General features: G+C 72.4%; 56 protein-coding genes and 1 pseudogene (1 of these 57 only partly in view). 44 read left to right on the top strand and 13 right to left on the bottom strand.

Translation table 11 applies throughout. The annotated features are described in order from the left end of the window. The 12 genes from Vqi01_RS02320 to Vqi01_RS02265 all read left to right on the top strand — a co-directional run. On the top strand, positions 1–428 hold the 3' portion of the coding sequence (locus Vqi01_RS02320) for a YggS family pyridoxal phosphate-dependent enzyme (protein WP_204032518.1). It extends 319 nt beyond the left edge of the window; only the last 428 of its 747 coding nucleotides appear in the window; its start codon lies beyond the left edge, outside the window; its stop codon occupies positions 426–428. 196 nt (positions 429–624) lie between these two features. Beyond that, the gene (locus tag Vqi01_RS02315; protein WP_204032516.1) at positions 625–1,311 is read left to right on the top strand and encodes a cell division protein SepF; all 687 of its coding nucleotides are present in this window, start codon (positions 625–627) and stop codon (positions 1,309–1,311) included. Between the two features lie 29 nt (positions 1,312–1,340). Next, positions 1,341–1,646 (top strand): YggT family protein, encoded by a 306-nt coding sequence (locus Vqi01_RS02310; RefSeq protein ID WP_111212523.1) that lies wholly within the window; start codon positions 1,341–1,343, stop codon positions 1,644–1,646. 44 nt (positions 1,647–1,690) lie between these two features. Beyond that, positions 1,691–2,491: a DivIVA domain-containing protein gene (locus Vqi01_RS02305; RefSeq protein ID WP_204032514.1), complete on the top strand. Its 801-nt coding sequence runs from the start codon at positions 1,691–1,693 to the stop codon at positions 2,489–2,491. 77 nt (positions 2,492–2,568) lie between these two features. Beyond that, positions 2,569–3,120 (top strand): hypothetical protein, encoded by a 552-nt coding sequence (locus tag Vqi01_RS02300; protein ID WP_204032512.1) that lies wholly within the window; start codon positions 2,569–2,571, stop codon positions 3,118–3,120. A 4-nt stretch (positions 3,121–3,124) separates the two neighbouring features. Further along, positions 3,125–3,436, top strand: a complete 312-nt coding sequence (locus Vqi01_RS02295; RefSeq protein WP_204032511.1) for a DUF167 domain-containing protein — start codon at positions 3,125–3,127, stop codon at positions 3,434–3,436. A 301-nt stretch (positions 3,437–3,737) separates the two neighbouring features. Further along, positions 3,738–4,157 carry a TraR/DksA family transcriptional regulator gene (locus tag Vqi01_RS02290; protein ID WP_189043518.1) on the top strand — a complete coding sequence of 140 codons (420 nt, stop codon included), beginning with the start codon at positions 3,738–3,740 and terminating at the stop codon, positions 4,155–4,157. 67 nt (positions 4,158–4,224) lie between these two features. After that, complete coding sequence (gene lspA / locus Vqi01_RS02285; protein ID WP_204032510.1) at positions 4,225–4,866, top strand: signal peptidase II; 642 nt, start codon at positions 4,225–4,227, stop codon at positions 4,864–4,866. Further along, on the top strand, positions 4,863–5,807 hold the full coding sequence (locus Vqi01_RS02280; protein ID WP_204032509.1) for an RluA family pseudouridine synthase: 945 nt from the start codon (positions 4,863–4,865) through the stop codon (positions 5,805–5,807). The genes lspA and Vqi01_RS02280 overlap by 4 nt, the downstream gene beginning before the upstream one ends. Positions 5,808–5,841: 34 nt before the next feature. Further along, positions 5,842–6,930 (top strand): hypothetical protein, encoded by a 1,089-nt coding sequence (locus Vqi01_RS02275; RefSeq protein ID WP_204032508.1) that lies wholly within the window; start codon positions 5,842–5,844, stop codon positions 6,928–6,930. 95 nt (positions 6,931–7,025) lie between these two features. Then, complete coding sequence (locus Vqi01_RS02270) at positions 7,026–8,522, top strand: MinD/ParA family ATP-binding protein (RefSeq protein WP_204032507.1); 1,497 nt, start codon at positions 7,026–7,028, stop codon at positions 8,520–8,522. Between the two features lies 1 nt (position 8,523). Beyond that, positions 8,524–9,306 carry a DUF2567 domain-containing protein gene (locus Vqi01_RS02265; RefSeq protein ID WP_372444293.1) on the top strand — a complete coding sequence of 261 codons (783 nt, stop codon included), beginning with the start codon at positions 8,524–8,526 and terminating at the stop codon, positions 9,304–9,306. Here the strand turns inward: Vqi01_RS02265 and Vqi01_RS02260 are convergent. Further along, positions 9,218–9,919 (bottom strand): LON peptidase substrate-binding domain-containing protein, encoded by a 702-nt coding sequence (locus tag Vqi01_RS02260; protein ID WP_204032504.1) that lies wholly within the window; start codon positions 9,917–9,919, stop codon positions 9,218–9,220. The two genes, Vqi01_RS02265 and Vqi01_RS02260, sit on opposite strands and share 89 nt — an antisense overlap. A gap of 107 nt (positions 9,920–10,026) precedes the next feature. On the opposite strand from Vqi01_RS02260, the gene hisD reads away from it, so the two are divergent. From hisD to hisF, 8 genes are all read left to right on the top strand, one after another. Further along, on the top strand, positions 10,027–11,349 hold the full coding sequence (hisD, locus tag Vqi01_RS02255; RefSeq protein ID WP_204032502.1) for a histidinol dehydrogenase: 1,323 nt from the start codon (positions 10,027–10,029) through the stop codon (positions 11,347–11,349). After that, the gene (locus Vqi01_RS02250) at positions 11,346–12,464 is read left to right on the top strand and encodes a histidinol-phosphate transaminase (protein WP_204032500.1); all 1,119 of its coding nucleotides are present in this window, start codon (positions 11,346–11,348) and stop codon (positions 12,462–12,464) included. The genes hisD and Vqi01_RS02250 overlap by 4 nt, the downstream gene beginning before the upstream one ends. After that, positions 12,461–13,072: an imidazoleglycerol-phosphate dehydratase HisB gene (gene hisB, locus Vqi01_RS02245; RefSeq protein ID WP_204032498.1), complete on the top strand. Its 612-nt coding sequence runs from the start codon at positions 12,461–12,463 to the stop codon at positions 13,070–13,072. The genes Vqi01_RS02250 and hisB overlap by 4 nt, the downstream gene beginning before the upstream one ends. 58 nt (positions 13,073–13,130) lie before the next feature. Further along, positions 13,131–13,304 carry a CG2302 family histidine operon protein gene (locus Vqi01_RS02240; RefSeq protein WP_204032496.1) on the top strand — a complete coding sequence of 58 codons (174 nt, stop codon included), beginning with the start codon at positions 13,131–13,133 and terminating at the stop codon, positions 13,302–13,304. Continuing rightward, on the top strand, positions 13,301–13,954 hold the full coding sequence (gene hisH, locus Vqi01_RS02235; protein WP_239098125.1) for an imidazole glycerol phosphate synthase subunit HisH: 654 nt from the start codon (positions 13,301–13,303) through the stop codon (positions 13,952–13,954). The genes Vqi01_RS02240 and hisH overlap by 4 nt, the downstream gene beginning before the upstream one ends. A 111-nt stretch (positions 13,955–14,065) precedes the next feature. Beyond that, on the top strand, positions 14,066–14,389 hold the full coding sequence (locus tag Vqi01_RS02230) for a hypothetical protein (protein WP_204032613.1): 324 nt from the start codon (positions 14,066–14,068) through the stop codon (positions 14,387–14,389). Between the two features lie 18 nt (positions 14,390–14,407). Beyond that, positions 14,408–15,133 (top strand): bifunctional 1-(5-phosphoribosyl)-5-((5-phosphoribosylamino)methylideneamino)imidazole-4-carboxamide isomerase/phosphoribosylanthranilate isomerase PriA, encoded by a 726-nt coding sequence (gene priA, locus Vqi01_RS02225; RefSeq protein ID WP_204032495.1) that lies wholly within the window; start codon positions 14,408–14,410, stop codon positions 15,131–15,133. A 150-nt stretch (positions 15,134–15,283) separates the two neighbouring features. Beyond that, positions 15,284–16,051, top strand: coding sequence for an imidazole glycerol phosphate synthase subunit HisF (hisF, locus tag Vqi01_RS02220; RefSeq protein WP_204032493.1), 768 nt, complete (start codon positions 15,284–15,286; stop codon positions 16,049–16,051). Between the two features lie 9 nt (positions 16,052–16,060). Here hisF and Vqi01_RS02215 read toward each other — a convergent pair whose 3' ends face one another. Continuing rightward, positions 16,061–16,522 carry a hypothetical protein gene (locus tag Vqi01_RS02215; protein WP_204032491.1) on the bottom strand — a complete coding sequence of 154 codons (462 nt, stop codon included), beginning with the start codon at positions 16,520–16,522 and terminating at the stop codon, positions 16,061–16,063. A gap of 99 nt (positions 16,523–16,621) precedes the next feature. Then, positions 16,622–17,275, bottom strand: coding sequence for a membrane protein YczE (gene yczE / locus Vqi01_RS02210; RefSeq protein WP_204032489.1), 654 nt, complete (start codon positions 17,273–17,275; stop codon positions 16,622–16,624). 58 nt (positions 17,276–17,333) lie between these two features. Between yczE and yczR the strand changes: the two genes are divergently transcribed. Together yczR and Vqi01_RS02200 are read left to right on the top strand one after the other, a co-directional pair. Next, positions 17,334–18,791: a MocR-like transcription factor YczR gene (gene yczR / locus Vqi01_RS02205; RefSeq protein ID WP_204032488.1), complete on the top strand. Its 1,458-nt coding sequence runs from the start codon at positions 17,334–17,336 to the stop codon at positions 18,789–18,791. 69 nt (positions 18,792–18,860) lie between these two features. Continuing rightward, positions 18,861–20,168, top strand: coding sequence for a low temperature requirement protein A (locus tag Vqi01_RS02200; protein ID WP_204032486.1), 1,308 nt, complete (start codon positions 18,861–18,863; stop codon positions 20,166–20,168). Between the two features lie 121 nt (positions 20,169–20,289). On the opposite strand, the gene Vqi01_RS02195 is transcribed toward Vqi01_RS02200, so the two are convergent. The 3 genes from Vqi01_RS02195 to Vqi01_RS02185 form a co-directional block, all read right to left on the bottom strand. Then, positions 20,290–22,113 carry an AMP-dependent synthetase/ligase gene (locus tag Vqi01_RS02195; protein ID WP_204032484.1) on the bottom strand — a complete coding sequence of 608 codons (1,824 nt, stop codon included), beginning with the start codon at positions 22,111–22,113 and terminating at the stop codon, positions 20,290–20,292. A gap of 138 nt (positions 22,114–22,251) precedes the next feature. Continuing rightward, entirely contained in the window at positions 22,252–23,187 is a 936-nt protein-coding gene (locus tag Vqi01_RS02190) for a terpene synthase family protein (protein ID WP_204032483.1), read from the bottom strand. A gap of 123 nt (positions 23,188–23,310) precedes the next feature. After that, entirely contained in the window at positions 23,311–23,940 is a 630-nt protein-coding gene (locus tag Vqi01_RS02185) for a TIGR03085 family metal-binding protein (protein WP_204032481.1), read from the bottom strand. 127 nt (positions 23,941–24,067) lie between these two features. On the opposite strand from Vqi01_RS02185, the gene Vqi01_RS02180 reads away from it, so the two are divergent. After that, positions 24,068–25,957, top strand: a complete 1,890-nt coding sequence (locus Vqi01_RS02180) for an ABC transporter ATP-binding protein (RefSeq protein WP_204032611.1) — start codon at positions 24,068–24,070, stop codon at positions 25,955–25,957. A 112-nt stretch (positions 25,958–26,069) separates the two neighbouring features. Continuing rightward, positions 26,070–27,803, top strand: coding sequence for an ABC transporter ATP-binding protein (locus tag Vqi01_RS02175; protein ID WP_204032610.1), 1,734 nt, complete (start codon positions 26,070–26,072; stop codon positions 27,801–27,803). Between the two features lie 88 nt (positions 27,804–27,891). Here Vqi01_RS02175 and Vqi01_RS02170 read toward each other — a convergent pair whose 3' ends face one another. Genes Vqi01_RS02170 through Vqi01_RS02160 form a run of 3 tightly spaced genes read right to left on the bottom strand, consistent with a single transcriptional unit; the run spans position 27,892 to position 30,067 of the window. Next, the gene (locus Vqi01_RS02170; RefSeq protein WP_204032480.1) at positions 27,892–28,509 is read right to left on the bottom strand and encodes a TetR/AcrR family transcriptional regulator; all 618 of its coding nucleotides are present in this window, start codon (positions 28,507–28,509) and stop codon (positions 27,892–27,894) included. Positions 28,510–28,565: 56 nt separating this feature from the next. Then, positions 28,566–29,321 (bottom strand): ABC transporter permease, encoded by a 756-nt coding sequence (locus tag Vqi01_RS02165; RefSeq protein ID WP_204032478.1) that lies wholly within the window; start codon positions 29,319–29,321, stop codon positions 28,566–28,568. Further along, entirely contained in the window at positions 29,321–30,067 is a 747-nt protein-coding gene (locus Vqi01_RS02160) for an ABC transporter ATP-binding protein (RefSeq protein ID WP_204032476.1), read from the bottom strand. Before Vqi01_RS02160 ends, Vqi01_RS02165 begins: the two co-directional genes overlap by 1 nt. A 205-nt stretch (positions 30,068–30,272) precedes the next feature. On the opposite strand from Vqi01_RS02160, the gene Vqi01_RS02155 reads away from it, so the two are divergent. The 5 genes and pseudogenes from Vqi01_RS02155 (at position 30,273) to Vqi01_RS02140 (ending at position 34,382) form a co-directional block, all read left to right on the top strand. Then, entirely contained in the window at positions 30,273–30,668 is a 396-nt protein-coding gene (locus Vqi01_RS02155) for a MerR family transcriptional regulator (RefSeq protein ID WP_204032474.1), read from the top strand. A gap of 64 nt (positions 30,669–30,732) precedes the next feature. Further along, a pseudogene (locus Vqi01_RS30505) lies at positions 30,733–31,494 on the top strand (nucleotidyltransferase domain-containing protein); the annotation flags it as partial. Between the two features lie 186 nt (positions 31,495–31,680). Beyond that, a complete protein-coding gene (gene hisI / locus Vqi01_RS30500; protein WP_239098128.1) occupies positions 31,681–32,115 on the top strand; it encodes a phosphoribosyl-AMP cyclohydrolase in 435 nt (144 codons plus the stop codon). A 46-nt stretch (positions 32,116–32,161) separates the two neighbouring features. Then, entirely contained in the window at positions 32,162–33,715 is a 1,554-nt protein-coding gene (locus Vqi01_RS02145) for an anthranilate synthase component I (RefSeq protein ID WP_204032471.1), read from the top strand. Positions 33,716–33,830: 115 nt separating this feature from the next. Further along, a complete protein-coding gene (locus tag Vqi01_RS02140; RefSeq protein WP_239098124.1) occupies positions 33,831–34,382 on the top strand; it encodes a Trp biosynthesis-associated membrane protein in 552 nt (183 codons plus the stop codon). On the opposite strand, the gene Vqi01_RS02135 is transcribed toward Vqi01_RS02140, so the two are convergent. Next, the gene (locus Vqi01_RS02135) at positions 34,375–34,626 is read right to left on the bottom strand and encodes a hypothetical protein (protein ID WP_204032468.1); all 252 of its coding nucleotides are present in this window, start codon (positions 34,624–34,626) and stop codon (positions 34,375–34,377) included. The two genes, Vqi01_RS02140 and Vqi01_RS02135, sit on opposite strands and share 8 nt — an antisense overlap. 439 nt (positions 34,627–35,065) lie before the next feature. On the opposite strand from Vqi01_RS02135, the gene trpC reads away from it, so the two are divergent. From trpC to Vqi01_RS02075, 12 genes are all read left to right on the top strand, one after another. Beyond that, entirely contained in the window at positions 35,066–35,869 is an 804-nt protein-coding gene (gene trpC, locus Vqi01_RS02130) for an indole-3-glycerol phosphate synthase TrpC (protein ID WP_204032608.1), read from the top strand. A 33-nt stretch (positions 35,870–35,902) separates the two neighbouring features. Next, positions 35,903–37,135 carry a tryptophan synthase subunit beta gene (trpB, locus tag Vqi01_RS02125; protein ID WP_204032466.1) on the top strand — a complete coding sequence of 411 codons (1,233 nt, stop codon included), beginning with the start codon at positions 35,903–35,905 and terminating at the stop codon, positions 37,133–37,135. Positions 37,136–37,140: 5 nt separating this feature from the next. Then, a complete protein-coding gene (trpA, locus tag Vqi01_RS02120) occupies positions 37,141–37,944 on the top strand; it encodes a tryptophan synthase subunit alpha (protein ID WP_204032464.1) in 804 nt (267 codons plus the stop codon). Between the two features lie 167 nt (positions 37,945–38,111). After that, on the top strand, positions 38,112–39,281 hold the full coding sequence (gene lgt / locus Vqi01_RS02115; RefSeq protein WP_204032462.1) for a prolipoprotein diacylglyceryl transferase: 1,170 nt from the start codon (positions 38,112–38,114) through the stop codon (positions 39,279–39,281). A 13-nt stretch (positions 39,282–39,294) separates the two neighbouring features. Further along, the gene (locus tag Vqi01_RS02110; RefSeq protein ID WP_204032461.1) at positions 39,295–40,485 is read left to right on the top strand and encodes an FAD-dependent oxidoreductase; all 1,191 of its coding nucleotides are present in this window, start codon (positions 39,295–39,297) and stop codon (positions 40,483–40,485) included. Positions 40,486–40,678: 193 nt separating this feature from the next. Further along, positions 40,679–45,478 (top strand): glutamate synthase large subunit, encoded by a 4,800-nt coding sequence (gene gltB, locus Vqi01_RS02105; RefSeq protein WP_204032459.1) that lies wholly within the window; start codon positions 40,679–40,681, stop codon positions 45,476–45,478. Then, positions 45,471–46,925 carry a glutamate synthase subunit beta gene (locus Vqi01_RS02100; RefSeq protein WP_204032457.1) on the top strand — a complete coding sequence of 485 codons (1,455 nt, stop codon included), beginning with the start codon at positions 45,471–45,473 and terminating at the stop codon, positions 46,923–46,925. The genes gltB and Vqi01_RS02100 overlap by 8 nt, the downstream gene beginning before the upstream one ends. A gap of 292 nt (positions 46,926–47,217) precedes the next feature. After that, positions 47,218–49,860 (top strand): FtsK/SpoIIIE domain-containing protein, encoded by a 2,643-nt coding sequence (locus Vqi01_RS02095; RefSeq protein WP_204032456.1) that lies wholly within the window; start codon positions 47,218–47,220, stop codon positions 49,858–49,860. Positions 49,861–49,862: 2 nt separating this feature from the next. Beyond that, on the top strand, positions 49,863–50,768 hold the full coding sequence (locus Vqi01_RS31225) for a hypothetical protein (RefSeq protein ID WP_204032454.1): 906 nt from the start codon (positions 49,863–49,865) through the stop codon (positions 50,766–50,768). 189 nt (positions 50,769–50,957) lie between these two features. After that, positions 50,958–51,917, top strand: coding sequence for a PDDEXK family nuclease (locus Vqi01_RS02085; RefSeq protein ID WP_204032452.1), 960 nt, complete (start codon positions 50,958–50,960; stop codon positions 51,915–51,917). A 141-nt stretch (positions 51,918–52,058) separates the two neighbouring features. Further along, a complete protein-coding gene (locus tag Vqi01_RS02080) occupies positions 52,059–52,322 on the top strand; it encodes a DUF6244 family protein (protein ID WP_204032450.1) in 264 nt (87 codons plus the stop codon). Between the two features lie 14 nt (positions 52,323–52,336). Next, a complete protein-coding gene (locus Vqi01_RS02075; protein WP_204032449.1) occupies positions 52,337–52,768 on the top strand; it encodes a hypothetical protein in 432 nt (143 codons plus the stop codon). Positions 52,769–52,789: 21 nt separating this feature from the next. Here Vqi01_RS02075 and Vqi01_RS02070 read toward each other — a convergent pair whose 3' ends face one another. Next, positions 52,790–53,047 (bottom strand): flavin reductase, encoded by a 258-nt coding sequence (locus tag Vqi01_RS02070; protein ID WP_204032447.1) that lies wholly within the window; start codon positions 53,045–53,047, stop codon positions 52,790–52,792. Continuing rightward, positions 53,044–53,406: a hypothetical protein gene (locus Vqi01_RS02065; RefSeq protein ID WP_372444292.1), complete on the bottom strand. Its 363-nt coding sequence runs from the start codon at positions 53,404–53,406 to the stop codon at positions 53,044–53,046. The genes Vqi01_RS02070 and Vqi01_RS02065 overlap by 4 nt, the downstream gene beginning before the upstream one ends. Positions 53,407–53,610: 204 nt before the next feature. Here Vqi01_RS02065 and Vqi01_RS02060 point away from each other — a divergent pair, with 204 nt between their 5' ends. Both Vqi01_RS02060 and Vqi01_RS02055 read left to right on the top strand, forming a co-directional pair. Then, complete coding sequence (locus tag Vqi01_RS02060; RefSeq protein WP_204032445.1) at positions 53,611–54,357, top strand: DUF5753 domain-containing protein; 747 nt, start codon at positions 53,611–53,613, stop codon at positions 54,355–54,357. Continuing rightward, entirely contained in the window at positions 54,345–54,539 is a 195-nt protein-coding gene (locus tag Vqi01_RS02055) for a DUF397 domain-containing protein (RefSeq protein ID WP_204032444.1), read from the top strand. The genes Vqi01_RS02060 and Vqi01_RS02055 overlap by 13 nt, the downstream gene beginning before the upstream one ends. Positions 54,540–54,772: 233 nt before the next feature. Here Vqi01_RS02055 and Vqi01_RS02050 read toward each other — a convergent pair whose 3' ends face one another. Next, positions 54,773–55,330, bottom strand: coding sequence for a hypothetical protein (locus Vqi01_RS02050; RefSeq protein ID WP_204032442.1), 558 nt, complete (start codon positions 55,328–55,330; stop codon positions 54,773–54,775). Between the two features lie 174 nt (positions 55,331–55,504). On the opposite strand from Vqi01_RS02050, the gene Vqi01_RS02045 reads away from it, so the two are divergent. Beyond that, positions 55,505–56,305, top strand: a complete 801-nt coding sequence (locus tag Vqi01_RS02045; RefSeq protein ID WP_204032440.1) for a TerC family protein — start codon at positions 55,505–55,507, stop codon at positions 56,303–56,305. The last annotated feature ends 371 nt before the right edge of the window (positions 56,306–56,676 follow it).

Below are 56,676 nucleotides of genomic sequence, written 5' to 3'. Positions count from 1 at the left end.
ATGCGGACGTGGTCCAGTCGGTCGACCGGGTCCGGCTCGTGTCCGCCCTGGACGCGGCCGCGGTCGCCGCCCGGGACCGGCCGTTGGACGTGCTCGTCCAGGTGAGCATCGACGCCGACCCGGCGCGGGGCGGGGCGGTGCCGGACTCGTCCGACCCGGACGTCGGTCTCGGCCCGGTCGTCGACGCGGTGGCTGCGGCGCCGGGACTGCGGCTGGCCGGGCTGATGGCCGTGGCGCCGCTGGGCTGGGAGCCGCCCCGGGCGTTCGACCGGCTGGCCGCCCTCGCCGCAGCGCTGCGAGCGGACCATCCACAGGCCACGAGCGTGTCGGCGGGCATGAGCGGTGATCTGGAGTCGGCGATCGAACACGGCGCGACACATGTCCGCGTCGGCAGCGCGTTGCTCGGAATGCGCCCCACGCTGGGGTAGCCTGGCCGCCAGAGAAGCAAATTACATCAGTGTTGTTTGTGGGAACGGCCTTCCCCGCGACCAGGGGGGCGTGACGTGCAACGCGAATTGCGCGTCGGGGGATTGCCGTTCCGGTCCGGTGGGCAGAAGACGGTCCACTCGCGACAGGCGGCACGGTGGGGTGTGTCGCCGCAGGGCGGACGGGAAGGGCGCGGGGATGGGTGCACTGCGCAAGGCGGGGGTCTGGCTCGGACTGGTCGAAGAGGACGACGAGCGGGCCTACGACGACGGTGGCTACGACAAGGGTGGCTACCGTGAGTCGCGCTACCGGCAGAGCCGGTACGCCGAGGAGTTCGCCGACGACGAGGAGGAGGCGGAGGAGCCGCCGGCGCCTCGCTCACGGCTGGGAGAGCGGGGCCGGCTCAGCGAGCGGTCCAGTGGCCGTCTGGGCGAGTCCGAGCGGCTGGACGCCGAGCGCCCGGAGCGGGTGGAGCGGGCCAGTGTCCGGTCGATCACCCGGTCGGCCGGGGACTCGGGTGCGCTGACCTACCACACCCGGGACAATCTCGCCCTGGCTCCGCAGGCGCAGCCGCGCGAGCGTGCGGTGGTGCACGAGGAGGAGCAGCGCTATCAGATCACCACGCTGCACCCGACCACCTACCGGGAGGCCCGCACCATCGGCGAGCACTTCCGGGACGGCGTGCCCGTGATCATCAACCTCACCGAGATGGACGAGGCGGATGCCCGCCGTCTGGTGGACTTCGCCGCCGGGCTGGCGTTCGGGCTGCGGGGTACGATCGAGCGCGTGACCAACCGGGTTTTCCTGCTCTCGCCGGCCAACGTCCAGGTCACCGCGGAGGACAAGGCCAAGATCGCTGAGGGCGGGTTCTTCAGCCTGAGTTGACCCGCCCGACCCGAGGGACGTCGCCTACCGTGTTGTCGATCTTGCTCCAGGTCCTCTACCTGATCACGTACGTCTTCCTGATCGTTCTCCTGGCCCGGTTCGTGCTCAGCGCGGTCCTGCAGTACGGCCGGCGCTGGCAGCCCGGTCGTGGAGCATCGGCCGGACTAGAATCCGTGTGGAGCGTCACTGATCCCCCGCTCTGGGCGTTGAGGCGTGTGATCCCTCCGCTGCGGATTGGTACCGTGAGCATCGACCTGGCCTCTCTTGTGCTCCTGGTTATCCTGTTCGTGCTGATGAGGTTTGTGTTAGAGCCGGCGATCATCAGGACCGCCTGATGACCGACGCGCTATCGCGGCCGCAACTGACCCGAGGAGTTTCGATGCCGCTGACCCCGGCCGACGTCCACAACGTCGCCTTCAAGAAGCCGCCGATCGGCAAACGGGGCTACGACGAGGAGGAAGTCGACGCTTTTCTGGACGAGGTCGAGCGCGAACTCGCCCGTCTGATCGAGGAGAACAACGAGCTGCGCGCCCAGGTGGAGCGCGGCGGCCGAGGCGGTGCGCCCGCAGGCCCCGGTGGCGACGCCCGGCTGGCGGCCGAGCTGAACGACCTCAAGGCTCAGCTCGACCGCACCCAGCGCGACAAGGCCGCCGCCGAGCAGGCCGCTCGCGCCATGCAGGCCGAGCTGGAGCAGGTCCGTGCCGCCGGCGGTGCCGTGGTGCCGGGCGGTGACGGCGAGCAGCAGGCGCTGCGGGTGCTGATGATGGCCCAGCGGACGGCGGACGACCACGTCTCCGACGCCCGCCGCGAGGCCGATCAGCTCCTCTCCGAGGCCCGTTCGAAGGCCGAGGAGGTCACCCGCGAGGCCCGGGCCAAGGCCGACGCTCTCGAGCGCGACGCCCGGCAGCGGCACCAGGAGGCCATGGGCGGCCTGGACGCCAAGCGCACGGCGCTGTCGAAGCACATCGAGGAGCTCAAGCAGTTCGAGCGGGAGTACCGCACCCGGCTCAAGGCGTACCTGGAGAGCCAGCTGCGCGACCTCGACGGTCGCGGTCAGGGCCTGGAGGCCGAGCTGACCCGGGGCGAGGGCTCCCGGTCCGGCGGCAACGCTCTGGCCGCCGCCGGTCTCGCCGGTTCGTTCGGCGGGGGTCGCTCCGGCGCACTCGAGGCCGGTCGCTGAATCACCGGGTCGGTGACCGTCGGCAGCACGACGGTCACCGACTCTGCCTCATCGGTACGACCCGGCGGGGGTGAGCCGTGATAGTCGTCAGTCTCGCGCTCATCCTCGTCGCGGTGGTGCTGCTGGTGTTCGGTCTGGCCGGCGGGTCAAGTCCGCTGCTGGTCGTCTCCATCGGGGCCAGTCTGCTGGCCGCCGTCGCACTGGTCGTCGGTGCCCGCCAGGCAGCCGCCGGCCGGGTTTCGGCGCCTCGCGGCTCGACCGCTCGCGAGCCGGGCATCCCGACCCAGCACCTACCTCCGACGGTGCACACCGGCGATTCCGGGCGGCGGCAACCGCCCGGGCCGCCGGTGATGGACCCGCCGGAGCCAGCCGCCGACGCCGGTGCCGGCTATGACGACGAGCCCGCGGCTCAGGAGATCACCCCGGACGAGGTGGCCCAGTTGGCCTCCCTCCCAGACGAGGTGCAGGTGGTCGACGGACGGCCGCGCTACCACCTCGCGGAGTGCCCGCACCTGGTCGGGCGGGAACACGAGCCGTTGCCGGTCGCCGAGGCGGTCGAGCTCGGTTTCACCCCGTGCGCGCACTGCACGCCGGGCACCACCCTGCTGTCCCGCTCCGGCCTGCGTTGATCGGATGTCCGTGGATGATGCGCTGACCGTTCCCGTCCGGGTGAAACCGGGCGTGTCGCGGGCCCGGGTGGGCGGCCGGTACGACGGCCCGCACGGGCCCGCGCTGGTGATCGCGGTCAACGCGCCGGCGGTCGACGGGCGGGCCACCGAGGCGGCTCGGCGCGCCCTGGCCGGCGCGCTCGGCGTCCGGCGGGCGGCGGTGTCGCTGCGCTCTGGCGCGGCCAGTCGCGACAAGCTCTTCCTGGTGGCCGCTGCCGGTCCAGAGGTGGCCGAGCGGCTGCGCCGGTTGCTCGACGGCACTGAACCAGTTGATTGACGGCTGCCGGTCGCTGACGCGTCCGGCCGGGATTCCCTGGTGCGAGCTTGCGAAGTGCGTCCGAACCGCACCACTCCATCTGCTAGCGTCCCCTTTGCCCCGATGTGGAAGTGCTTGGGGCGGAAGCGGGCGTTATCGGTGCGGCGCATTGTCGGACGCGTTTACGTTCCGTATCCTTGCCAACCTCCGGAGTGCGCGGCCAAGTCGCCGCGCGCCCGTTTTGTACCTGGGGCGGCCGATGTTGGCGGCCCCTGTCCAGGTGCCGCGGACCCACCGCGGCTCCGTGGCCGAGGGAGCGACGATGGCCAAGCCAGCCGAGACCAGGACCGCAGGCCGCAAGGCGGCGGCGAAGTCCACCCGCAGCGCCGCGGAAACCGAGAAGATCCGAGCCGCCCTGGCGGCCCGGCATGACGAGTTGCGAGCCGAGTACGATCAGACGCTGAGCGAGATCACCGAGCTGCAGCGCGACCGGCTGACCGACTCGGCCGGGGACGACCAGGCCGACACCGGCACCAAGACGTTCGAGCGGGAGCAGGAGATCTCCCTCGCCAACAGCATCCTGGAACGGATCACGCAGGTCGAGCGCGCGTTGGAGCGCCTCGACGAGGGTGGTTACGGCTGGTGCGAGCGGTGCGGCAACCCCATCCCGGTGGAGCGGCTGGCCGCCTTCCCGTCGGCGACCCTCTGCGTGACCTGCAAGCAGCTGGAGGAGCGGCGCTGACGGCACGTTCCCCGGCGCCCGTGCGCGGCGGTACGACGGTACCGCCGCGATCGTCGATGGGAAGTAGATGAGCGCAGCACCGCCCGCCGGATCCGGCATTGCCGAGTCGGGCACCGCCCCGAGGTCGCGGCGCAAGCCCCTTACGATCCTGCTCTGCCTGGCGGTGTTCGCATTCGCGGTCGACCTGCTCACCAAGCATCTGGCCCTGGCCGAGTTGAGCGACCGCGAGCCGGTGCGACTGCTGGGTGGTGCGGTCTACCTCTCGCTGACCCGCAACAGCGGGGCCGCGTGGAGCCTGGGCGCGGACTACACCTTCGTCTTCCCGGTGATCGCGGTCGGCGTGCTGGGTTGGATCGCCTGGATGGCCCGGAGCCTGCGATCGGTGCCGTGGGCGATCTCGCTGGGCCTGGTGGTCGGCGGCGTGACGGGCAACCTGATCGACCGGATCTTCCGCGCCCCGGGCTGGTTCGTCGGGCACGTGGTCGACATGATCAGCGTCTTCGACCCGTACGGTCGGGTCTTCCCGATCTTCAACGTCGCGGACAGCGCCCTGGTCTGCGGCGTGCTGCTGGCCGTCGCGCTGGAGTTCACCGGCCGTCAACGCGACGGCAGTCGGATCGCCACCGACAAGGACAAGAGCAAGGGCGCCGACGTCGCCCCGGGCGCGGCCGAGGAGCACGCCGACGGCGGACGACGGGAGCGCGCATGACCGCGACCTTCGCCGCCGGGGGCGACCACCGCAGCCTGCCGGTACCCGACGGCCTCGACGGGATGCGACTGGACCAGGCCGTGGCCCGGCTGTTCGGGCTCTCCCGGACGGCCGCCGCCGCTCTCGTCGACGCCGGCGAGGCGCTGGTCGACGGGGCGGTCCGGCCCAACTCGCACAAGGTCCGGGCGGGCTCCTGGCTGGAGGTGACGCTGCCCCCGCCGGTCGCCGCGCCGGTGGTGCTGCCCCAGGCGGTGCCCGGCCTACGCGTCGTCTACGCCGACGACGACATCGTGGTGGTCGACAAGCCGGTCGGCGTGGCCGCCCACCCGAGTCCCGGCTGGACCGGTCCGACCGTGATCGGTGGGCTGGCCGCGATCGGGCACACCATCGCCACCAGCGGCGCCGCCGAGCGGCAGGGGGTGGTGCACCGGCTCGACGTGGGCACCACCGGGGTCATGGTGGTGGCCAAGAGCGAGCAGGCGTACAGCGTCCTCAAGCGAGCCTTCAAGTACCGCGAGGTCTCCAAGCGGTACCACGCGGTGGTGCAGGGCCACCTGGATCCGCTGCGCGGCACCATCGACGCCCCGATCGATCGGCACCCGCACCACGACTACCGCTGGGCGGTGGTCTCCGGCGGCAAGCCGAGCATCACCCACTACGACACCATCGAGGCGTTCCCCGCCGCGAGCCTGGTCGACGTGGGGCTGGAGACCGGCCGTACCCACCAGATCCGGGTGCACTTCTCGGCCCTGCGGCACCCGTGCGTGGGTGACCTGACGTACGGTGCCGATCCCACGCTCGCCGCCCGGCTCGGACTGGACCGCCAGTGGTTGCACGCCAGAGAGTTGAGTTTTCAGCACCCCCGTACGGGGGACGAGGTCCGCTTCGTCAGCGACTACCCTGACGACCTGGGACGTGCGCTGGACATCCTCCGCGACTGACGCGCCCCGACCGATCTCACGAGGGGGGCCGCCCGTGCGCGCCGGCGATCTGCTTCGGCAGTTGGATCAGCTGCTGCTGCCACGCCTCGCCGCCGTGCTGACCCGGCTTGCTCAGGCCCCGGTCCGCGGTTCGCTGCTCGGGTGGGTGGCGGTGCTGTCCTGTTCCGCCGTGCTGTTCACCGCCGTGCTCGCCACCGGCGGCCCGCCGGTTCCGGACCGGACGGTCGGTGAGGTGACCCGGGTGGGTGTCGCCGACGGCGACTCGATCCCCGGTTACGAGCGCGCCGCCGCGGCGGCCCTGGCCGCGTTGGACGTCGCGCCGGGTGACGGCACCTACGCCCTGGTCTCACTGACCGAGTACCTCACCCCGCAGTCGGTCGCCACGGTGGTCGGCGACGTGCGGGTGGCGGCCGTCTTCGGGCGGGTGCCGCTGCCGGAGCGGCAGACCGAGATCGTCCGGATTCCCGCCCAGCGACTGCCCGAGGACGTGATGTCCGGAATGACGGAGCTGGCCGTGCGCAAGGAACGGGAGGCCGCCGACTACCGGTCGCGGGCTGCCGCGTTGGGCGGCGGCGGGCCGCCGGAACGCGAGCTGCGCCAGCTGTACGAGAGCGGGGCGCGGATCGCGGCGCAGGAGGCGGCCGCCTACCGCGCCGGGTGCGCCTGCCTCTACGCGCTGGTGGTGAGAGACACGACGACGAGGCTGCGCGGCGTGGCGACCCGGCCCGGCGTGCGGGTGGTCGACCCGGCGCCGGAGGTCCGGCGGCTGGAGCGCACCGTGTTCACCCCGCCACTGCCCGAACAGCGGGACGTGGCCCGGCCACCGGTCGATCGCGACCTCGAACCGAGCCCGACACCGAGCGCCGACACGAACTCCCGTTCCCCGGAGCCGGTGCCGGAGAAGCGCGCACCGGCCGAGCCGGAGAAGCGTGCACCGGTCGAGCCGGAGAAGCGTGCACCGGTCGAGCCGGAGAAGCGTGCACCGGTCGAGCCCGAGGTGACGAGTTCGTCACCCACGCCGGCGGCGCCCGGATCCGCATCCGCACCCTCGCCCTCGGCAGTCGAGACGCTGCTGACCTCGGCGGACACTGCCGCAGAAAGTGCTCCGAAACCGACACCGTGACGGAACCGGGCACATTCGTGCACAGCCTGGGTGGCCGGAAAAGGGTTTCATTCGTAGCCTGTCAGACGTAAATCGAAGCGCTTGGGAGGCGAGCCGTGGAGGGCAGCGAGACCGGTTGGGGACAACCCGCCGAACCGGCACCGCGGTGGCGGGCGCTGCTCGACCGAGCCCGCTTCGGCGGCCGCGGCGTGGAGCAGGCCGCAGTCGAGCGGCACGCCGAGGAGGCACCGCCACCGCGGCCGGCCGAGCCGCTGCCCCGACGCGCGTCGGGCTCCGGCTACTCGGGGCGGGTCGCACCCGTGGGCCAGTCGGCCGACCGGCCGTACGGCGCGGAGCCCGGCTACCGAGCCGAGCCGAGCTATCGGGTCGAGCCCGTCCGCCCGGCCCAGACGTACGGCGGGCAGCCGACCTACCCGGCGGAGCCGACCTACCCGGCGGAGCCGGCCTATCCCACGGAACCGGCCTATCCCACGGAACCGGCCTACCCCGCGGAACGGGCCTACCCGGCGGAGCCGGCTTACCCGGCGGAGCCGGCCTACCGGTCGGAAGCGGCCTACCCGGTCGTGCCCGAGCAGCGCCGACCGGAGCCGACGGAGTCCCGCTACACCCTGCTGGACAACGGCTACCGGCACGCGCCGCCACCGGTGGAGTCCCGGTACGCACTGCTCGACAACGTCGGCTACCAGCCACCCGCCCCGCCACCGCCTCCGGTGCCCACGCCGAAGCCACCGACGATGGCGGGCCGCCCGGGGCGGATCGAATGGCGCGCACAGAGCGCCGAAAGCGACCTCGAACGGGCCGCCGCCGTGCTCCGTCGGGACCTGGGCACCCCACGGGTGATCGCCTTCGCCAACCCCAAGGGCGGCGTGCACAAGACCACCGCCACCGTGCTGGCCGCGGCCACCGTCGGCAGCGTACGTGGCCGTGGCGTGCTGGCCTGGGACGACAACGAGTTGCGTGGCACCCTCGGGCTGCGCGCCGGCAGCGCCCGGCACGCCCGCACGATCCGGCACCTGGTCGCCGATCTCGTCCAGATCGAGATCCGGGAGGGCCCGGAGCTGCTGGAGATACTCGACGACTACCTGCGGCACGCCTCCGACGGTTCGTACGACGTGCTGGCCGGTGAGGAGAGCCCTCGATTCGCCCAGCGGCTGGACCAGTTCACCGTCAAGCGGGTGCTGGAGCTGCTCCGGCGCACCCACGACGTGATCTGTGTGGACACCGGCAACAACGTGGAGAGCCCGAACTGGCGCACCGTCATGCAGGCCGCCGATCAGCTGGTGGTCACCACCGTGCCGCGCGAGGACGCCGCGTTCAGCGCGGACTGGATGCTCGACCTGCTGCACGAGGAGGGGATGGGTGAGCTGGCCGACAACGCGGTCACCCTGATCTCCTGCCCGACGCCGGGCCGGCTGCCGATCCAGGCCGACCTGGAGCGGCACTTCGCCACCCGCACCCGCGCGGTGACCGTGGTGCCCTACGATCCCGCCCTGGAGACCGGGTCCTCGATCGAATACCACCAGCTCCAGGCCGAGACCCGGCAGGCGTGGCTGCGGGCGGCGTCGGCGATGCTGGAACCGTTCGCCCGCTGAGGTGACGACACCGCGCACGGCGAGCGCCGGCAACTGGGAGGATCATCGGGTGAGCCCCGACACCCCCGCCGCCGAACCGCCCGCGCCGGCACCGCCGGCCGACCCGTCACCGCCCGTCGCCCCGGGCCGGTCCGCCTGGCCAGTGGCGGCGACGCTGCTGGTCCTGGGCCTGCTGGGCGCCCCGCTGGGGCTGCTCTGGGTGGCGATCGCCCCCGCCACACCGGTCGTCAAGACCGCCGAGGGCGCGGTGTACGGCCAGCCGCAGCCGGAGCAACCGGTCGCGGCCGACGGTTGGTTCAGCCTGCTCGGGCTGGGCTTCGGGGTGCTCGCCGCCCTCGCCGTGTGGTTCGTGCTGAGCCGCCGGCGGGGACCGGTCGGGCTGGTCACGGTCGTGGTCGGCGCGTTCGCCGCCGCGCTGGTGGCCTGGCAGGTCGGGCGCCGGATCGGGCTGGGCACCTACCAGCGGCTGCTGGAGACCGCCCCGGACGGAACGGCCTTCACCAAGCCGCCCGACCTGCGCGCCGGCGGGATCGAGCTGCTGTTCGGGGTGCTGCCGGTGCCGTACGGCAACGTGCTGCTGCCGGCGTTCGGCGCCGCGGTGGCGTACACCCTGCTGGCCGGCTGGTCGCGGTGGCCGTCGCTGCGTCCGGAGCCGGAACCGGATCCGCAGCTGGGCCCGCCCTGGCCGGGCCCGGTCAGTTCGGGGCCGGCGGCGCCGTGGCCAGCTCCGCCAGCGGCACCGGAACCGCCCGCACCTGACGCAGCAGAGCCACCTCGCGGTTGAGCAGGTGCAACTCGGCGCGCAGCCGGGCCGCGGTGTCGTCGATTTCGAGCAGCCGCTGCCGGTCCGCCACGGTCAGGGCCGCCGTCGCGGCCACCAGGTGGGAGAGCACGCTCGGGTCCTCCGGCAGCTGCTCGGTCAACTGGCCGGACTCGTCCCGGATCAGGCCGAGATAGTGCCGGAAGACGGCGATAACCCGCGCCGCCAGCTGGCCGGTCGTCTCGTCCGGGCCCTCCGGCTCGGGCAGCCACTGCACCTCGGCGGTCAGATACGGCGCCCAGTGGTGGTCCACCTCCGTCACCCGGAACCGCCGCCGCCCCACGGTGACGATGTCGAAGCCACCGTCGGCCAACTCGGTGACCTGCCGCAGCTGTGCGGTGCAGCCCACCTCGTAGAGCTGCACCTCACTGCTGCCGGGAACGACGCGGCCGGAGGCGGGCGCCACCTCCCAGCCGCTGCGGATCGCCACCACACCGAACTCGCGCGGTGTCCCCTCGGGCAGCTCGACCAGGTGCCGGACCAGGGCGCGGTAGCGCTCCTCGAAGATGTGCAGCGGCAGCACCAGCCCGGGGAAGAGCACTGTGGCGAGCGGGAACACCGGCAGCCGTGCGGTCACGTGATCGAGGGTAGCCGCACCGGCAACGCCCGGCGTGTCCCGCCTCACCGTCCCGGCCAGCGGGCGGCGCGGGCCGGCCCGGCGCGGGGCCGCCTAGACTCGCAGGGGTGTTGAACCGCATCGACCTGCGCGGTGGCGCGCCCGATCCGCGCCACCTGCTGCCCCGCGCTCGGCTCGACGTCTCGGCGGCCGTCGAGCAGATCCGTCCCGTCGTGGAGGCGGTCCGCGAGCATGGCTACCCGGCCGTCCGCGAGGCCAGCGAGCGGTTCGACGGGGTGGCCCCGGAGACGCTGCGCGTGCCCGCCGAGGCGATCGCCGCCGCGGAGGGCACGCTGGATCCGCAGGTCCGCGCCGCGCTGCTGGAGTCGATCTCGCGGGCCCGCAAGGTGCACGCCGACCAGCGGCGTACCGATCACACCACCCAGGTGGTGCCGGGCGGCACGGTCACCGAGCGTTGGGTCCCGGTCGACCGGGTCGGCCTCTACGTGCCCGGTGGCCTGGCGATGTACCCGTCGACCGTGGTGATGAACGTGGTGCCCGCCCAGGCGGCCGGCGTCCGGTCGCTGGTGGTGGCCAGCCCGCCGCAGCGGGACAACGGCGGCCTGCCCGACGCGCGGGTGCTGGCCGCCTGCGCGCTGCTCGGCGTCGACGAGGTGTACGCCGTCGGGGGCGCCCAGGCCGTGGCCATGCTGGCGTACGGCTGCGCGACCGATGCCGCCGGCAGCGCCCACTGCGACCCGGTCGACATGATCACCGGCCCGGGCAACATCTGGGTGACCGCTGCCAAGCGGCTGCTGCGCGGTGTGGTGGGCATCGATGCCGAGGCCGGCCCGACCGAGATCGCCATCCTCGCCGACGACACCGCCGACCCGGGGCACGTCGCCGCCGACCTGATCAGCCAGGCCGAGCACGACCCGCTCGCGGCCAGCGTGCTGGTCACCCCGTCGGTGGCGCTGGCCGACGCGGTGGACCGCGAACTGGCCCGGCGCGTGCCGGCCACCAAGCACGCCGACCGGGTCGGCACGGCCCTGGGCGGCGAGCAGAGCGGTGTCGTGCTGGTCGACGACCTGACGGCCGGGCTGCGGGTGGTCGACGCGTACGCGGCGGAGCACCTGGAGATCCAGACTGCCGACGCCCGGGAGTGGGCCATGCGGGTACGCAACGCCGGGGCGATCTTCGTTGGGGCGTACTCGCCGGTCTCGTTGGGGGACTACTGCGCCGGCTCCAACCACGTGCTGCCCACCGGCGGCTGCGCGCGGCACTCGTCCGGGCTCTCCGTGCAGTCCTTCCTGCGCGGCATCCACGTGGTGGAGTACACCGAGGCGGCGCTGCGGGAGGTCGCCCCGCACGTGGTCACCCTGGCCGACGCCGAGGACCTGCCGGCCCACGGCCAGGCGGTCACCGCCCGTTTCCCGGGGAAGCCGGCATGACCAGCCTGAACGACCTGCCGATCCGGGACGACCTGCGCGGGCTGTCGCCGTACGGCGCGCCGCAGCTGGACGTGCCGGTGCGGCTGAACACCAACGAGAACTCCTACCCGGTGCCGGAGCCGGTGGTCGAGGCGATCGGCAAGGCCGTCGCGGCCGAGTTGCGTGACCTCAACCGCTACCCGGACCGGGACGCGCTGGCGCTCCGCGCCGACCTGGCCGCCTACCTCGGTCACGGGCTCGACCCCGAAGGGGTGTGGGCGGCCAACGGCTCCAACGAGATCCAGCAGCAGCTGCTCCAGGCGTTCGGCGGTCCCGGGCGCAGCGCGCTCGGCTTCACTCCGGCGTACTCCATGCACCCGCTGCTGGCGTTGGGCACCGGCACCCGCTGGGTGCCGGCTCGCCGGGGCGTCGACTTCGGGCTGACCGTCGACGAGGCGGTGGCCCAGGTCCGCGAGCACCGCCCGGACGTGGTCTTCCTCTGCTCGCCGAACAACCCCACCGGGACGGCGCTCGATCCGGCCGTGATCGCCGCCGTGCTCGACGTCGCGCCCGGGATGGTGGTGGTCGACGAGGCGTACGCCGAGTTCGCCCGGCCGGGCACGGTGAGTGCCCTGGCGGTGCTGCCCGGCCACCCGCGGCTGGTGGTGACCCGCACGATGAGCAAGGCGTTCGGGTTCGCCGGCGGGCGGCTGGGTTACCTGGCGGCCGACCCGGCCGTGGTGGCGGCCGTGCAGTTGGTGCGCCTGCCGTACCACCTCTCCGCGCTCACCCAGGCCGCCGCCCGGGCCGCGCTGGCGCACCGCGACCTGCTGCTCGGTACGGTTGCCGCGATCTCCGAACAGCGCGACCGGATCGTCGCCGAGCTGCGCCGCAGTGGCCTGCGGGTCGCCGACAGCGACGCCAACTTCGTGCTGTACGAGGTCGGCGGCGACCAGTCCGTGGCCTGGCGGGCGCTGCTCGACCAGGGGGTGCTGGTCCGCGACGTGGGCCTGCCCGGCTGGCTTCGGGTCACCGCCGGCACCCCGGCCGAGACCGACGCCTTCCTTGCAGCCATGGACAAGATTCAGCGCGAGGGCCCGTCCGCCCCGCAGTCACCGACGAAAGGCACACCATGAGCCGGACCGCCCGGGTGGAGCGGATCACCAAGGAGACCAAGGTTCTCGTCGAGATCGGCCTCGACGGCACCGGAGCGGCCGAGATCAGCACCGGGGTCGGCTTCTACGACCACATGCTGCACCAGATCGCCCGGCACGGCGGCTTCGACCTGACCGTGCAGACGGTGGGTGACCTGGAGATCGACGCCCACCACACCATGGAGGACACCGCGTTGGCCCTCGGCGCCGCGTTCGACCAGGCGCTGGGAGACAAGGTCGGCATCCGGCGCTACGGCTCGGCCACCGTCCCGATGGACGAGGTGCTGGTCCGCGCCGCCGTGGACCTGTCCGGCCGGCCGTACGTCGTGCACGACGAGCCGCCCCTGGCCCCCTACATCGGGCCGGTCTACCCGACCAGCATGACCCGGCACATCTGGGAGTCCTTCGGCCAGGCGGCCCGGATCACCCTGCACGTGGACGTGCTGCGGGCGGCCCGTCCCGGCGGCCACCCGGACGCACACCACGTGGTGGAGGCGCAGTTCAAGGCGGTCTCCCGGGCGCTGCGGGAGGCCACCGCCGTGGATCCGCGGGCGGCCGGCACGATCCCCAGCACCAAGGGCGCCCTGTGAGCGCACCGCGCGTGCCGGTGCGCGCCGCGGCGACCGGACCGAAGCAGGGGTGGCGCCGATGAGGGCGGTGCTGCCCACACTGTTGCTGATCTTCGCCGGGGTCCTGGTGGGCGGGACGCTGTCTCTGCACCGGCAGGGGGCGCCACGGGGTGCCGTGGTGGTGACCGGCCTGCTCGCGGTGCTGGCCACCGCCGCCGGGGTGCTGTGGCTGCTGCCCGGGGAGGGGTCGTGACGGCCCTCGGGGGCCAGCGCCGCCGCGTCGTGGTGCTCGACCACGGCTCAGGCAACCTGCGTTCGGCGGAGCGGGCGCTGACCGCGGCCGGTGCCGACGTGCTGGTCACCGACGATCTGGCCGCCGCGGCCGCCGCCGACGGTCTGGTGGTGCCCGGGGTCGGCGCCTTCGCCGCGTGCATGGCCGGCATCGAGGCGCTCGGTGCCGGGCCGGTGATCGCCGAGCGGGTCGCCGCCGGCCGCCCGGTGCTGGGCATCTGCGTGGGCATGCAGATCCTCTTCGAGTCCGGCGACGAGCACGGGGTCGTCACCAAGGGCTTGGGCCTGCTGCCGGGCGGCGTCACCCGGCTCGCCGCCGCCCGACTGCCGCACATGGGGTGGAACACGGTGCATCCGCCGGTGGGCTCGGTTCTCTTCGCCGGGTTGCCGGCCGACAGCCGGTTCTACTTCGTCCACTCGTACGCCGTCTGCGACACCGCCGCGCTCTCCGCGACCGGCGCCCGGGTGACCACGGCCCATCACGAGACCGACTTCGTCGCCGCGGTGGAACGTGGCGCGCTGTCGGCCGCCCAGTTCCACCCCGAGAAGTCCGCCGACACCGGTGCCGCGTTGCTGCGCAACTGGCTGGCCACCATGCCCATCAGTGGCTGAGCGGGCGGCCCGGCCGCGGCCGGGTGTGCGGGTGGGCCGATCGTGGCCGGCTGGGCCGCCGGGCGGATCGTGGCCGAATGTGCCGTTGGGTGGGTCGTGCTGGAGGTCGCGGTGAGCAAGGAACGGGCCCGGCGGCGGGCGGCCCGCGAGGCGGAGGCGGCCCGGCGCCGGTTGGTGCGGGAACGTGCGCTGGCCCGGCGGGCCCGTCGCCGGGCGCTGGTCCGCCGGCTGGTGCCGACCGTACGCCGTGGCCGGACGGGACGCCTGCCGAGATACTCCCGGGGCGAGCGGGCCAGCATCGTGGCGCTGAGCCTGGCGGCGGTCGTCCTGATCTGGCTGTTCGTGCCCGACCTGGCGCTGCGCGTCATGCTGGTCATGCTGTTGTTGCTCGTACTGCCGGTGATCGTGGTGATCGCCCTGGACCGCCGTTTTTGATCGAGAGGACAAAGACACGTGAGCCTCACCCTGTTGCCCGCCGTGGACGTCGCCGACGGCCAGGCCGTCCGCCTCGTGCAGGGCGCCGCCGGCAGCGAGACCACCTACGGCGACCCGCTGGAGGCCGCCCTGGCCTGGCAGCGTGACGGCGCCGAGTGGATTCACCTGGTCGACCTGGACGCCGCCTTCGGTCGGGGTTCCAACGCCGAACTGCTCGCCGACGTGGTGCGCCGCCTCGACGTACGGGTGGAACTCTCCGGCGGCATCCGCGACGACGCCTCGCTGCGCGCCGCGCTGGCCACCGGCGCCGCCCGGGTGAACATCGGCACCGCCGCGCTGGAGGACCCGGCGTGGTGCGACCGGGTCTGCGGCGAGTACGGCGACCGGGTCGCCATCGGGCTGGACGTACGCGGGCGCACGCTGGCGGCCCGGGGGTGGACCCGCGACGGCGGCGACCTGTACGAGGTGCTGGAGCGGCTGGACAAGGCCGGGGCCTCCCGGTACGTGGTCACCGACATCACCAAGGACGGCACCATGCGCGGGCCGAACCTGGACCTGCTGCGGGAGGTGTGTGCCCGCACCGACGCCCCGGTGATCGCCTCCGGCGGCGTCTCGACGCTGGACGACCTGCGTGCGCTGGCCACCCTGGAACCGATCGGGGTGGAGGGCGTCATCGCCGGCAAGGCCCTCTACGCCGGCGCCTTCACCGTCGCCCAAGCCCTCCGCACCCTCGCCGAGGTGTAAGGAAGGGCACCTTATTAACGCCTACGGTAGAGGAAGGGCCCCCTATTAACACCGCAGCGCGAGTGCGGGCGACGCAGCGCGGCTGCGCGTGACATCGCAGCGCGGGTGCGCGGCGTCGGGGCGCCGTTCGCGGGAAGATAGGCTCGGGGCATGACGGTGGCGGTGCGAGTGATCCCCTGCCTCGACGTGGACGCGGGTCGCGTGGTCAAGGGGGTCAACTTCCTCGACCTGCGGGACGCCGGCGATCCGGTCGAGCTGGCGTCGGCGTACGACCGGGCCGGCGCGGACGAGTTGACCTTCCTCGACGTCACCGCCTCCTCAAGTGACCGGGGCACCATGCTCGACGTGGTCCGGCGCACCGCCGAGTCGGTCTCCATTCCGCTGACCGTGGGTGGAGGCGTCCGGACGGTGGCCGACGTGGACACCCTGCTGCGCGCCGGCGCCGACAAGGTCGGGGTGAACACGGCGGCCATTGCCCGGCCCGAGCTGATCGCGGAGATCGCGGATCGCTTCGGTCGGCAGGTGCTGGTGCTCTCCCTGGACGTGCGGCGGGCCCCGGCCGGCATCACCCCCAGCGGCTTCGAGGTCACCACTCACGGTGGCCGGCGGGGCACCGGGCTCGACGCGGTGTGGTGGGCACGGCGCGGTGCGGAGCTGGGCGCCGGGGAGATCCTGCTGAACTCGATGGATGCCGACGGCACCAAGGCCGGCTTCGACCTGGAACTGATCGCCGCGGTGCGCCGGGTGGTCGACGTGCCGGTGATCGCCAGCGGCGGCGCGGGCGAGGTGGCGCACTTTCCCCCGGCGGTCGGCGCGGGCGCCGACGCCGTGCTGGCGGCCAGCGTCTTCCACTTCGGTGAGCTGACCGTCGCCGAGGTCAAGGACGCGTTGCGCGCTGCGGGGCACCCCGTCCGGTGACGGACGCGATCAGCTCCGGCCGGAGTGACCCTCGGGCGAGCGCCGGGGCATCGGGATGGACCGGACGAAATATTCCTGTACGGCGGCGGCATGCTCGCTCTCGTCGAGGTGCCACTCCGCGGTGCCCGGAGCGTACCGGCGGGTGAGCACGCCCTGCACGGTGTCGACCATGGTGGCCAGCCCGGCGCTGGGGCGGGACCGCCAGAGCCGTTCGCCGTCGGGGGTGATCCGGAACCAGCCGTCGGTGACGTCGACCAGCCCGGCGCCGAGCAGCCGCCGGACCGCCTCCTCGATGTCCTGCCGTTCGGGGATGCTCCGGTCGAGGTGGTCGGCGGTGGAGAGCACGTCGGCCAGACGTACGCCCTCGGGGCGGCGGGTGGTCGGGGACCGACGGTGCCGGCCGGCGCCGCTGGCGATCACCAACGAAACGAAGATCCATGCATCGGTACGACGCCAAGCTCTCTCCCCCATGCGGAGATTCTGCCCGGTGAATCGGCCTTAGGAAAATACCGCCCGGGCTATCGAGACGACATGTGATCGGATGGATGCGGGCGGCTGACGAGAGGCGGGTCAGCCGGTTGGTGCCGGCGTGACGTGCTCCGTTGCCGGACGGGTCGGCTCGGGCACGTCGAAGAACGGCAGGAACAGCTGTGCCAGCGGCCCGATGGCCAGCGCGTAGGCGACCGTGCCGGCGCCGATCGTCCCGCCGAGCAGCGCGCCCACGGCCAGTACGCCGACCTCGATGACGGTGCGGACCAGGCGGAGCGACCGGCCGGGCCGGCGGGCGACGAACCCGGTCATCAGCCCGTCCCGAGGTCCGGGCCCGAGCCGGGCGCCGAGGTAGAGGGCGGTGGCCGCGCCGTTGACCACGATGCCGGCGACCAGCAGGACGGCCCGGGTGGCGAACGGCTCCACGGGCGGCATCAGGGCCAGGGTCGCGTCGACGGCCAGACCGATCACCACGACGTTGGCCAGGGTGCCCACGCCGGGGCGTTGCCGCAGTGGGAGCCAGGCCAGCAACACCAGCAGCCCCGTGGCGATGACGACCGTGCCCATGCTCAGTCCGGTCAGCCGGGACATTCCCTGGTGGAACACGTCCCAGGGGTTCAGGCCGAGTTCGGACCGGATCATCAACGCCATGCTGAAGCCGTAGACGACGAGCCCGAAGAACAGCTGTGTCAGGCGTCGGACCGGGCGGTGTCGGAGGTTGCCAAGCAGGGTCACGCATGCCACTCTAGGCGCCAATTGGCACCTCAATAGAGCCAATATCGGGGGAGTGGCTATGACAAGTCAGGTACGGGGAGTCCAATTGGCCCGACTACTCGGGCAGTGGCACGCCCTGCCCGGCCGCCGGCGCAGCCCCGATTACGCGGCGCTGGCCGGTGCCGTCCGCGGCCTGCTCGCCGACGGCCGGCTGCCCTTGGGCGTACGCCTGCCCGCCGAGCGCGAGCTCGCCGAGGCGCTGGGGATCAGCCGTACCACCGTCACCGCCGCCTACCGGGAGCTGCGCGACAGCGGGCACCTGGCCAGCCGGCGGGGCGCGGGCAGCTGGACGATGCTGCCGGGAACGCATCGGGTGGCGCCCAACGGGCTGTGGATCCCCCTCGACGACCGGGAGATGCTCGATCTCGGGGTGGCGGCCCTGGCCGCGCCGCCCGAGCTGTCACCGGCCGCCCGGGCGGCGGCCGAGGACCTGCCACGCTATCTCGGCGGCGCGGGGTACCACCCGATCGGCATCATCGAGTTGCGGGAGGCGGTCGCCCAGGCATACGCCGCGCGCGGCCTGCCCACCTCGCCGGACCAGATCATGGTCACCAACGGCACCCAGCACGCCCTGGACCTGGTGCTGCGGCTGGGCCTCGCCCCGGGCGGCAGCGTCCTGATCGAGTCGCCGAGCTACCCCAACGCCATCGCCGCGCTGACCGCACGACGGGCCCGGATCACCACGTACGGCCTGGCCGTCGACCCCAGCGGCTGGGACGCCGACCTGCTGCTCGGCACCCTGCGGCAGGTGCGTCCGCGGATGGCGTACCTGATCCCGGACTTCCAGAACCCGACCGGTCACCTGATGCCGGCGGAACTGCGTGAGCGGCTGGTGGCCGTCGCGCACACGGTCGGCACCGACCTCGTGATCGACGAGTCGTTCGTGGACCTGCCGCTGGACGGCACCGAACTGCCCCCGCCGACCGCGAGCTTCGACCGCCACAGCCGGGTGGTCAGCATCGGCGGGATGAGCAAACCGTACTGGGGTGGGCTGCGGATCGGGTGGGTCCGCGCCTCCGCGCCCCAGGTGCAGCGGCTGGCCGCGGCGCGGGTCGGCGTGGACATGGCCAGCCCGGTGCTGGATCAACTGGTCGCCGTGCACCTGCTCGCCGACGCGCCGGCCATCGTGGCCGCCCGGCGGGCGCAACTCACCGCCCAGCGCGACGCGCTGCTTGACGCGCTGGCCGCGCGGCTGCCCGAGTGGCGGGTCACCGTGCCGCGCGGTGGCGTGACGCTCTGGGCCGAGATGGACGGACCGATCTCCAGCGCGTTGGCGCGGGCGGCCGAGGAGGTGGGCGTACGGCTGGCGCCGGGTCCTCGGTTCGGCCTGGACGGCACCCTGGAGCGGTTCCTGCGGCTGCCCTTCACCCTCCCCGCCGCCGACCTGGTCGAGGCGGTCGGACGGATCGCCGCGGTCCGCTACGACCTGGACCGGGCGGGGCTGACCCGGTGGCGTGAGCCCAGCGTCATCGCCTGAGGCGAGCCCGGCCGACTGATTCGGTTGAATCCGCAGTGGCCCGCCGGTCGCGGCGGGCAGACTGCCAGGGTGGACAGCGTCCGGGGTCTGGGATGGTCGCCCGGCGTCCGCCCGGGCGCCCCGGGCTCCAGCAGTACCCGCCTGGAACTCTTCTACGATCTCGTTTTCGCCTTCGCCTTCATCCAGGTCACTACGCTCACCGCGAACACCCCCACCGTGCGCGGGCTGGTGCAGTGCCTGGCCGTTCTGGCCCTGCTCTGGTGGGCGTGGACCGGCTTCGCTGTGATCGGCAACCTGGTCCGCACCGATCAGGGCGTCGTGCCGTTCGTCGCGTTCGCCACCATGGCCGTGGTATTCGTCTTCACCATCGCCATGCCGCATGCCTTCCGGGAAGGACCGACCGGTCTGTCCGGCCCGCTGGTCTTCGCCGTCTGCTACTTCCTGACCCGCGCCGTTCAAGTGGCGCTCTTGGGATGGCTCACCCGGGTCAACCGCGAGCTGCGCCGTCGCTTCCTGCTCGCGATCGGTCGCGGACTGCCCGTCGGGGCGCTGATCCTCGCCGCCGCGTTGCTGCCGCAGTTTCTGCCCGGTGAACAGGAGCGGGTCTGGCTGCGGCTGGGGCTGTGGATCGCCGCGCTCACCGTCGAATACGGGATCGCCTTGGCGCTGCGGGGCGGCGGCTGGTTGGTGTTGTCGGCTGGACACTGGGCGGAGCGGCACGCGTTGATCGTGCTGGTGGCGCTCGGTGAGACGATCATCGGGCTGGGGCTGGGCGCCGGGTTCGCCACCGGAAGGCCGCTGAGCTGGCAGGTGATCGTAGGGGCGTTGCTGGCCGTGGCGGTGCTCGCCGCGCAGTGGTGGGCGTACTTCGACACCCTGGCGCTGGCGATGGAACAGACGCTGCACCGCACCCGGGACCAGCGGGCTAGGGCGGTGTTGGCCCGGGATGCCTACACCTACCTGCACCTGCTTCTGGTCGCCGGCCCGATCCTGTTCGCTCTGGGGGCGAAGGGGAAGGCTGGCGGGCACGCCGAGTCATCCGGCCTGGCCGGCGAGCTGCCCCATTTTGAACTGGTGGCCGTGTTCGGCGGAGTGGCGATCTATTTCCTCGGGTTGGCGGCGCTCGGCTGGCGGGTGCTGCGGATGCTCCGCTGGCCGACCATGGCCGCCGTAACGCCGCTGACGTTGCTGGCGTTGGTCGTTCCGCGGCTGCCGGGGCTGGCCACCCTGGGACTGCTCACCGTGGTCGTGGTGGCGGCGATCACGGTGCAGACGCTGGTGGATGCACCCCTGCGCCAACGGGTACGTGAGGTGGCGTTGGCCGAGCAACTCGCCGCCGAGGCCGAGCAGAGCAACTGGCGCCGCCGACACCTGTGACGGGATGATCGCCCCCGCCGGGCACGCCGTTGCGCCCCGGTGCCCTCGGCCCCGCCCCTTGGGATCGGGCGCGGGGCCGAGGCGGCAACCCGCCGTCGTTCTCGGCGCGGGCAGCCTGCCGTCAGATCTCGGCGAGGCTGCCCTCGTACATCTTGTCGATCTCGGCGGCGAAGCTGCTCTCCACCCCGCGGCGCTTGATCTTGAGCGACGGTGTGATCTCACCGTCCTCGATGGTCAGGTCGCGCGGCAGGATGGTGACCTTCTTGATGGTCTCCCAGCGGTTGAGCTTGCTGTTGAGCTGGGCGACGTACTCCTCGACCATGGCCTGCGCCTGCGGCGAGGCGACGATCTCGGCGTACGGGCGACCCTCGAGCGGAGTGCCGGCCGCCCAGCCGGCGATGGCGTCCGGGTCGAGGGTGACCAGCATCGTGCAGTAGTTGCGGGCCTGACCGATGACCACCGCCTGGGAGATGTACGGGCAGGTCGCCTTGAACATGCCCTCGATGTGCGACGGCGCAACGTACTTGCCGCCGGAGGTCTTGACCAGATCCTTCTTCCGGTCGGTGATGCGCAGGTAGCCGTCGTCGTCGAGGCTGCCGATGTCACCGGTGCGGAAGAAGCCGTCCTCGGTGAAGGCGGCGCTGGTCTCCTCGGGCAGGTTGTGGTAGCCGCGCATCACCGGCCGGCCCTTGATCAGGATCTCCCCGTCGGTGTCGATGCGGCACTCCAGGTCGCCCATGGCCTTGCCGACGGTGCCGATCCGGATCGCCCCAGGGGGGTTGACGAAGTTGCCGGCGCTGGACTCGGTCAACCCGTAACCCTCGGAGATCGGCAGGTTCGCCGCGGCGAAGAAGGTGGCGATGTCGGGGCTGAGCGGGGCGGCGCCGGACACCAGCACCCGCATCTGTCCGCCGAGGCGGGCCTGGAGCTTGCTGAAGACCAGCTTCTCGGCCACCGTGTACTTCAGCTTCAATCCGCCCGGCAACGGCTTGCCGGCCTGCTCCAGGGCGACCTTCTCCTTGCCGACCGCGACGGCCCAGGCGAAGATCTTCGCCTTCGCGCCACCGGCGTCCCGCGCGGTGGTCACCGCCTTGTTGTAGACCTTCTCGAAGACCCGCGGCGCCCCGCACATCAGCGTCGGCCGCACCACCGAGAGGAGTTCGACCAGCTTGTCCACCCGGCCGTCGACGTACGTGGGCATGCCGACGTGGGTGGTGCCGCAGAGCAGCGTCTTGCCGAACGAGTGGGACAGCGGCAGCCACAGGTATTGGAGGTCGTCCTCACGCAGCAGCCCCATCGCCTCCTGCGCCACGCCCTCCCAGCACCAGCCGCCGTGCAGCAGCTCGACGCCCTTCGGGCGACCCGTGGTGCCGGAGGTGTAGATCAGGGTGGCCAGGTGCTCCGGGCCGATCCCGGCCACGAGGCGGTCGATCAGTTCCGGATCCTCGGCGAGTCGCCCGGCGCCCTGCTCCTCCAGCTCGGCCAGGGTCAGCTGGGGTACCGCCGCCGACGGGTCGGAAGCACCGTCGAAGAGGACCACGTGGGCCAGCGCGGGCAGCTCCGCCCCGGCGATCTTCGCCGCCTGGTCCGGGTTCTCCGCGAAGAGCACCTTCGATCCGGAGTCGGCGAGGATGTAGGTGGCGTCCTGCGGCTCGGTGGTCGGGTAGACCGTGGTGGTGGCGCCGCTGGCACACATGATGCCGAAGTCGGCCAGCACCCACTCGAGCCGGGTGTTCGCCAGGATCGCCACCGGATCCTCCTGGCCGACGCCCAGGCCGTGCAGGCCGGCGGCGATCGCCTTGGCCCGTTGGCTGACCTGCGCCCAGGTCAGCCAGACCGGTGAGTCGTCCGGCCCGGGGTGGGCGAAGGCGTGGCGGTCGGGGGTCGCCGCCACGCGCTTGAGGAACATGTCAGGGATGGAACGGTAAGGTACGTCGAGAGCCATCGAGGTAGCCGCCTTCGGGGGTGGAGGCGTGACGGTCGTCACGTAGGTATGCGTTACCGAAGAGTATTGCCTGCGTCAGGGGCATCGGCTACCCCGGCGATCATCAGACGGCCGGTCCCGGCACGCGTACCGCTCGGCTCACGCGTACCGCTGTGCCGCCCGGGACCAGTCGTAGGTGGCCCGGATCCAGTTCCGCCGGGCGGCCAGCGCCGGGCGCACCGCGTCGCCGTGTGTGACGAGCAGGTCGTGCTCGATGGTCAGGTACGCGCCGAGCCGTTCGTTGAAACGGTCGGCGGCGGCCCGCAGCGCCACCGACTCGTCACCGATCTCTTGAATCAGCACGGTGATCAGGTTGTGCGCGTCGGGCCGGACCCGGTGCTCCTTGTCGTAGGAGAAGACGTCGTTGCACCAGCAGACCAGGTCGGCGACGAGCGACTCCAACCTTGCCCAGCCCGGGTCGGCCCGTCGGGCGGCCGGCGGAAAGGCGCCCAGGGCCAGATCGGTGAGGGTGAGACTGGGATAGACGGCTCCGGTGTGCCGGCGCAGTTGGACGTACTCGGTCACCGGCGGAATCCGGTCGTGCTCCCGGTTGGCCGCCTCCCACAGCAGCGCGAGCAGGTACTCGCGCATGCCAGCCGTGAAGCGCAGCAGCACGGCCGGCCGGCGGTGGGCGCGGATCCGGTGACAGAGGTCGGCCAGGGCGGGCGCCAACGGGCCCGCGGCGCGACCCGGCTCCGGCAGCCGCCCGCGGTTGTCGAGCACGTCCATCAGGTCCGCCACCGCCGGCGCGAGGCGGGTCGGGTCGTTACCCAGGCCGTCCTCGTCGCAGGCGTCGTCCATCACGAACAGCCAGGAGATCAGGTCGGTCAGCAGCCGCAGCCCCTCCAGCGGTGCCTGCGGGCAGGCCCGTCCGGCGAGCCCGGCCGCGTCCGCCCGATCCAGCCGTTGCCCGTTATCGACCAGACCCAGGCCCTGCGCCCAGTCCGCACTCTCCCGCGCGGCGCGCTCCGTGTCGTCGTGCCGGACGCTGGAGAAGGGGGGCTCCCGCAGCGCCGCGATCGCAAAGCTTCGCATCGCGCTCCCTGTTGCTCTGCCCCGCGCAGAGCAGCGCGGCCAGCGTACGGGAGCATCGATCGTTCCGGACGGCCGAGTGGATAACGTTTCGGATATTCCTGACGGTCGAAATCCCGGCCAGGGTCAGAAGCCCAGCCTGGCGGCGCGGAGCCGCTCCGTGAGCCCCGGCTGGCCGGTCAGGCGCACCTCGGCCACCCGTTGCCGGCCGGACAGGAACAACGCCAGCTCACCCGGGGTGCCCACCACACGCAGCGACTCACCGCCCCGGCCGGTGACGATCTCGCCCCGGTCGGGCGCCTGCACGAGCAGGCGGGCCGGGAATCGACGCAGCACCAGCCGGGCCAGCATCGAGGCCCGCCGCCACAGCGCCCGGTCCAGCCCCGCGGGCAGTTCCCGGGGCCGCCATCGGGCCCCGGCCCGGCGCACGTCCTCGTGATGGATGAAGAACTCCAGCGTGTTGGTCAGTTCGTCGACCACCGGGTTGCTCACCGGACTCCACAGCGGAGGACGCCGCAGTCGGTCGAGCAGTTCGACCCAGTCGCCCGCCGCCACCTCGCGCCGGACCCGCTCGGCGTAACCGCGCAGCGGCGCCAGGACGATGCCCGCCGCGGCCTCCGGCCGTCGCTCCCGCACCACCAGATGCGCGGCGAGGTCGCGGGCGCGCCACCCCTCGTTGACGGTCGGCGCGTCCGGGCCCAGCGTCGACATCAGCGCAACGAGCGCCTCGCGCTCTGAACGGGCGTACCGCGGCATGCACCGATCGTATGCCGGCGAGGGGCGGCGGGCGCTGATCGCGGCAGTCCGGCCGATGGAGGTGACGTCGGACATATCGCTGCGAGTCGGCGGGGCGGGTGCGTAGCCGTAAGGATGAGGGAGGATGATGACACTTACGGCGGGGGAGAATGTGGCGAGCGGGACTAGTCGGAAAGTTCTCGGCCGCGGGCTGGCCGTGTTGGGGCGGGCCATCCGGGAACAACCGCGGATCTTCGCGGTCGCGGTGGCCGGCAGCGTGCTCTTCGGCCTGATGGTGGTCGCCAGCGCGTTCGTGGTCGGCCGGGTGGTCGGTGAGGTGGTCGTGCCGGCGATCGCCAGCGGGTCGGTCGGTACCGGCGCGCTCGCCCTGGCGGCCACGGCGTTGCTCGGCATCAGCGTGCTGCGGGTGGTCGGCATCTTCGGCCGGCGGATGGGCGCGGGCTACATGCAGTACCGGCTCCAGGCCGACTACCGGCGCCGGGTCACCCGCCGCTATTTGGAACTGCCGCTGTCCTGGCACCACCGGCACGCCACCGGCACCCTGCTGTCCAACGCGAACTCCGACGTGGAGGCGGCCTGGCATCCGATCGCCCCGCTGCCTTTCGCGGTCGGCACGCTGGTGATGCTGGTCGGCGCGGTGGCCGCGCTGTTCGTCACCGACTGGGCGCTCGCCCTGGTCGGACTGGCGGTGTTCCCGGCGTTGTTCGCGCTCAACGTGGCCTACTCCCGCCGGATGGCGCCGCGTCAGGCCCGCGCCCAGCGGCTACGGGCCGAGGTCAGCGGCATCGCCCACGAGAGCTTCGACGGCGCGTTGGTGGTCAAGACGATGGGCCGGGAGGCCCAGGAGACCGGCCGGTTCGCCGACCGCGCCGGCGAGTTACGTGACGCGTTGATCTCGGTCGGCCGGCTGCGCGGCATTTTCGATCCGATGCTGGAGACCCTGCCCAGCCTCGGCACCCTCGCGGTGCTGATGGTCGGCGCGTACCGCCTGCGGCAGGGCGCGATCGACGTGACCGAACTGGTCAGCGTCGCCTTCCTCTTCACCGTGCTGGCCTTTCCGGTACGGGCGATCGGCTGGGTGCTGGCCGAGCTGCCGCGCAGCGTCGCCGGCTGGGACCGGCTCCGCCGGGTGCTCGACGCCACCGGCGAGATGCCGTACGGCGACAGCCGGTTGGACGCCTCGTCCGCGCCGGCCACCCTCACCTTCACCGACGTCGGCTTCGCCTACGAGCCGGCCGAGGCGCACCTGCCCGGCGCGCAGGTGCTCGGCGAGGTCTCCTTCACCGTGCCGGCCGGCAAGACCGTCGCTCTGGTCGGGCCGACCGGGGCCGGCAAGTCGACCGTCGCGGCGCTGGCCGTCCGGCTGATGGATCCGCGCTCCGGCACGGTCCGCATCGACGGCGTGGACGTGCGGGACCTGGCGGCGGACTCGCTGGCCGCCACCGCCGCGCTGGTGGCCCAGGTGCCGTTCATCTTCGACGACACCGTCCGGGCCAACGTCTCGCTCGACCGGCCAGGCGTCGACGACGAGGCCGTGTGGGCCGCGTTGCGGCTGGCCGAGGCGGACGGTTTCGTCGCCGCCCTGCCCGACGGGCTGGACACCATGGTCGGCGAGCGAGGCACCTCGCTCTCCGGCGGCCAGCGGCAACGGCTCACCCTGGCCCGGGCGTTGGCCGGTCGCCCCCGGCTGCTGGTGCTCGACGACGCCACCAGCGCGGTCGACCCCCGGGTGGAGGCCGCCATCCTGGCCGGGTTGCGCTCCGCCGAGGCCGGCGGGCCCGGCGCGTCGATCCTGGTGGTGGCCTACCGCCGGGCCACCATCGCACTCGCCGACGAGGTCATCTACCTGGAACAGGGGCGGGTGGTGGCGCGGGGCACCCATGCGACCCTGCTGGCCACGGTGCCCGGCTACGCCGACCTGGTCACCGCCTACGAGCAGGCCGAGGTCGACCACGACCGGCAGCGGACGTACGACGAGGTCACGCCGTTGACCTCCGGCCTGGAGGTGGACCGGTGAGCGCGAGGAACGCAGCGCAGCGGAGTACCGCAGTCGCGAACGAAAGGCGGGCCCGGTGAGCGCGATCGCGGAGGAGACGAAACCGGGCCCGGAGCAGGCCGAGTCGACCTGGATGACGCTGCGTCGGGGGCTGGCGCTCTCCCCGGAGCTGCGGATCGGGCTGGTCGGCACGATCGGCCTGGCGCTGGTCTACATGGTCGGCCGGGTGGCCGTGCCGGTCGCGGTGCAGCAGGGCATCGACCGCGGCATCGTCAACGGGCTCGACTTCGAGGCGCTGTTCACCGTCGTGGCGATCACCGTCGGTGTGCTGGTGGTGACCACCGCCTGCGGCTACCTGATGATGCGCCGGCTGTTCACGGTCAGCGAGACCGCGCTGGCCGGGGTACGCATCCGTGCCTTCCGGCACGTGCACGACCTGTCCATGCTGCATCAGCAGTCCGAGCGGCGCGGCTCGCTGGTCTCCCGGGTCACCAGCGACGTCGACCAGATCACCCAGTTCCTCCAGTGGGGCGGGGTGATCCTGCTGGTCAACCTCGGGCAGTTGGTGGTCACCACCACGGTGATGCTGGCGTACTCCTGGCAGCTGACGCTGGTGGTCTACGCAGCCTTCGGGCCGGCGGTGTTCGTGATCCGGCTGCTCCAGCGCCGGCTCGCCGCCGCGTACGGGGTGGTTCGGCAGCGCACCGGCGCGTTGTTGGCGGCGGTCGGGGAGAGCGTGGTCGGGGCGCCGGTGATCCGGGCGTACGCGGTCGCCGGCCGCACCGCGCGGCGTCTCGACGAGGCGATCGACAGCCAGCGGCGGGCCCAGCAGAAGGCGATCCGGATCAGCATCATGGGCAGTTCCGTCGGCGAACTGGCCGCCGGGTTGGCGCTGGCCGGTGTGGTGGTGCTGGGGGTGTTCCTGGGCGCCGACCGGACGTTGACCATCGGCGAGGTCACCGCGTTCCTGTTCCTGGTGACGCTCTTCATCCAGCCGGTGCAGATCGCCACCGAGGTGCTCAACGAGGCGCAGAACGCCATCGCCGGCTGGCGCCGGGTGCTGGACGTGCTGGACGTGGCTCCGGACGTGGCCGACCCGGGCGAGCGGGGGCGCGAGTTGCCCGCCGGCCCGCTCGACATCCGCTTCACCGGCGTGAGCTTCGCCTACCCGGGCGGCCCAACGGTGCTGCACGACGTCAGCCTGGAGATCCCGGCGAAGAGCCGGGTGGCGGTGGTCGGTGAGACCGGCAGCGGCAAGACCACCTTCGCCAAGCTGCTCACCCGGCTGATGGATCCGACGGCCGGCGCGGTGCTGCTCTCCGGGGTGCCGCTGACCGAGGTTCGCTTCGACTCGCTGCGCTCCCGCGTGGTGATGGTGCCGCAGGACGGCTTTTTGTTCGACGCCAGCGTCGCGGACAATGTCCGCTTCGCCCGTCCGGAGCTGACCGATGAGCAGCTCGCCGCCGCCTTCACCGAGCTGGGTCTGGCGGACTGGTTGGACGGGCTGCCGGCCGGGCTGGCCACCGGGGTGGGGGAGCGTGGCGAGGCGTTGAGCGTGGGGGAGCGGCAACTGGTCGCGCTGGCCCGGGCGTACGTGGCCGATCCGGACCTGCTGGTGCTGGACGAGGCGACCAGTGCCGTCGACCCCGCCACCGAGGTACGGCTGCAGCGGACTTTGGACGCGGTGACCCGGGGACGTACCACCCTCGCCATCGCGCACCGGCTCTCCACCGCCCAGAGCGCCGACGAGGTGATCGTGGTGGACCGGGGCCGGATCGTGCAGCGCGGCCCGCACGACGAGCTGATTCGCGACCCGGACTCCGTCTACGCCCTCCTCTACGCCTCCTGGCTCGAACAAACCCGCTGACCGTGCAAGGAAGGGCCCCCTCTTAACGCCTCGCGTAGTAGAGGGGGCCCCTTTTAACACTTCGGCAGCGCACGCCCGAACCACCTGATCAACCGGCAGAGCTGGCGGGTTGGTCGGGCAGCGGGGCGGTGAGGTAGCGCTGGATCGTGGGGGCGACTGCGGTGACCAGGGCCTCCGGGGCGGCGGTGGCGATCGGGTCCAGGCGGACGACGTACCGCATCATCGCCAGGCCGATCAGCTGGCTGGCCACCAGGGATCCGCGCAGGGGCAACTCCGCCGGATCGACGTCGAGGTTTTCGAGGACCCGGCGCAGCACCTGGGTGACCACGAACTCGCGCAGCAGCCGGGCGGTCCACTCGTTGCTGACCGCGGAGCGCAGCAGGGCCACCCCGGCGGTGCCGGCCGGTGAGTCCCAGACCGCGAGGAACATCCGCACCAGCCGCTCGCCGATGCCCTCCGGGTCGCCGGTGAGCACCTTCGGCAGCAGTTCCCGAGGGTCGACCGGCGCCTGCATGGCGGTCAGGAAAAGCTGGTCCTTGTTGCCGAAGTAGTGGTGCACCAGCGCCGGGTCCACCCCGGCGGCGGCGGCGATCGCCCGGATGGTGCTGGCGTCGAAGCCACGCTCCGCGAAGATGCTCCGGGCCGCCTCGAGGATCGCCTCCCGGGTACCCGGGTTTCCGGGTCGCCGTCCGGTCCGCCGTGCCAATCGTCCTCCTCAATCTCTCTCCCGGGCGCGGCCGGCAGCCGGGCCCGGACCGGCGGTCAGCCGCTGCGCCGGCGCAGGGTCGCGGCGGCGAGGACCAGCGCCAGCACCGCCGCGCCGGCGACGATGCCCACGTCGCGCCACATCGTCCCGGTCGGTTCGGCGTGGGCGCCGACCTCCTGCAGCGCCTCGACGGCGTACGTCAGGGGCAGCGCGTCGCTGATCGCCTGCAACCAGCCGGCCATCTGGTCGCGCGGCACGAAGAGCCCGCAGAGCAGCAGTTGCGGCGCGACCACGACCGGCATGAACTGTACGGCCTGGAACTCGGTGCGGGCGAAGGCGCTGCAGAGCAGCCCGAGCGCGACGGCGAGCACCGCGTTCAACGCCGCGATCATGATCACCAGGCCGCTGCTGCCCGCCGTGTGCATGCCGAACACCCAGTACGCCACGGCGGCGGCGATCGTGGCCTGTACGGCGCCGGCCAGACCGAAGGCGATGCCGTAGCCGAAGAGCAGGTCGGTCTTGGCCAGCGGGGTGGTGAGCAGCCGTTCCAGCGTGCCGGTGGTCCGCTCGCGGAGCATGGCGATGCTGGTCACCAGGAACATGACGATGAACGGGAAGAAGCCGAGCATCACCAGCGCGATCCGGTCGAACGCGGACGGCTGGCCGGGCGCGGCGGGCTGGTCGACGTACATGTAGTAGACCAGGGTGAGCAGCACGGTGGGCACGGCCACCAGCAGGGCGATCGTGCGTCGATCGTGCCGGAGCTGGCGCAGGATCCGAGCGACGGTGACGGCGAGAATACGCGGGTTCATCATGCCTCCCCTGCTGCCGAGCCGGCCGGACCGCCGGCCTCGCCCGCTCTGATCAGCCGTAGGAACGCCTCGTCGAGATCGTCGACTCCGGCGGCGGCGCGAACCGCCGCCGGGGTGTCGTCGGCGATCAGCCGACCCTCGCGGATGAGAAGCAGCCGGTCGCAGCGGGCCGCCTCGTCCATCACGTGACTCGACACCAGCAGGGCTGTGCCGGCGTTGGCCAGCTCGTGGAACCGGGCCCAGAGGTCGGCCCGCAGAACCGGGTCCTGGCCGACGGTGGGCTCGTCGAGCACGATCAGCTCCGGCTCGCCGACCAGGGCGCAGGCCAGCGACGCGCGGCTGCGCTGCCCGCCGGAGAGCGTGCCGACCAGCTGCCCGGCCGCCGACGCCAGCCCGACGTCGGTCATCGCCCGGTCCGCCTCGGCCCGGCCACGGCCCTGCAGGGCGGCAAAGTAGCGCACGTTCTCCCGTACGGTCAGGTCGGCGTAGACGCTCGGCGCCTGGGTCAGGTAACCCACCCGGTGCCGCAGCTGCGCCGAGCCGGCCGGTGCACCCAGCACGGTGACCGTGCCACCGGTGATCACCTGGACCCCGACGATCGCGCGCATCAGCGTCGTCTTGCCGCTTCCGCTGGGCCCCAGCAGCCCGGTGACCGAGCCGCGGGGCACCGTGGCGTCGATCCCGTCCAGTACCCGCCGGCCGCCCCGGTCCACCACCAGGCCGCGGACGACGATGGCGTCTTCCATCGCCCACCTCCAAGATTTCAACTACCGATGAAATCAACACTAGATGAAATCCCGACGTGAAAGGAAGGGGCCCTTTTTAACGCCTGGTGAGGTAAAAGGGCCCCCTCCTAACACTTCGGAGGCAGCGCCCGGCGCCGCGCGCGGACCGTCCACCGGCCATCGACACGCCATCGACGGGCTTGACGCCTACTGTGACCCTGGATGGATGGACATCCGTACGCGGGAGAGGACCTTCGCGGTCAGCGAGGCAGCCGAACAGGTCGGCCTGAGCACCTACACCTTGCGCTGGTACGAGCAGGAGGGGCTGGTTGCCCCGCCCGCCCGCGACTCTGCCGGACGCCGCCGCTACACCCAGCAGGACGTGGACTGGCTGCTGCTGCTCACCCGGCTGCGCCGCACCGGAATGTCGGTACGCGACATGCGCCGCTACGTCGAGCTGGCCCGGCAGGGCGACGGCACCCTCGGCGAGCGGCGGGCGTTGTTCGAGGAGCACCGGGCTCGGGTGCTGCGGCGGATGGCGGAGCTGACGGAGGACCTCAAGGTGCTCGACTTCAAGATCGACGCCTATCGCCGAGCTGAGCTGGGTGATGGGCGGGACTGACAACGCCGAAGGGCCACCCGGCGGGCTCCGGAGAAATCGTCACTGAGGGTCACATCCTTATATCATGGGCAACGGCCCTTCAGACCGGACACCAGGTCCGTCACCGGTCATTGCACCCCGAACGGACGTACGGCACGATGGCGCGGTGGATCACGCTCGGTCACCGGAAAGCGGGTTTCTCGACGACTGGGCCGCGCGGCTGCGCATGACCGCCGACCGACCTGTGGTGGGCATCCTCCTGCGGGGTAGCCACGCCCGCCGGGCCGCCACCGCACACAGCGATGTCGACGTCGACGTGCTGGTCGGCGGGGCACCGTACGCGGCCCGCCGGGCCTACCTCGCGGAGCACTGCGGCCGGCTGACCCACGTCTCGGTGGCCGCCCGGGACGTCCGCTCCTGGGTGATCCGGCTGGGCGAGCCGGCCGACTGGGCGTTCGGGCTGCCCGTGGCGGCGCCCGCCCGCCTGCTCTGGGCGGATCCGTACTGGCGTGACCGGATCGACCTGCCGGTGCTCTGCCAGCCGGCGGACGAGCCACGGCTGGAGGAGCTGATCGCCACCCTCGGCAAGGTGGCCTCGGCCCGCGACGCCGACGACTCGCTGGGGCTCCGACTGGCCGCCGCCGACCTGGCCCGGCTCTGCCCGTCGGTGCTGCGGCTGGCGAACCCGTCGGTCCGGGTGGTGTCCCGCCGGTCGGCGTTCGCCGCCGCGCTCGACCTGCCGGTCGCGCCGGCCGGCTACCGCGAGGACATGTTGCGCTGCCTCGGGATCCGGCCCGGCCCGATCGGCGAGCTGTGGGCGGCGGCGGCCCGGCTGGTGACCGGCACCATCCCGTTGATCCGCCCGTACGTCGCCGAGGTGGCCGAGGCGGCCGGCCCGGATTTCGCCGATGCCCTTCTCGACGGCCGCCTGGACCGCTACGTAACGCAGTTGGCCCAGCCGGTCGGCGCGCCGCCGTCCGCCAGCCGGGAGCCCGCTGGGGTGCCCGCTCCCCGTGCGGGACAATGGCTCACTGTGTCCGTACCTGACGCGCCGGTGACCGGCGCCCACCTCGAAGCGCCGGAGCCGACCGACGGCGGTGACCGGCCGTCCCGGCTCGATCCGGCGATCGCCGCCCGGCTGCGGCGCACCCCCGACGGTCTGGTGGCCGCCGTGGTCCGTCAGCACGACAGCGGCGAGGTGCTGATGGTGGCATGGATGGACGACGAGGCCCTGCACCGCACCCTGACCACCGGGCGGGCCACCTACTGGTCGCGCAGCCGGCGCGAGTACTGGGTGAAGGGCGCCACCTCCGGTCACCACCAGTACGTCCGCTCGGTGGCGCTCGACTGCGACGGCGACGCCGTGCTGGTCAGCGTCGACCAGGTCGGTGCCGCCTGCCACACCGGGCACCGCAGCTGCTTCTTCACCCAACTCCCGGTGACCTCCTCCGGGGAGGTGACGTCGTGAGCGAGCGAACCGTGCGCGGCGGCAGGGAGCAGAGCGGAGTGTCGGCGTGAGCGACGGCGTGGTGAGCCCGGATCTGGCGGCTTTCACCGAACTCGCTGCCCGCTGGCGGGTGGTGCCGGTGACCCGGCGACTGCTCGCCGACGCGGAGACCCCGGTCGGCGTCTACCGCAAGCTGGCCGGCGGCCCCGGGACCTTCCTGTTGGAGTCGGCCGAGCAGGGCGTTGGCTCGTCGGGGCTGACCTGGTCCCGATACTCCTTCGTCGGCGTACGCAGCAGCGCCACCCTGATCGAGCGGGACGGCGCCGCCGCCTGGCTCGGTACGCCGCCGGCCGGGCTGCCGACCACCGGCGACCCGATCCGGGTGCTGCGGGAGACGGTGGCGGCGCTGGCCGGCCCGCCCGGCGACCCGGACGCCGGGCTGCCCCCGCTGACCGGGGGCATGGTCGGTTACCTCGGCTACGACCTGATCCGCCGCTTCGAGCGGTTGCCCACGCTCACCGAGGACGACCTGCGCCTGCCCGAGCTGGGCATGCTGCTCGCCACCGACCTGGTGGTGCTGGACCACTTCGACGGCTCGGCGATCCTGATCGCCAACGCCATTCTGCCGCCGCCGGAGGAACCGGGCCGCGAGGCGCTGGTCGCCGCCGCCTACCACCACGCGGTGGGCCGGCTCGACGCGATGACCACCGCGTTGTCGCGGCCCATCCCGCCGATGGTCGCCACGGTCCGTCGTTCGCCGGCCGGCAAGGTGCGCAGCCGCACTCCGGACGGCGGCTACCCGAAGGCGGTCGAGGCGGCCAAGGAGGCGATCCGGGCCGGCGAGTGCTTCCAGATCGTGCTCGCCCAGCGCTTCGAACGCGACACCGACGCCGATCCGTTGGACGTCTACCGGGTGCTGCGGACCACCAATCCCAGCCCCTACATGTACCTGCTGCGCTTCGACGGTTTCGACATCGTCGGTTCGTCGCCGGAGGCGCATCTGAAGGTGACCGGAGAGGCCGACGGCGAGCGGCGGGCGCTGCTGCACCCGATCGCCGGCACCCGGCCGCGCGGCGCGACGCCCGAGGCCGACGCTCGGCTCGCCGCCGAACTGCTGGCCGACCCGAAGGAACGGGCCGAGCACGTGATGCTGGTCGACCTGGGCCGCAACGACCTGGGTCGGGTCTGCCGGCCGGGCAGCGTCGAGGTACCGGAGTTCGCCACCATCGAGCGGTACAGCCACGTCATGCACATCGTCTCGACGGTGGTCGGCACGCTCCGCGCGGACCGCACCGCCTTCGACGCGCTCGCCGCGACGTTCCCCGCCGGCACCCTCTCCGGTGCGCCGAAGGTACGGGCCATGGAGATCATTGAGGAGTTGGAGCCGGTACGCCGCGGCCTCTACGGCGGTACGGTCGGCTACTTCGGCTTCGGCGGCGACCTCGACATGGCCATCGCGATCCGTACCGCGCTGATCCGCGACGGACGGGCCTACGTGCAGGCCGGTGCGGGTGTGGTGGCCGACTCCGACCCGGCCGCGGAGGATCAGGAGACCCGGAACAAGGCAGCCGCGGTGCTGGCGGCCATCGCCGCCGCCGAAACCCTCAGGCCGGCCCGGTGAGCGCGAGGAGTGAGCCGGGTTTGCGAGCCTCGCAGTCGCGAACGAAGGTGGGCCGGTGAGCGCGAGGAGTGAGCCGGGTTTGCGAGCCTCGCAGTCGCGAGCGAAGGTGGATCCCGTGAGCGCGAGGAACGCAGCGGGCCGGCGCGAGTTGGCGTACGCCGTGCTGCTCTGTCTGGCCGGGGCGGGCCTGGCCGCCTGGACGGCGACGCTCGCCTGGGAGACGGGCGAGATCGTCCGCCAGGATCCGATGCCGTTGGTGACCGAGGGACGGACCGGGCGGCAGTTGCTGCCTTGGCTGTGGGCGCTGGCTCTGGTCGGGTTGGCCGGCGGGGGCGCGGTGTTGGCGACCCGGGGCTGGCTGCGCCGGGTGTTGGGCGGGCTGCTCGCGCTGCTCGGCCTGGCGCTGGCGGCCGGTGGCGGTGACGGGCTGGTCGCCGACCGCAGTGGCGGGTTCGACTGGCAGTGGCCGGCGATCTGCCTGCTCGGCGGGCTGTTGGCCGCAGCCGGCGGGCTGTTGACCGCGCTGCGGGGCCACCGCTGGCCGGCGATGGGTGCCCGCTACGAGCGGCCGTCGAACCGGCCGGCGGCGGGTGGCCCGGTCGGCGGGCGCGGCACGGTCGACGCGTGGGACGCGCTGGACCGGGGCGAGGATCCGACGGTCAGCTGACCGGCTGCCGGTCGCGGGCCCGGGCCGCGGCGAGTTCGGCCACCAGCCGGTCCAGGGCCGCCCGCCGGTCGGCGCGGGCCCGGTCGGCGCAGATGGCCTCCCAGGCGTTGCCCTGCGCGGTCCGCATCCGATCCGGCCCGACCACGGCGCGTTCCAGGGTGTGTACGACACCGACGGCGAGCGATACGACGGTACGCGAGATGGTGGTGAGTCCGATGGTTTGTTGCGGGGCGGAGGAGCTCATGGTCACTCCGGAGGAGATCGGCGTGGTGGGGCAGGCGCGTGACTGAGTCTGCCCGAGGAGAATGGTGGTCGACTCGGGTTTCCTGGTGATGACTGCCTCATCAACTCTGCGGTAAGCCCTGTGAGCAGGCGAAGGTCCCTTGGTCCTTGAGCTTTCTCACAGCATCGACGACGGTCGTGACGTTGCCGGCGGGCGGACGCGGGACGGGCCTCGGTATGGGCGACTATCGATGGCGTGGTGACGTAGAGTTACAACGCGTTCGCGCAAGTCGGCCATTATGCCGCAGTCCATTTGGTGAGGAGCGCCATACCCCCACCGCCCGGTGCCAGGTAGAGCCCCCTAGCATCGGCCCATGACGCCCGGAGAGGGGAGTCCGTTGGTGACTGCTGAGCATGCGCACGCGGAGGGGAACCAGGCCGGTACGACGGCGTCCCTCGGCGTGCTCGACGAGATCCTGGCCGGTGTCCGGGAGGACGTGGCCCGGCGGCAGGAGCAGGTTCCGCTGGAGCGGATCCGCGAACTGGCCGCCGCTGCGGCACCGCCGCTGGACGCGTACGCGGCCCTGCGTCAGCCGGGCGTCGCGGTCATCGCCGAGGTGAAGCGCGCCTCGCCGTCGAAGGGCAAGTTGGCCGAGATCGCCGACCCGGCGGAGTTGGCCGGTGAGTACGCTGCCGGCGGTGCCCGCGCCATCAGCGTGCTCACCGAGGGGCGCTGGTTCGGCGGATCACTGGAGGATTTCGCGGCCGTGCGGGCTGCGGTGAAGGTCCCGGTGCTACGCAAGGACTTCGTGGTCTCCAGCTACCAGGTGCACGAGGCCCGCGCGTACGGCGCCGACCTGGTGCTGCTGATCGTGGCCGCGTTGGAGCAGAACGCCCTGGTCGGCCTGCTGGAGCGGATCGAGTCGCTGGGCATGACCGCGCTGGTCGAGGTGCACGACGAGGAGGAGGCCGACCGGGCCCTGGAGGCTGGCGCGCAGGTGATCGGGGTCAACGCCCGCGATCTGCGTACCCTCGAGGTCGACCGGTCCGCGTTCGAGCGGATCGCGCCCGGTCTGCCGAGCAGCATCGTCAAGATCGCCGAGTCCGGCGTACGCGGCCCGCACGACCTCATCCGGTACGCCTCGGCCGGCGCCGACGCGGTGCTGGTCGGCGAGGGCCTGGTCACCCAGAAGAGCCCCCGCGAGGCGGTGGCCGAGCTGGTCAACGCCGGCAACCACCCCGCGACGCCCCGTCCGGTGCGCTGATCCGCGCCGGCCCTTGGAAGGAGAGGATCCGGCATGAGCGCTGACGCGTTGGCCGCTCCGGCGCGGTTCCCCGACGCGGCCGGTCACTTCGGTCGCTTCGGCGGTCGCTTCGTGCCGGAGGCGCTGGTCGCCGCCCTCGACGAGTTGGCCGCCGCGCACCGCGCGGCAATGGCCGACGAGCAGTTCCAGGCCGAGTTCGCCGCCCTGCTGCGTGACTACGCGGGCACCCCGTCGCTGCTGTACGAAGCCCGCCGGTTCTCCGCGAGGGCCGGCGCCCGGGTGCTGCTCAAGCGGGAGGACCTCAACCACACCGGCGCGCACAAGGTGCGCAACGTGCTCGGCCAGGCGCTGCTGACCCGGCGGATGGGCAAGAAGCGGGTGATCGCCGAGACCGGCGCGGGTCAGCACGGTGTCGCGACCGCCACCGCCGCCGCTCTGTTCGACCTGGGCTGCGTGGTCTACATGGGGCAGGTGGACACCGAGCGGCAGGCGTTGAACGTGGCCCGGATGCGGATGCTCGGCGCCACGGTCGTACCGGTGACGAACGGCTCGCGCACGCTCAAGGACGCGATGAACGAGGCGATGCGGGACTGGGTCGCCAACGTCGACGACACGCACTACCTGATCGGCACCGCCGCCGGGCCGCACCCGTTCCCGGCGCTGGTCCGCGACTTCGTCCGGGGCATCGGCGACGAGGCGCGGGCGCAGTGCCTGGAGCTGACCGGCGCGCTGCCGGACGCGGTCACCGCCTGCGTCGGCGGTGGTTCCAACGCGCTGGGCATCTTCCACGCCTTCACCGACGACCCGCAGGTGCGGCTCTACGGCTTCGAGGCGGGCGGCGACGGCGTGGCCACCGGCCGGCACGCGGCCAGCATCACCGGCGGCTCCGCCGGCGTGCTGCACGGCACCCGCACCTACGTGCTCCAGGACGCCGACGGCCAGACGCAGGAGTCGCACTCGATCTCCGCCGGGCTGGACTACCCGGGGGTGGGGCCGGAGCACGCCTGGCTGCACGACACCGGCCGGGCCAGCTACCGGCCGGTCACCGACGCCGAGGCGATGGCGGCGTTCGAGCTGCTGTGCCGCACCGAGGGGATCATTCCCGCGATCGAGAGCGCGCACGCCCTCGCCGGCACCCTGGCCGTCGCCGGAGAGCTCGCCGCCGAGCTGGGCCGGCAGCCCACCATCGTGGTCAACCTCTCCGGCCGGGGCGACAAGGACGTACACACCGCCGGCGAGTACTTCGGCATCCTCGACAAGGAGTGACGGCCATGAGTCGGATCGGGGTCGTCTTCGACAAGGCCCGGACGGACGGACGCGCGGTGCTGGTCGGCTGCATGCCGGCCGGTTTCCCGACTGTCGAGGGCAGCATCGCGGCGATGAAGGCGATGGTCTCCGCGGGCGTCGACGTGATCGAGTTGGAGATTCCCTACTCCGATCCGGTGATGGACGGCCCGGTGATCCAGCGGGCCAGCGACATCGCCCTGGCCGGTGGCGTACGCACCCGGGACGCGCTGCGGATCGTCGAGGAGGTCGCGGCCACCGGCGCGCCGGTGGTCACGATGACCTACTGGAATCCGATCGAGCAGTACGGCGTGGACGCGTTCGCCCGGGACCTCGCGGCGGCCGGCGGCACCGGGCTGGTCACCCCGGATCTGATTCCGGACGAGGCCGACGAGTGGCTGGCCGCCTCGGACGCGTACGAGCTGGACCGCACTTTCCTGGTCGCGCCCTCCTCCACCGACGACCGGCTGGCGATGACGGTGGCGCACTGCCGGGGTTTCGTCTACGCCACGGCGCTGATGGGGGTGACCGGCGCGCGACGCGAGGTTTCGCAGTCGGCGCCGGTGCTGGTCTCCCGGGTCCGGGCGGTCACCGACCTGCCGGTCGGCGTCGGGCTGGGTGTCGGCACCGGCGCGCAGGCCGCCGCCGTCGCCGGGTACGCCGACGGAGTGATCGTCGGCAGCGCGCTGATCCGTTGTCTGCTCGACGCCCCCGACCAGGCCGCCGGCCTCTCCGCCCTGCGCGCGGTCAGCGCCGAGCTGGCTGAGGGAGTGCGCAACCCCACCCGCTGACCCCTGAACCCACGCCGATCATGGACTTTGTGTCGCACCTATGTGACGATCGTCCAATTTTGTCGGGACGAAAAGTGCAAGATCGCGGGGATGGGTGCGGGTGGGGCCGGGAGGGCGGGCGGACCGGGGTGACGTTTCAGGGGGTGACAGCGGTAGCCTTTGCATCCGTGAGTCTCGCCTCGCCGATGTATCTGGCCGCCATCCCCAGCCCGAGCACCGCCGTATGGCATCTCGGCCCGATTCCGCTCCGGGCGTACGCCCTGTGCATCCTCGCCGGCATCGTGGTGGCCTGCTGGGTCACCGAACGGCGACTGCGCCAGCGTGGCGTGGCCCCCGGTGCGGTGCTGGACATCGCCCTGTGGGCGGTGCCGGCCGGCATCATCGGTGCCCGGATCTACCACGTGATCACCTCACCGGAGAAATATTTCGGCATCGGCGGTGACCCGATCAAGGTCTTCTTCATCCACGAGGGTGGGCTGGGCATCTGGGGTGCGGTCGCCGGGGGCGCGGTCGGCGCCTGGTTCGCCGCCCGGCAGCTCGGCATCCCGTTCGTGGTGGTCGCCGACGCGCTGGCGCCGGGTCTGCCGCTGGCGCAGGCGATCGGGCGGCTCGGCAACTGGTTCAACAACGAGCTCGTCGGCGGCCGGACCGACCTGCCCTGGGGGTTGGAGATCCACCGGATGGTGGGTGGGCAGGCGGTGCTCGACGAGGCGGGCCGGCCGATCCTGGAGGAGGGGCTCTACCACCCGACCTTCGCCTACGAGGCGCTGTGGAACGTCGGGGTCGCGGCGCTGGTGTTCTTCCTCGACCGCAAGCTGCGTCTCGGCCGTGGTCGGGCGTTCGCGCTCTACGTGATGGGCTACACCGCAGGCCGGTTCTGGATCGAGATGATGCGCACCGACGAGGCCAACACCATCCTCGGCGTACGCCTCAATGTCTGGACCGCGGCGCTGGTGTTCCTCGGCGCGTTGCTCTACTTCCTGCGGGTCCGTGGGCCGCGCGAGTACCTGATCCCGATCGGCGTGCCGACCGCCACCGCGCCGGAGGCCACCTCCGACGTCTCCCAGCTCGACCTGTCGGCGCGGCGGGCCGGCGCCGAGCCGGCCGCGCCGGAGGGCTACCGGGTGGTCAGCGAGGAGCAGTTCCGGCACTGGCGCAGCACCGGCGAGGCGCCGCCCGAGGCCGTCGCCGGCGACGCCGGAACCGGTATCGCCGGCGACCCGGCATCCCGCGACGGTGTGGCCGCCGACAGTGGTGACGCAGAGCCGGCCGGTGAGCTCGCCGACGGCGACGCGGTGGAGTCCAGCCCGGGCCGGCCCGCCGATCGCGACAGCTGAGCGAGGGGGCGCTATGCGGACCGCGGTGGTGGTCGGCGGTGGTCCCGGGGGCCTGGCGGTCGCCGGTGCGCTGGCCCGATCCGGCTGGCAGGTCACCCTCCTGGAACGGGCCGACCGGATCCGCCCCGAGCCGACGGCGGTGGTGCTCTGGCCCAACGGGGTCCGCGCCCTGCGCAGCCTGGATCTTGGTGCCGGCCTGGACGCGATCGCCACGCCGTTGCCCGACGGCGGTGTCCGGCGTCCCGACGGGCACTGGCTGGTGCAGCCGCGACAGACCCCGGTCGAACGGCTTCCGGTCGTGGTGCACCGGGAGGACCTGCACGACGCGCTGATCGCGGGTCTGGGCGAGCGGGTCGAGTTACGTACCGGGGTGACGGTGCGGACGGTACGCGCGGCGCCGGGCGAACGCCCGGCGGTCGGCGACGGCCGACACACCTACGAGGCGGACCTGATCGTCGCCGCCGACGGCGCCGACAGCGTGATCCGTCGGCAGCTCGCTCCCGAGGCGACCTTGGTCAGTTCCGGGTGTGCCGCCTGGCGGGCGGTGATCCCGTGGTACCGCGCACCGAGGCTGCCCGGGCCCGTCGGTGGGGAGATCCTCGGCGCCGGCTACCGGTTCGTGGCCGCCTCGCTCGGCGACCGGGGTGCGTCCGGGGGGTCCAGCCGGGGCGGCATCCACTGGATGGCGACCGCCGCTGGTGCGCCCCGACCCGAGCCGCCCGAGACGCAGCTGGCGCTGCTGCGCCGCTGGTACGCCGGCTGGCCCGCACCCGTCGACGAACTGTTGGCCGCCACCGACCCGGCCGACCTGGTGCAGCAGGAGATCCGGGAACTGCGCCCGTTGCCCCGGGCGTACGGTTTTCCGACCGGTCCGGGTGCGGTGGTGCTGCTCGGCGACGCCGCTCACGCCATGCCGCCGCACCTCGGGCAGGGCACCTGCCTCGCCTTCGAGGACGCCGCGACGCTCGCCGCGCTGCTGCGCGAATCGACGCTGCCCGACGCGGTGATGGCGTACGACCGGGTGCGACGGCCCCGCGCGGCGGCCGTGGTCCGGCAGACCCGCCGGATGTCGGCCGTGCTGCGGACCCGGGGCCGGCTGGCGTTGCGCGCCCGCGACGCCGCCCTCGGCACCATCACCCCCCGCCTGCTGGGCAGCGCCGCCGCCATGGCCACCCAGTGGCGCCCACCCTCCGCGTCCAGCTAGGACCTTCCTCGAGAACAGCCGGCGACAATTGCCGGCGGGAGTCCAGGGCGCGGGAATGGCGTCCCGAAATATGGATGGTGTGATCAATCTGTCCGGGCCTTGCGAAATGGGCCCTAACGTAGAGTCAATAGACCAATCAAGGGCCAACGTCGTCCCGACCAATGAATGAACTTGAGTGACGACAGGAGGCCCGATGGCCTTTGCTGCCTATTCACACCGCCTTCATCCGGCGTCCGGATCAGGCCAACCAACATCCCCGGCCGGCCTCTACGACGGCGCCCACGAACACGACGCGTGCGGGGTGGCCTTCGTGGCCGACCTGCACGGCCGACGCTCCCACACGGTGGTCGCGGGCGGCCTCGGCGCGCTTCGCCGGCTTGACCACCGCGGTGCCCGGGGCGCCGAACCGAACACCGGTGACGGCGCGGGCATCATGATTCAGGTGCCGGACGCGTTCCTGCGCGCGGTGGTGGACTTCCCACTGCCCCCGCCCGGCGCGTACGCCACCGGCCTGGTCTTCCTCCCCGACGACGACGCGGCCGAGGCCCGTGCCCGGCAGGTGGTCGAGAAGTACGCCCTGGTCGAGGGCGCGGACCTGCTCGGCTGGCGGGACGTCCCGGTCGACCCGTCCGACCTCGGCGCGACGGCGCTGGCCGTGATGCCCCGGGTGCGACAGCTCTTCCTCGCCGCGCACCGGCTCACCGACACCGCCGCCGGCCCGGCCGGTGCTCCGCTGCGCGGCATCGAGCTGGAGCGGGTCGCTTTCTGCGTACGCAAGCAGGCCGAGCGGGAGTCCGCCGAGCGGGGCGTGCCGGCGTACTTCCCTTCGCTGTCCGGGCGGACCATGGTCTACAAGGGCATGCTCACCCCGGACCAGCTACCCGCCTTCTATCCCGACCTGACCGACGAGCGGGTGGACAGCGCCATCGCCCTGGTCCACTCCCGATTCTCCACCAACACTTTTCCGTCCTGGCCGCTGGCGCACCCGTTCCGGTTCATCGCCCACAATGGCGAGATCAACACCATCCGTGGCAACCGGAACTGGATGCAGGCCCGCGAGGCTCTCCTGCGCACCCCGGACCTGCCCGGCAACATCCGCCGAATATTCCCGATCTGCACTCCGGCCGCCTCTGACTCGGCCAACTTCGACGAGGTCCTCGAGCTGCTGCACCTGGCCGGCCGCAGCCTGCCGCACGCGGTGCTGATGATGATCCCCGAAGCGTGGGAGAACGACCCGAACATGGCCCCGGACAGGGTGGCCTTCTACCGATTCCACGCGAGCCTGATGGAGCCCTGGGACGGCCCGGCCTCGGTCGCCTTCACCGACGGCGAGATCGTCGGCGCGGTGCTCGACCGCAACGGCCTGCGGCCGGGCCGCTGGTGGCAGACCGCCGACGGGCTGGTGGTGCTGGGCAGCGAGGCGGGCGTGCTCGACCTCGACCCGACGACCGTGATCGCCAAGGGGCGGCTCCAACCCGGCAAGATGTTCCTGGTCGACACCACGACCGGCCGGATCGTGCACGACGACGAGATCAAGACCGAGCTGGCCACCGCCGAGCCGTACGCCGACTGGCTGCACGCCGGGCTGATCGAGCTGGACGACCTGCCAGCCCGCGAGCACATCGTCTACACCCACGACTCGGTCCGCCGGCGGCAGCAGACCTTCGGCTACACCGAGGAGGAGCTGAAGATCCTGCTCGCGCCGATGGCCCGCACCGGCGCGGAGCCGATCGGCTCGATGGGCACCGACACCCCGATCGCCCCGCTGTCGACCCGGCCGCGGCTGCTCTACGACTACTTCCACCAGCTCTTCGCCCAGGTCACCAATCCGCCGCTCGACGCGATCCGTGAGGAGTTGGTGACCAGCCTGACCTCGACCATCGGCCCGGAGGGCAACCTGCTCGACCCCGGCCCGGCCAGCTGCCGCCAGATCGTGCTGCCCTACCCGGTGGTCGACAACGACGAGCTGGCCAAGATCCTCTCCATCGACGAGGACGGTGACCTGCTCGGGTTCAAGGCGGTCCGGGTTTCCGGGCTCTACCGGAAACGCGACGGCGGAGCCGGGATCAAGGCCCGGCTGGTCGAGATCTGCCGGCACGTCTCCGAGGCGATCGAGGACGGCGTACGGATCCTGATCCTCTCCGACCGGGACTCCAACGCCGACCTCGCCCCGATCCCGTCGCTGCTGCTCACCGCGGCGGTGCACCAGCACCTGGTCCGCGAGCAGACCCGGACCCAGGTCGCGCTGATCGTCGAGTCCGGCGACTGCCGCGAGGTGCACCACGTGGCGGTGCTGCTCGGCTACGGCGCGGCGGCGGTCAACCCGTACCTCGCCTTCGAGTCGGTAGAGGACATGATCTCCACCGGTGCGCTGACCGGTGTCGAGCCGCGCACCGCGGTACGCAACTACGTCAAGGCGCTCGGCAAGGGCCTCCTCAAGATCATGTCCAAGATGGGCATTTCCACCGTGTCGTCGTACTGCGGTGCCCAGGTCTTCGAGGCGATCGGGCTGGACACCCTCCTGGTCGAGCGTTATTTCCGGGGCACCGCGAGCGCGATCAGCGGCATCGGGCTCGAAGGAATCCACGCCGAGGTGACCTTGCGGCACGAGCTGGCCTGGCCGGCGGGCGCCGACCCGCCCGCCCGACTGCCCTTGGGCGGTGAATACCAGTGGCGCCGCGAAGGTGAGCTGCACCTGTTCAACCCGGAGACGGTCTTCCTGCTCCAGCACGCCACCCGCAACGGCCAGTACGACGTGTTCCGCACCTACACCTCCAAAGTAGACGAGCTGGCCGCCGGAAGCGGTTCGCTGCGCGGGCTGATCCGGCTGCGTACCGGCGTCCTGCCGGCGGTGCCGATCGACGAGGTCGAACCGGCCAGCGAGATCGTCAAACGGTTCGCCACCGGCGCCATGTCATACGGGTCGATCTCAGCCGAGTCGCACGAGACCCTCGCGATCGCGATGAACCGCCTCGGTGGCAAGTCCAACACCGGCGAGGGCGGCGAGGACGTCGAGCGCCTGCACGACCCGGCCCGCCGTTCCGCAGTCAAGCAGATCGCCAGCGGCCGGTTCGGCGTCACCAGCGAATACCTGGTCAACGCCGACGACCTCCAAATCAAGATGGCCCAGGGGGCCAAACCGGGCGAGGGCGGGCAGCTGCCCGGCAACAAGGTGTGGCCGTGGATCGCCCGGACCCGGCACGCCACCCCGGGCGTCGGCCTGATCTCACCGCCGCCGCACCACGACATCTACTCCATCGAGGACCTCGCCCAGCTGGTGCACGACCTCAAGTGCGTCAACCCGGCGGCCCGGGTGCACGTCAAGCTGGTCAGCGAGGTCGGCGTCGGGACCGTCGCCGCCGGGGTGGCCAAACTCAAGGCCGACGTCATCCTGATCTCCGGCCACGACGGCGGCACCGGTGCCTCCCCGCTGAACTCGCTCAAGCACGCCGGCACCCCATGGGAACTGGGCCTGGCCGAGGCACAGCAGACGCTGCTGCTCAACCGGCTGCGCGACCGGGTCACCGTGCAGGTCGACGGCCAGCTCAAGACCGGCCGGGACGTGATCGTCGCCGCGCTGCTCGGCGCCGAGGAGTTCGGCTTCGCCACCGCCCCGCTGATCGTCTCCGGCTGCGTGATGATGCGCGTCTGCCACCTGGACACCTGCCCGGTCGGCATCGCCACCCAGAACCCGGTGCTGCGCGAGCGGTTCACCGGCAAGCCGGAGTTCGTGGAGAACTTCTTCCTCTTCCTGGCCGAGGAGATCCGCGGCTACCTGGCCGAGCTGGGCCTGCGCAGCATCGACGAGGCGATCGGCCGCACCGAGCTGCTCGACGTCGCCCCGGCGATCGAGCACTGGAAGGCCGGCGGGCTCGACCTGCGCCGCGTACTGCACCTGCCGGAGCTGCCCGAGGGCACGGCCCGCCGAGGCGTACGGGCCCAGGACCACGGCCTGGAACTGGCCCTGGACAACGAGCTGATCGCCCTGGCCGAGCCGGCGCTGCGCGAGCCGACCGACGACGAGCCGGTCACCCGGGTGCGGGCCGAGGTGGCGATCCGCAACGAACACCGCAGCGTCGGCGCCATGCTCGGCGGCGAAGTGACCCGCCGACACGGCGGCGCCGGGCTGCCCGCCGACACCATCGAGTTCACCCTGCGCGGCACCGCCGGGCAGTCCTTCGGCGCATTCCTGCCGCGCGGGGTCACCCTGCGCCTGTACGGCGACGCCAACGACTACGTCGGCAAGGGGCTCTGCGGCGGCCGGCTGGTGGTCCGGCCGGACCCGGCGGCGCCGTTCACCTCCGCCGACGCCGCGCCGGGTGGCCGCGCCGAGGACCAGATCATCGCTGGCAACACCATCCTGTACGGCGCCACCTCCGGCGAGGTCTTCCTCCGCGGCCGGGTGGGGGAGCGGTTCGCGGTGCGCAACTCCGGCGCGGTGACTGTCGTCGAGGGGGTCGGCGACCACGGCTGCGAGTACATGACCGGCGGCACGGTGGTGGTGCTCGGTGGATGCGGGCGCAACTTCGCCGCCGGCATGTCCGGCGGCACCGCCTTCGTCTGGAACCTCGTCCGCCGGCTGGTCAACACCGAGCTGGTCGACCTCTGCGCGCCGAGCGAGCCGGAGCGCGCCCGGCTGCACGAACTGGTGCAGCGGCACTTCGCCGAGACCGACTCGGCGGTCGCCGAGGCACTGCTCAAACGCTGGCCCGAGGCGGTGGAGGAGTTCACCGCCGTGGTCCCCCGGGACTACCGCCGGGTGTTGGAGATCATGCAGGCCGCCGAAGCCGCCGGCCAGGACGTCGACGACGCGGTGATGAACGCACTGGCGACACCGGCCGCCCCGGCGGCGCGGTCCGCGCCCGCCGACGCCTCCGCGCCGGTCCCGCCCGACGACGCACCGGTCCCGCCCGACGACGCACCGGTCCCGCCCGCGGATGCGCCGGTCCCGCCCGCCCGGCGGGCGGTCGCGCAGGAGGTGCCCCGTGCCTGACCCGAGCGGTTTCCTGCGCTACGGCCGGCGGCTGCCGGCCCGCCGGCCCGTGCCGGTACGCATCAGCGACTGGCGGGAGGTCTACCCGCCGGCCGGTGCGGAGCTGATCCGCGAACAGGCCACCCGCTGCATGGACTGCGGCATCCCGTTCTGCCACGACGGATGCCCACTGGGCAACCGCATCCCGGACTGGAACGACCTGATCCGCACCGGCAACTGGGACGCGGCCGTGGAGGCGCTGCACGCCACCAACAACTTCCCCGAGTTCACCGGCCGGCTCTGCCCGGCGCCCTGCGAGGCCGCCTGCGTACTCGGCATCGCCGGCGGCGATCCGGTGACCATCAAACAGGTCGAGGTGGAGATCGCTGACGCGGCCGTGGCCGGCGGCCTGCCGCCGCGTCCGGCGTCGGCCTCGTCCGGCCGGTCGGTCGCCGTGGTCGGCTCCGGTCCGGCCGGGCTCGCCGCCGCGCAGCAACTGGCCCGCGCCGGTCACGCCGTGACCGTGTACGAGCGCGACGACGCGATCGGTGGCCTGCTGCGCTACGGCATCCCCGACTTCAAGCTGGAGAAGCGGCACCTCGACGCCCGGCTGGCGCAGCTCTCGGCCGAGGGCGTCGTCTTCCGCACCGGGGTGAACATCGGCATCGACGTCACCGCCGCACAGCTACGCGACCGGCACGACGCGGTGCTGCTGGCCTGCGGCGCCCTGCACGGTCGGGACACCGACACCCCCGGCCGGCAACTGCGCGGCGTGCACCAGGCGATGGCGCACCTGGTGGCGGCGAACCGTGTGGTCGCGGCGGCCGGCGAGGGCCGTCCCGCCCCGGCCACCCTGCCGGACGGCACGCCGATCGACGCGGCCGGCAAACACGTGGTCATCATCGGTGGCGGCGACACCGCGGCCGACTGCCTCGGCGTGGCCCACCGGCAGGGCGCAGCCGGCGTACACCAGCTGGACCTGTACCCGCAGCCGCCGAGACAGCGCGACGAGGCCCGCGACCCGTGGCCGACCTGGCCGTGGATCCTGCGCGAATACCCGGCGCACGAGGAGGGCGGCGAGCGGGTCTTCGCCGTGGCGGTGCAGGAGTTCGTCGACGACGGCACCGGCGCCGTCCGGGCGGTACGCATCGCCGAGGTGACCGTGGAGAAGCGTGACGGCCGGCGTATCGTCACCCCGCTGCCGGGCACCGAGCGGGAACTCCCCGCCGACCTGGTGCTGCTGGCGATCGGCTTCGAGGGCACCGAGGAGCAGCCGCTGCTGGCTCAGTTCGGGGTGTCCCGCAACGCCCGCGGCGCCGTCGACGCCGGCCCGGACTGGCAGACCGGCGCCGACGGCGTCTTCGTCGCCGGCGACATGCACCGGGGCGCGTCGCTGATCGTCTGGGCGATCGCCGAGGGCCGCGCCGCCGCCGCCGCGATCCACGCCCACCTCGGCGGCCCCGTGTAAGGAAGGGCCCCCTTTTAACGCCTCGTGTATAGCAAGGGTCCCTTGTTAACAGTCTCGGTTGACAAGGGACCCTTGTTCCACTGTGGCAACGCCGGCCAGGTCGCCCCGCCACCTGCGAGCGCGCACCCTGATCCGTCGACCAGAGCGCGCACCCTGACCGGTTGACCAGCGCGCACCCTGACCCGTCGACCAGGCCGCCGGACACGTCGGGCTCGTCAGACTGTGCCGGTGCCCTGGACGTCCGTTAGGGTTCTCTGCGGACCAGGCGGCGCTCGGCGGTGAGGGGCAGAGGTTGGGCAGGCTCGCGTCGACGTACGGGCATGCGATCGCCGCTCATCACGCGGCCCGGGCACACCTCGACGCGGCCCGCGCGGCGTTGCGCTCGGCCGGCGTCCCGGACACCCCGGACCCCGACCCCGAGATCATCGCGCGGCTGGCCCGGGTGGGCGACGCGCTGGCCACGCCGGTCCCGAACACTCCGCTGGCTCGTCAGCCGGTGCCGGTACGCGTGGGCGCCGCCGTCACCACCGGCGGCGGATTCCCCGTCCTGCTCCCGCTCGGCGGCGGGCACCACCTGGCGATCGACGCCGACGGCCGCGAACCGGCGGTGGCGGCGCTGCTGCGGGCCCTGGTGCTGCGGCTGCTGGCCATCGCGCCACCCGGCGGCGTACGGGTGGTCGGGCTGGACACCGCCGCGCTCGGCGCCGCCTTCGGACCGCTGCGCCCGCTGCTCGACACGGGCGTCATCGACGCTCCGGCCACGACCGAGGCGGAGGTCGTCGCCGTGCTCGACGCGGCGGAACGGCACGCCCGCGCTGCCCACCAGGCCGACCGCCCGGACCAGGAACTCCTGGTGCTGGTCGCCACCGCCACGCCGCCGCCCCGGGAGGCGGCCCGCCTCGCCGCGCTGACCCACGCCGGTCCGGCGGCGGCGGTCTGCGTCCTGCTCGCCGGTTGGCCGTCCGGCGAGCCGGCTTCCCGGCCGGGCGCCGCCACCGATCCGGCTCCCCGGTTGGGGGCCACCACCATGCTGCGGTTGACCAACCGCCACGCCCACGTCAGCGACCCGCCCACCGCGCCGTTCAGCACCGACGGCAGCGGTCTCGCCGCGCCGGTGCTGCTCGACGGCGACCCGCCGCCGGCCTCGGTCGCCGCCCTAGCTCAACATCTCGGGCAGGCCGCGCGGCGCGGCGGCACGGTCGACTTCGCCGACCTGCTGCCGGGGAAGCGCTGGGCCGGCTCGGCCCGCGCCGGGCTGCGTACCGTGGTGGGCCGGGCCGAACGGGACACCTTCGCCATGGCGTTCGACGACGCCACACCACACTGGCTGATCGGGGGGCGGACCGGTGCCGGCAAGACGGTGTTCCTGCTCGACGTCCTCTACGGACTGGCCGCCCGCTATTCGCCGGCCGAGCTGCAGCTCTACCTGCTCGACTTCAAGGAGGGCGTGAGCTTCACCGAGTTCGTCCCCACCGGCCGGGACCCGTCCTGGCTGCCGCACGCCCGCGCCGTCGGCATCGAGAGCGACCGCGAGTACGGCGTGGCCGTGCTGCGCGAACTGCGTCGGGAACTGAACCGGCGGGCCACCGCGCTCAAGCGCCACGGCGTCACCAAACTCGCCGACCTGCCCGCCGACACCGCCGTGCCTCGCATCGTCGCGGTGATCGACGAGTTCCAGGTGCTGCTCGCCGGCAACGACCCGATCGCCCGCGAATCGGTGAACCTGCTGGAGGAGTTGGCCCGCAAGGGCCGCTCGTACGGCGTACACCTGGTGCTCGCCAGCCAGAGCACGACGGGCATCGAAGCGCTCTACGGTCGCGCCGAGGCGGTCTTCGGTCAGTTCGCGTTGCGGGTGGCGCTGCCCGGCGGCGGGGGAGTGCTCGACCAGCTCAACGACGCGGCGGCGACCCTGCCGGTCGGCTCCGCCGTGGTCAACACCGCCGCCGGCGCGTCCGGCGCGAACACCGTGATCCGCTTCCCGGACGCCTCCGCCTCCGCCGGTGAGCTGGCCCGGCTGCGGCACGAGCTGTGGCAGGCCCGCCCGGCCGGGTCCCGGCCGCCGTCGGTGTTCCGGGGGTACGACACCGCCCGCGTCGAGGACGACTCCACCTTCACCGGGCTGCGTCCCGGCGGCCGGCGTCCCCTCGCGCTGGTCGGCCGGACGGTCGACGTGGACGGCACCAGCGCGCTGTTCATCATGGACACCGCCCCCGGCCGGCACCTGGCCGCGGTGGGCACCTCCGCCGTCGGCGCCGAGGTGCTGCGCGCCGCGGCGCTGAGCCTGGCCCGGCAGCACGCCCCGGGCGAGGCGGCCTTCCTGCTCGCCCCCCTGGTCGCCGCCGCCGACTCGGCCGCTGACGACACCGCCGCCGCTCTGGCCGCCGCCGGTCACCTGGTCGAGCGTCTAGACGCCGTCGCCCTGCGCGCCAACCTCGGCCTGCTCGCCAGCACCTCCGCCGGACGAGCCGCCAGCGCACCCGGGACGGGATCCGCCGGGATGGGATCCGCCGGGATGGGATCCGCCGGGACGGCCGGGGACGGTGACTCGTCGGGGCGTACCTACCTGGTGGTCTTCGGGATGGACGCCGCCGCCGGGCTGCTCGCCGAGACCGATCCCACGACGTTCCGCTCCGGCCACGACGACCTGCGCACCCTGCTGCGACAGGGCCCCGGCCACGGGGTGCACCTGCTCGGCTGGTGGCGCGGGCTGCGCCGGCTCGCCGACGACCTCGGCGGTACGCAGAACCGCGACGACGTCGCCTGCCTGATCGCGTTGAACGTGCCCGGCGCCGACCTGGGCCTGCACCTGGGCGTGCACGACCTGGCGTACACCCCCCGTGCCGACCGGGCACTGTTGGTCGACCGGCACGACCAGCGGGTCAAACTGATCGTGCCGTTCGCCCGGGACGGGCACACCTCCGACGGGCAGGAGTGAGCGTGTCCACCTTCGACGAGTACGCCGCGCTGGCCCGTCACCTGGCCGCCCAGCAGCGCGCCGGCGAGCAGGGCGCCGCCGCCGAGGCGGAACGCCGACGCGACCTGCACGCCGCCGTGGAATACCTGGACCGGCGGCTCGTCGCCCAGGGCCAGCGCCTCGACCATCTCGGCCGCACGATCGGCAGCCCGCCGGGCATCCCCGCCCCGGTGCCGCCGGGTGCCCCGCCGTCACCCGGGCCGGGTGCTTCGCCGTCACCTGCGCCGGGTCCCGGGGGCGGGCCGCCCTCGCCGCCGTCGGGACCGGTGTCGGTGGGATACCCGGACAATGGCCCGGAACCGGGGACGGGGTCGACCGGCGGCGCAGCCGCCGCGCCGGGGCGGCCGGGAGTCGGGGCGTACGCCCAGCCGGGTGGCGAGGACGCGGACCGGGCGTTGCCGGTGGCGGTGAGTGCGACGGCGGCCGGGGTGCCGGCCCAGCGCACCGGCCAGGTCGACCCGGCGACGGAGCTGGAGTTGGCGCGGCGCTGGGCCGACGAGGCCGACCGGCACGCGCAGCAGGCGGAGCTGCTCGCCCAGCGGCCGGCGCTGCTACCCACCTGGTCGCCGATGGCCCGCGCGGTCGCCGTCTACCTCGGCTTCGCCGGCGCCTCGGTGGTGCTCATGCTGCTCATGGTGCTCGCCTCCGGGGTCGGGGTGGTCGACGGCTTCACCCTCTACGCCTGGATGTGCGCCGGCCTGCCCGCCGTCTCCCTGGTCGGCGGCTGGGTGGTGCTCGGCCGCTGGGGTCGGCCCGCCGTCGGGGCCGCCACTGCGCCCCGCTATCCGGTGCTCGGCTTCCTGCTCTGCTTCCTGGCCGTCCCGTTGGCCTACTGCGGCTACCTGCTGCTTTTCCGCGCCCTGCGCTGAGGCTGGGCCGGTCAGCTCGCGGCTGGGCCCTTCCTCGCCCTGTCCGCGCAACGTCGGTCGAGCGTCCTTCTGAATCTTGGAAACGTACCGTTGGCTGCGAACGGTACGTTTCCAAGATTGACGGCTTTGGCGTTGCTGCTGTCCAAGATCTGATGGTGTTGACGGTGCAGGGCGGGGCACGGTCGGCGGATGGTGTTCCGCCTTCCGGACGAAGACTCTGATGCGCTGCAATGGCTGATGTTCGAGCAGGCCGGTGTGCTCACCACCAGTCAGGCCCGTTCCGTGCTGACCGAGGGGACGGTACGGGGTCTGGTGCGCTCGGGGCGTTGGCGCTCGGTGGGTCGGGGTCTGTTGCTTGCCGGCAACGGTCGGCTGACCCGGGATCAACAGTTGTGGCTCGCCGTGCTCGCCGCTGGTTCGGGTGCGGTGCTCGCGGGTGTCACCGCGGCGGCCGAGTCCGGGGTTCGTGGGCTGCGGTCCGAGCCGCTGCACGTGTTGGTGCCGGCGTCCCGACGGGTCGGGCGTAGCGGCCTGCGCCGGTTGCCGATCGACATGGCCGCCGTGGTGGTGCATCGCAGCACGGTACTGCCCGAGGACCACCTTCAGGTCGGCCGGCCACCCCGGACGGCGACCGCCCGTGCCCTGGTCGACGCGGCGGGATGGGCACCGACGGTACGCGAGGCGCAGCAGGTGCTGGCGGCTGGGTGTCAGCAGCGGCGGGTGTTGCCCGAGGAGGTGAGCGCTGTGCTGCGGCGGATGCCTCGGACGCCCCGGCGGCGGCTGATCCGGCAGACCATCGATGATATTGCCGGTGGCGCACAGGCACTCAGTGAGATCGATTTCGTCCGGCTCTGCCGTCGAGCCGGGCTGCCCCGGCCCGACCTTCAGCAACACCGGACAGACGCGGCCGGACGCACCCGCTGGCTGGACGCGTACTGGCGGGAGTGGCGGGTGCACGTGGAGATCGACGGCGCACACCACATGGACGTACGTCAGTGGACGGCTGACATGCAGCGGCAGAACGACATTTGGACGGCGGGCGACCGCATCCTCCGCTTTCCTGCCTGGCTGGTACGAGCCCACCCCGACCAGGTCGCCGATACGGTCCGCCGTGCCCTGATCGCCGCCGGTTGGCGACCGCAGTTGTAGATCTTGGAATTCTCCGTCAGCTAACGGGAAGGTCCCAAGATCTGCGCCTGGTGGGCGCTCCGCGGATTCCGTACGCTCCTGTGTGGCCGCTGCTGGTGCGAGGCGAGCGGCCATCGTGAGGCGGCAACTCGGGAGGGGCGTGTGAGCGCAGCGGAGATGATTGCCAGGCTGGCGGCAGCCGTGCAGAAGCTGGAAGAGGCGAAGGCGAAGACGGCCGCCGCCGCCCAGGACGCGGCCGAGGCACGCCAACTCGTCGCGGGCGCGTTGCAGGGCGCTGCCGCCGGCCCGCTGATCAGCATGATCGATTCCTACCGGCAGGCGCTGGCGCAGGCAGCCCAGGGCAATGAGCCCGCCAGGCAGCAGGTCCAGGAAACGATCACCAAGGTCCGCGCGCTCGGCAATTGAGCACTGGAGGCGGGATGAGCGACGGCATGCGCGACGGCGGGGTGTTGGACGGGTTCCACATCGGGTACGTGCCCGCCGAGGCGGGCGAGGAGGTCTCCGACTTCGCCAGCGAGTGGGAGGATGTCCACTTCGCCTCGCGTGTGTGGGAACGGCAAACCGACGACGGTTACCGGGCTGACCTGCGGGTTCATGTGCTGCGCGGAGAGCGGCTGACGGACCTTGAGGCCCTGCGCGCCTTCCTCGTCGACTACCACGAACGCGACGCCGAGACTTGGACCCTGCGCGATTTCTTTCATGGCGCTGTCACCGGGCTTCGGGATGAGAGCCACGCCTTCTGGCTGGCCGCCCCGGGCGTGGGGGTGAGCGTACTGATCGATCCGGAATGCCTCGACGGCGAGGCCCTCATGTCGGTTTCCCTCGCCGTGCTGCCTGCCCGTGATGGATAACACCTGCGCACGTAGTCGATGTCATGGTGCGGAGCGGACCGGTACCCAGTCGGTGAACCGTTGGTGCAGGTTCGCCGGGTAGGTGCCCGGGTTGAGCTGGGCGAGTTGTTCGGCGGCCTCCTCGCGCAGCGTCACGAGATGGACCATGAGTCCGGGCATGTTGCCCTCGTACTGTGCGAGCAGGCGCAGCTTCGCCGGGGAGCACGGCCAGGCGATGCCGCAGGCCCGGCAGCGCCACGTCGGGCGGGACGGTACGTGCTCGCGGCGGGGTGCACTCACCGGTCGGCCCGCGTCGTGTTGCGCCGAACCGGGTCACGGCGCGGGGCGTCGGACGGCTGGGTGGGGCGCAGACCGTCGGGTCGTACGAACAACTCGCGTCGCTCGGTCGCGTCGCCTTTCGCGTTCAGCACGTAGACGTCGAGCCAGGTCCAGCCGTGGTAGGTGTGCCGCTCGGTCCGTTCCCGGATCACCCGTACCGTGATCGGCCGCCCGAACTGCGGCGACGCCGAACGGGTCAGCAGGTACACCCCGGGGGTGACCCGGGGCGTGCCGTCGGGGCGGCGATCGGGGGTCGCGGCAGCCGGGCGGGTCACCCAGCGGGAGGCGGGAGCGGCATTCGCGGGTCTCGGCACAGACATGGGACCTCCTCGATCAACCGGAAATGTTCGGGGCCGCCCCGAAGTTGTTGGCGGCTCGGCGCGGCCCTGGCGGCAGGGCAAGCGGGTTGCCGGGCCCGTTGTATGCGTCACCGCCTACGAGAACTGTGCCGAGGGTTGCGGTGCAGTAACACCGCGTAGGAGTCTGTATCTCGGACATCAGGGATGATGATGGTTGGGAGCGGGATGAACCGGGCTGTGCAGATCGCGATGGCAGAGGCAGGTCAGACGGCGGACAGCCTCGCGGCGCAGGTGGGAGTCGACCCGAAGACCGTCGCGCGGTGGGTCAGTCAGGATCGGGTGCCGCAGGTCCGGCACCGCGCGCTCGTGGCGGAGCTGCTTCGCAGAGACATGGCAGACCTCTGGCCGGACGCGCACCGGCGACGGGAACCGGCCTGGTTTCTGCCCTGGACACACATCGAGCGGGAAGCCGCCGGGCTGCGGTGTTACGAGTCGGCCGTGATCCCGGGCCTGCTCCAGACCGAGGCATACGCGCGTGCCGTGCTGGCCTGCGGGCCGCTGCTCGCCGATGCCGAGAGCCACGTCGCCATCCGGCTGGAGCGGCAGGCCGCGGTCTTCGAGAAGGCCCGGCCCCCGCTGGCGGTCTTCGTGATCGACGAGGCTGCGCTGCGCCGAGGCGTGCCGGAGATCATGGGGCCGCAGCTTGACCATCTGATGGCGATGGCGAGCCGGCCCAACCTCATGGTGCACGTGCTGCCGCTGGCCGCCGGGCTGCATCCGGGCCAGGCCGGGCCGTTCGTGATCGCCACGACAGGGGATGGCGAGGATGTCGGCTACCTGGACGATCAGGCGCAGGGAAGGGTCACGAACGAGGTTGCTCCACTCTGGGCGGTGTGGGATACCGTGAGATCGGTGGCGCTTCCGCGTGACCAGTCCCTCGACTTCCTGAGAGCGCGAGCATGGCTGACCTGACCGGCGCCCACTGGCGCAAGAGCACCCGTAGCAGTTCCAACGGCGGCAACTGCGTCGAGATCGCCGACAACCTGCCTGACGTCGTCGGCGTACGCGATTCAAAGGACCCGGCCGGGCCGGCCCTGACCTTCACCCCGACCGCCTGGCGGACCTTCGTCACCGGGGTCATCGAGCGGTCCTGACGCGTAAACCGTCCGGCCGTTGCGCGACAGCAGCGTCCGTAGTCTCAGGCCGCCGCTGCCACGTCATGCGCGGTAGCCACTGGCGCACCCCCTCTCCGAATCCCGGTCCTGCCTCCCACAAGCCTATCGGCCAGCTCGTCCTCAACGGTGGTGCCCGCCAGCTCGCCGGCACCTCGACGCGGCAGAGATCTTGTTGCGAAAGTGCCCTCGGGAGGGCGTTTTCGGACCAAGATCTACAGGGCGGGACGGGTGCGGGTGAGGGCTTCGACCTCGTCGAAGGTCGTGACGCGGTCGCACTCCTCGGGCGTCAGCTTGTTGATCAACGCTTTGGCTGCTTGCGCCTGTTTCGTGGTGGGTAGGAAACCGGCGACAAGATCGGGTAGGAGCAGTTCGTAGCCGACCCGCGCACGTGGGCTGTAGCGGGTGCGGTTGCGGGCGACCGCGAAGGAGACGCGGATGGCGTGCTCGTTGCCGGGCGGCACGTTCGGCCGGTCCGTCTCCCGGGCCGCGAAGCGCAGCTCGTGGTGGTAGGTGCACCGCCGGCAGGTGGCCGGCCCCCTGGCCAGGGTGACACCGCACTCCGTACAGCTCAGGCGGTCGAGGGCGGCGTCGACGACACGCCAGTCGTGCTCTTCGGGGTTGTCGACCACGAGCCAGCCCAGCGCCGTTTCGTCCGCGGTGCCGTGGGCGACGTCGAAGTCGCTGAGCAGGCGTGCCCAGGCCAGGTCGAGTTCCGCCTCGATCTGACCGATAGCCTGGGCCAGTAAGAGGCTGCGCCAAGTGCCGACCATGCCGTCGAGCATGGCTCAGCAAGCGGACGCCGCGGTACCAGTTTTGTTGCCGTCTGCGGCATGCCGCAGCCACGGGGTTGCGGGCGGGCGGTCGGCACGGTACGCCATTCGTGCGCAGATCAGCCGATGGCCCGGGTGCCGACCCGGCGGCCGGTCGTGAGAGTCGAGGATGGAATGGAGTTCTTGACCAGCCCTGAGCTGTGGATCGCGTTCGCGACCCTGCTCCTGCTGGAGATCGTGTTGGGCATCGACAACGTCGTGTTCATCTCGATTCTGTCCGGCCGGCTGCCCGAGCATCAGCAGGCTCGTGCCCGCACGATCGGCATCTCGCTCGCCCTGATCACGCGCCTGCTCCTGTTGGCCTCGCTGTCCTGGATCATCGGCCTGACCGCGCCGATGTTCACCGTGCTCGGGCAGGAGATCTCCGGGCGGGACCTGATACTCCTGCTCGGCGGGTTGTTCCTGCTCGGCAAGGCGACGTACGAGATCCACGAGCACCTGGAGGGCGGCGATCACGGGCAATCGGCCAGGAAGACCATCTCGTTCGGCGCGGTCATCGCGCAGATCCTGGTGCTGGACGTGGTCTTCTCGCTCGACTCGGTGATCACCGCCGTCGGCATGGTCAACGAACTCGCCATCATGGTGGCCGCCGTGGTCATCGCGATGATCATCATGCTGGTCTCCTCCGGGGCGGTCAGCAGATTCGTCAACCAGCACCCGACGGTCAAGATGCTGGCCCTGTCGTTCCTGCTGATCATCGGTGCGAGCCTGATCGCGGAAAGCTTCGACCAGCACATCCCGAAGGGCTACGTGTACGGGCCGATCGCCTTCTCGATCTTCGTGGAGTTCCTCAACCTGCGGGTCCGGGCACGCCAGCGCCGTCACGAGGCGCAGCCGGTGCAGCTGCACCCGACGTACGTGAAGAGCGGTTCGGCGCGACCGGAGCCCGAGCCGGAACCGACTCCGACCGCCTGACCCGCGCGGAGGCCGTTTCCCGGCCCGCGCGATGCGGGTCGGTGGGGCCGCCAGCACCGGATGCCGCACGCACCCTCGTCGGTGCGTGCGGCATCGTCCTTTGTGGACGCCGTCGGGTGACCTCGCCTGGCCAGGCCGTTGCTACCCGTGCGTAACTTTTCATTGACGTTTCCGGATTGTTGCCGGATCATCAACTCACGGTCGATCGGACACACCCACCTCCAACCCGGCAATCCCGGGCTCCCTCTTGGGAGGTGCAGCGATGCTGCTCCGAAAGGCTGTCCCCGTCCTCGCCCTCACCCTCGCCGCTGTGCTCGGCGCTCCCGCCGTCGCCTCCGCCGCCCCCGCCCGTCCCACCGTCCCCACCGGAA

Origin of the sequence: Micromonospora qiuiae, from assembly GCF_016863555.1 — a bacterium.
Lineage (GTDB): Bacteria > Actinomycetota > Actinomycetes > Mycobacteriales > Micromonosporaceae > Micromonospora > Micromonospora qiuiae.
Note: the sequence above shows the minus strand (reverse complement) of the source record. Positions and strands in the feature narration are given on the sequence as shown.

Bases quoted from the DNA above. Each gene is read 5' to 3' on its own strand.
- Vqi01_RS02290 (WP_189043518.1), top strand. From the start codon at position 3,738: ATGGCCAAGCCAGCCGAGACCAGGACCGCAGGCCGCAAGGCGGCGGCG.
- Vqi01_RS02065 (WP_372444292.1), bottom strand. From the start codon at position 53,406: ATGTCTGTGCCGAGACCCGCGAATGCCGCTCCCGCCTCCCGCTGGGTG.
- Vqi01_RS02315 (WP_204032516.1), top strand. From the start codon at position 625: ATGGGTGCACTGCGCAAGGCGGGGGTCTGGCTCGGACTGGTCGAAGAG.
- Vqi01_RS02185 (WP_204032481.1), bottom strand. From the start codon at position 23,940: ATGCCGCGGTACGCCCGTTCAGAGCGCGAGGCGCTCGTTGCGCTGATG.
- yczR (WP_204032488.1), top strand. From the start codon at position 17,334: ATGACAAGTCAGGTACGGGGAGTCCAATTGGCCCGACTACTCGGGCAG.
- Vqi01_RS02055 (WP_204032444.1), top strand. From the start codon at position 54,345: ATGGCTGACCTGACCGGCGCCCACTGGCGCAAGAGCACCCGTAGCAGT.
- Vqi01_RS02250 (WP_204032500.1), top strand. From the start codon at position 11,346: ATGACCAGCCTGAACGACCTGCCGATCCGGGACGACCTGCGCGGGCTG.
- Vqi01_RS02175 (WP_204032610.1), top strand. From the start codon at position 26,070: ATGACGCTGCGTCGGGGGCTGGCGCTCTCCCCGGAGCTGCGGATCGGG.
- Vqi01_RS02190 (WP_204032483.1), bottom strand. From the start codon at position 23,187: ATGCGAAGCTTTGCGATCGCGGCGCTGCGGGAGCCCCCCTTCTCCAGC.
- Vqi01_RS02215 (WP_204032491.1), bottom strand. From the start codon at position 16,522: ATGGGGGAGAGAGCTTGGCGTCGTACCGATGCATGGATCTTCGTTTCG.
- Vqi01_RS02085 (WP_204032452.1), top strand. From the start codon at position 50,958: ATGGTGTTCCGCCTTCCGGACGAAGACTCTGATGCGCTGCAATGGCTG.
- Vqi01_RS02050 (WP_204032442.1), bottom strand. From the start codon at position 55,330: ATGGTCGGCACTTGGCGCAGCCTCTTACTGGCCCAGGCTATCGGTCAG.
- Vqi01_RS02295 (WP_204032511.1), top strand. From the start codon at position 3,125: ATGTCCGTGGATGATGCGCTGACCGTTCCCGTCCGGGTGAAACCGGGC.
- Vqi01_RS02075 (WP_204032449.1), top strand. From the start codon at position 52,337: ATGAGCGACGGCATGCGCGACGGCGGGGTGTTGGACGGGTTCCACATC.
- Vqi01_RS02155 (WP_204032474.1), top strand. From the start codon at position 30,273: ATGGACATCCGTACGCGGGAGAGGACCTTCGCGGTCAGCGAGGCAGCC.
- gltB (WP_204032459.1), top strand. From the start codon at position 40,679: ATGGCCTTTGCTGCCTATTCACACCGCCTTCATCCGGCGTCCGGATCA.
- Vqi01_RS02195 (WP_204032484.1), bottom strand. From the start codon at position 22,113: ATGGCTCTCGACGTACCTTACCGTTCCATCCCTGACATGTTCCTCAAG.
- trpB (WP_204032466.1), top strand. From the start codon at position 35,903: ATGAGCGCTGACGCGTTGGCCGCTCCGGCGCGGTTCCCCGACGCGGCC.
- trpA (WP_204032464.1), top strand. From the start codon at position 37,141: ATGAGTCGGATCGGGGTCGTCTTCGACAAGGCCCGGACGGACGGACGC.
- Vqi01_RS02060 (WP_204032445.1), top strand. From the start codon at position 53,611: ATGAACCGGGCTGTGCAGATCGCGATGGCAGAGGCAGGTCAGACGGCG.
- hisF (WP_204032493.1), top strand. From the start codon at position 15,284: ATGACGGTGGCGGTGCGAGTGATCCCCTGCCTCGACGTGGACGCGGGT.
- Vqi01_RS02240 (WP_204032496.1), top strand. From the start codon at position 13,131: ATGAGGGCGGTGCTGCCCACACTGTTGCTGATCTTCGCCGGGGTCCTG.
- Vqi01_RS02110 (WP_204032461.1), top strand. From the start codon at position 39,295: ATGCGGACCGCGGTGGTGGTCGGCGGTGGTCCCGGGGGCCTGGCGGTC.
- Vqi01_RS02180 (WP_204032611.1), top strand. From the start codon at position 24,068: ATGACACTTACGGCGGGGGAGAATGTGGCGAGCGGGACTAGTCGGAAA.
- Vqi01_RS02160 (WP_204032476.1), bottom strand. From the start codon at position 30,067: ATGGAAGACGCCATCGTCGTCCGCGGCCTGGTGGTGGACCGGGGCGGC.
- Vqi01_RS02165 (WP_204032478.1), bottom strand. From the start codon at position 29,321: ATGAACCCGCGTATTCTCGCCGTCACCGTCGCTCGGATCCTGCGCCAG.
- Vqi01_RS02045 (WP_204032440.1), top strand. From the start codon at position 55,505: ATGGAGTTCTTGACCAGCCCTGAGCTGTGGATCGCGTTCGCGACCCTG.
- Vqi01_RS02135 (WP_204032468.1), bottom strand. From the start codon at position 34,626: ATGAGCTCCTCCGCCCCGCAACAAACCATCGGACTCACCACCATCTCG.
- Vqi01_RS02305 (WP_204032514.1), top strand. From the start codon at position 1,691: ATGCCGCTGACCCCGGCCGACGTCCACAACGTCGCCTTCAAGAAGCCG.
- hisB (WP_204032498.1), top strand. From the start codon at position 12,461: ATGAGCCGGACCGCCCGGGTGGAGCGGATCACCAAGGAGACCAAGGTT.
- lspA (WP_204032510.1), top strand. From the start codon at position 4,225: ATGAGCGCAGCACCGCCCGCCGGATCCGGCATTGCCGAGTCGGGCACC.
- Vqi01_RS02280 (WP_204032509.1), top strand. From the start codon at position 4,863: ATGACCGCGACCTTCGCCGCCGGGGGCGACCACCGCAGCCTGCCGGTA.